The organism is Bacillus sp. H1a, from assembly GCF_000633475.1.
Taxonomy (GTDB): Bacteria; Bacillota; Bacilli; order Bacillales; family Bacillaceae_G; genus Bacillus_A; species Bacillus_A paramycoides.
This window is the reverse complement of sequence record NZ_AYMH01000001.1, coordinates 173015-230685: the sequence shown is the minus strand read 5'-3', so window position 1 is coordinate 230685 and position 57671 is coordinate 173015. Positions and strand designations below refer to the sequence as shown.

63 protein-coding genes (2 of these 63 running past the window's edge) are annotated in these 57671 nt (G+C 38.0%); 3 read left to right on the top strand and 60 right to left on the bottom strand.

Going from position 1 to position 57671, the window contains the following annotated elements; all coding sequences use genetic code 11:
- The 27 genes from U860_RS0101130 to nuoA all read right to left on the bottom strand — a co-directional run.
- On the bottom strand, positions 1-548 hold the 5' portion of the coding sequence (locus U860_RS0101130; RefSeq protein WP_025147073.1) for an ABC transporter permease. It extends 256 nt beyond the left edge of the window; the window shows 548 of its 804 coding nt (coding positions 1-548); it begins with the start codon at positions 546-548; the stop codon falls past the left edge of the window.
- A gap of 1 nt (position 549) precedes the next feature.
- Positions 550-1749, bottom strand: coding sequence for a CDP-glycerol glycerophosphotransferase family protein (locus U860_RS0101125; RefSeq protein ID WP_025147072.1), 1200 nt, complete (start codon positions 1747-1749; stop codon positions 550-552).
- A 176-nt stretch (positions 1750-1925) separates the two neighbouring features.
- Positions 1926-3104 (bottom strand): CDP-glycerol glycerophosphotransferase family protein, encoded by a 1179-nt coding sequence (locus tag U860_RS0101120; protein WP_029952795.1) that lies wholly within the window; start codon positions 3102-3104, stop codon positions 1926-1928.
- 6 nt (positions 3105-3110) lie between these two features.
- A complete protein-coding gene (gene tagD / locus U860_RS0101115) occupies positions 3111-3506 on the bottom strand; it encodes a glycerol-3-phosphate cytidylyltransferase (RefSeq protein ID WP_025147070.1) in 396 nt (131 codons plus the stop codon).
- 347 nt (positions 3507-3853) lie between these two features.
- The gene (locus tag U860_RS0101110; protein WP_025147069.1) at positions 3854-4855 is read right to left on the bottom strand and encodes a rod shape-determining protein; all 1002 of its coding nucleotides are present in this window, start codon (positions 4853-4855) and stop codon (positions 3854-3856) included.
- Between the two features lie 161 nt (positions 4856-5016).
- Complete coding sequence (gene spoIIID, locus U860_RS30990) at positions 5017-5289, bottom strand: sporulation transcriptional regulator SpoIIID (RefSeq protein ID WP_000544010.1); 273 nt, start codon at positions 5287-5289, stop codon at positions 5017-5019.
- Between the two features lie 308 nt (positions 5290-5597).
- Entirely contained in the window at positions 5598-5732 is a 135-nt protein-coding gene (locus U860_RS0101100) for a hypothetical protein (RefSeq protein ID WP_025147067.1), read from the bottom strand.
- A 141-nt stretch (positions 5733-5873) separates the two neighbouring features.
- The gene (locus U860_RS0101095; protein ID WP_025147066.1) at positions 5874-6797 is read right to left on the bottom strand and encodes a M23 family metallopeptidase; all 924 of its coding nucleotides are present in this window, start codon (positions 6795-6797) and stop codon (positions 5874-5876) included.
- Positions 6798-6959: 162 nt separating this feature from the next.
- The gene (locus U860_RS0101090; RefSeq protein WP_025147065.1) at positions 6960-7664 is read right to left on the bottom strand and encodes an ABC transporter permease; all 705 of its coding nucleotides are present in this window, start codon (positions 7662-7664) and stop codon (positions 6960-6962) included.
- On the bottom strand, positions 7664-8506 hold the full coding sequence (locus U860_RS0101085; RefSeq protein WP_025147064.1) for an ABC transporter ATP-binding protein: 843 nt from the start codon (positions 8504-8506) through the stop codon (positions 7664-7666). The genes U860_RS0101090 and U860_RS0101085 overlap by 1 nt, the downstream gene beginning before the upstream one ends.
- A gap of 179 nt (positions 8507-8685) precedes the next feature.
- A complete protein-coding gene (locus tag U860_RS0101080; protein ID WP_025147063.1) occupies positions 8686-9693 on the bottom strand; it encodes a LytTR family transcriptional regulator DNA-binding domain-containing protein in 1008 nt (335 codons plus the stop codon).
- Positions 9694-9818: 125 nt separating this feature from the next.
- Positions 9819-11435, bottom strand: a complete 1617-nt coding sequence (locus U860_RS0101075; RefSeq protein ID WP_025147062.1) for a long-chain fatty acid--CoA ligase — start codon at positions 11433-11435, stop codon at positions 9819-9821.
- A 260-nt stretch (positions 11436-11695) separates the two neighbouring features.
- On the bottom strand, positions 11696-12712 hold the full coding sequence (gene spoIID, locus U860_RS0101070; protein WP_002174328.1) for a stage II sporulation protein D: 1017 nt from the start codon (positions 12710-12712) through the stop codon (positions 11696-11698).
- Positions 12713-12994: 282 nt separating this feature from the next.
- A complete protein-coding gene (gene murA / locus U860_RS0101065) occupies positions 12995-14299 on the bottom strand; it encodes a UDP-N-acetylglucosamine 1-carboxyvinyltransferase (protein WP_025147061.1) in 1305 nt (434 codons plus the stop codon).
- Positions 14300-14338: 39 nt separating this feature from the next.
- The gene (locus tag U860_RS0101060; RefSeq protein WP_025147060.1) at positions 14339-15043 is read right to left on the bottom strand and encodes a YwmB family TATA-box binding protein; all 705 of its coding nucleotides are present in this window, start codon (positions 15041-15043) and stop codon (positions 14339-14341) included.
- Between the two features lie 51 nt (positions 15044-15094).
- A complete protein-coding gene (locus U860_RS0101055) occupies positions 15095-15331 on the bottom strand; it encodes a DUF1146 family protein (protein WP_002174331.1) in 237 nt (78 codons plus the stop codon).
- A gap of 212 nt (positions 15332-15543) precedes the next feature.
- Positions 15544-17058 carry an NADH-quinone oxidoreductase subunit NuoN gene (gene nuoN / locus U860_RS0101050; RefSeq protein ID WP_025147059.1) on the bottom strand — a complete coding sequence of 505 codons (1515 nt, stop codon included), beginning with the start codon at positions 17056-17058 and terminating at the stop codon, positions 15544-15546.
- A gap of 7 nt (positions 17059-17065) precedes the next feature.
- On the bottom strand, positions 17066-18568 hold the full coding sequence (locus tag U860_RS0101045) for an NADH-quinone oxidoreductase subunit M (protein ID WP_025147058.1): 1503 nt from the start codon (positions 18566-18568) through the stop codon (positions 17066-17068).
- Complete coding sequence (gene nuoL, locus U860_RS0101040; protein WP_025147057.1) at positions 18565-20427, bottom strand: NADH-quinone oxidoreductase subunit L; 1863 nt, start codon at positions 20425-20427, stop codon at positions 18565-18567. The genes U860_RS0101045 and nuoL overlap by 4 nt, the downstream gene beginning before the upstream one ends.
- A 29-nt stretch (positions 20428-20456) precedes the next feature.
- A complete protein-coding gene (gene nuoK / locus U860_RS0101035; protein ID WP_002174335.1) occupies positions 20457-20771 on the bottom strand; it encodes an NADH-quinone oxidoreductase subunit NuoK in 315 nt (104 codons plus the stop codon).
- Positions 20764-21288 (bottom strand): NADH-quinone oxidoreductase subunit J, encoded by a 525-nt coding sequence (locus U860_RS0101030; protein ID WP_025147056.1) that lies wholly within the window; start codon positions 21286-21288, stop codon positions 20764-20766. Before U860_RS0101030 ends, nuoK begins: the two co-directional genes overlap by 8 nt.
- Positions 21285-21704 carry an NADH-quinone oxidoreductase subunit NuoI gene (nuoI, locus tag U860_RS0101025; RefSeq protein WP_025147055.1) on the bottom strand — a complete coding sequence of 140 codons (420 nt, stop codon included), beginning with the start codon at positions 21702-21704 and terminating at the stop codon, positions 21285-21287. The genes U860_RS0101030 and nuoI overlap by 4 nt, the downstream gene beginning before the upstream one ends.
- A 25-nt stretch (positions 21705-21729) precedes the next feature.
- The gene (gene nuoH, locus U860_RS0101020) at positions 21730-22731 is read right to left on the bottom strand and encodes an NADH-quinone oxidoreductase subunit NuoH (protein ID WP_002174337.1); all 1002 of its coding nucleotides are present in this window, start codon (positions 22729-22731) and stop codon (positions 21730-21732) included.
- Positions 22731-23831, bottom strand: coding sequence for an NADH-quinone oxidoreductase subunit NuoD (nuoD, locus tag U860_RS0101015; protein ID WP_025147054.1), 1101 nt, complete (start codon positions 23829-23831; stop codon positions 22731-22733). The genes nuoH and nuoD overlap by 1 nt, the downstream gene beginning before the upstream one ends.
- Positions 23832-23834: 3 nt before the next feature.
- Positions 23835-24884, bottom strand: a complete 1050-nt coding sequence (locus tag U860_RS0101010; RefSeq protein WP_025147053.1) for an NADH-quinone oxidoreductase subunit C — start codon at positions 24882-24884, stop codon at positions 23835-23837.
- Positions 24881-25399, bottom strand: a complete 519-nt coding sequence (nuoB, locus tag U860_RS0101005) for an NADH-quinone oxidoreductase subunit NuoB (RefSeq protein WP_000236333.1) — start codon at positions 25397-25399, stop codon at positions 24881-24883. Before nuoB ends, U860_RS0101010 begins: the two co-directional genes overlap by 4 nt.
- A complete protein-coding gene (nuoA, locus tag U860_RS0101000) occupies positions 25390-25758 on the bottom strand; it encodes an NADH-quinone oxidoreductase subunit NuoA (RefSeq protein WP_000179270.1) in 369 nt (122 codons plus the stop codon). Before nuoA ends, nuoB begins: the two co-directional genes overlap by 10 nt.
- Before the next feature lie 306 nt (positions 25759-26064).
- Between nuoA and U860_RS0100995 the strand changes: the two genes are divergently transcribed.
- Positions 26065-28794: an EAL domain-containing protein gene (locus U860_RS0100995; RefSeq protein ID WP_025147052.1), complete on the top strand. Its 2730-nt coding sequence runs from the start codon at positions 26065-26067 to the stop codon at positions 28792-28794.
- A 16-nt stretch (positions 28795-28810) separates the two neighbouring features.
- Here U860_RS0100995 and U860_RS0100990 read toward each other — a convergent pair whose 3' ends face one another.
- From U860_RS0100990 to U860_RS0100900, 19 genes are all read right to left on the bottom strand, one after another.
- Entirely contained in the window at positions 28811-29464 is a 654-nt protein-coding gene (locus U860_RS0100990) for a DUF975 family protein (protein ID WP_025147051.1), read from the bottom strand.
- 46 nt (positions 29465-29510) lie between these two features.
- Positions 29511-30296, bottom strand: coding sequence for a DUF975 family protein (locus U860_RS0100985; protein ID WP_025147050.1), 786 nt, complete (start codon positions 30294-30296; stop codon positions 29511-29513).
- 213 nt (positions 30297-30509) lie between these two features.
- Complete coding sequence (atpC, locus tag U860_RS0100980) at positions 30510-30911, bottom strand: F0F1 ATP synthase subunit epsilon (protein ID WP_025147049.1); 402 nt, start codon at positions 30909-30911, stop codon at positions 30510-30512.
- A gap of 20 nt (positions 30912-30931) precedes the next feature.
- Positions 30932-32341 (bottom strand): F0F1 ATP synthase subunit beta, encoded by a 1410-nt coding sequence (atpD, locus tag U860_RS0100975; protein ID WP_025147048.1) that lies wholly within the window; start codon positions 32339-32341, stop codon positions 30932-30934.
- 238 nt (positions 32342-32579) lie between these two features.
- Positions 32580-33440 carry a F0F1 ATP synthase subunit gamma gene (atpG, locus tag U860_RS0100970; RefSeq protein ID WP_000157696.1) on the bottom strand — a complete coding sequence of 287 codons (861 nt, stop codon included), beginning with the start codon at positions 33438-33440 and terminating at the stop codon, positions 32580-32582.
- A gap of 214 nt (positions 33441-33654) precedes the next feature.
- Positions 33655-35163 (bottom strand): F0F1 ATP synthase subunit alpha, encoded by a 1509-nt coding sequence (gene atpA, locus U860_RS0100965; RefSeq protein ID WP_002174347.1) that lies wholly within the window; start codon positions 35161-35163, stop codon positions 33655-33657.
- An 11-nt stretch (positions 35164-35174) separates the two neighbouring features.
- Positions 35175-35717, bottom strand: coding sequence for a F0F1 ATP synthase subunit delta (atpH, locus tag U860_RS0100960; protein WP_025147047.1), 543 nt, complete (start codon positions 35715-35717; stop codon positions 35175-35177).
- Entirely contained in the window at positions 35714-36220 is a 507-nt protein-coding gene (atpF, locus tag U860_RS0100955; RefSeq protein ID WP_002174349.1) for a F0F1 ATP synthase subunit B, read from the bottom strand. The genes atpH and atpF overlap by 4 nt, the downstream gene beginning before the upstream one ends.
- A 127-nt stretch (positions 36221-36347) precedes the next feature.
- Positions 36348-36566: a F0F1 ATP synthase subunit C gene (gene atpE, locus U860_RS0100950; RefSeq protein ID WP_000052064.1), complete on the bottom strand. Its 219-nt coding sequence runs from the start codon at positions 36564-36566 to the stop codon at positions 36348-36350.
- A gap of 56 nt (positions 36567-36622) precedes the next feature.
- Complete coding sequence (gene atpB, locus U860_RS0100945; protein ID WP_002174350.1) at positions 36623-37342, bottom strand: F0F1 ATP synthase subunit A; 720 nt, start codon at positions 37340-37342, stop codon at positions 36623-36625.
- 7 nt (positions 37343-37349) lie between these two features.
- The gene (locus tag U860_RS0100940; protein WP_002174351.1) at positions 37350-37742 is read right to left on the bottom strand and encodes an ATP synthase subunit I; all 393 of its coding nucleotides are present in this window, start codon (positions 37740-37742) and stop codon (positions 37350-37352) included.
- Complete coding sequence (locus U860_RS0100935; protein WP_001171223.1) at positions 37742-37966, bottom strand: AtpZ/AtpI family protein; 225 nt, start codon at positions 37964-37966, stop codon at positions 37742-37744. The genes U860_RS0100940 and U860_RS0100935 overlap by 1 nt, the downstream gene beginning before the upstream one ends.
- Positions 37967-37992: 26 nt before the next feature.
- Positions 37993-38106 (bottom strand): DUF4024 domain-containing protein, encoded by a 114-nt coding sequence (locus U860_RS0100930; protein ID WP_000232962.1) that lies wholly within the window; start codon positions 38104-38106, stop codon positions 37993-37995.
- 376 nt (positions 38107-38482) lie between these two features.
- Positions 38483-39112, bottom strand: a complete 630-nt coding sequence (gene upp, locus U860_RS0100925) for a uracil phosphoribosyltransferase (protein ID WP_000517539.1) — start codon at positions 39110-39112, stop codon at positions 38483-38485.
- Between the two features lie 274 nt (positions 39113-39386).
- Positions 39387-40628, bottom strand: coding sequence for a serine hydroxymethyltransferase (glyA, locus tag U860_RS0100920; protein WP_002174352.1), 1242 nt, complete (start codon positions 40626-40628; stop codon positions 39387-39389).
- A gap of 250 nt (positions 40629-40878) precedes the next feature.
- Entirely contained in the window at positions 40879-41496 is a 618-nt protein-coding gene (locus U860_RS0100915; protein ID WP_115610279.1) for a TIGR01440 family protein, read from the bottom strand.
- A gap of 21 nt (positions 41497-41517) precedes the next feature.
- Positions 41518-41961 carry a ribose 5-phosphate isomerase B gene (rpiB, locus tag U860_RS0100910; RefSeq protein WP_002174354.1) on the bottom strand — a complete coding sequence of 148 codons (444 nt, stop codon included), beginning with the start codon at positions 41959-41961 and terminating at the stop codon, positions 41518-41520.
- 96 nt (positions 41962-42057) lie between these two features.
- The gene (locus U860_RS0100905; protein WP_025147045.1) at positions 42058-42498 is read right to left on the bottom strand and encodes a low molecular weight protein arginine phosphatase; all 441 of its coding nucleotides are present in this window, start codon (positions 42496-42498) and stop codon (positions 42058-42060) included.
- Between the two features lie 247 nt (positions 42499-42745).
- Entirely contained in the window at positions 42746-43243 is a 498-nt protein-coding gene (locus U860_RS0100900) for a PTS glucose transporter subunit IIA (protein ID WP_002174356.1), read from the bottom strand.
- 384 nt (positions 43244-43627) lie between these two features.
- On the opposite strand from U860_RS0100900, the gene U860_RS0100895 reads away from it, so the two are divergent.
- Both U860_RS0100895 and U860_RS0100890 read left to right on the top strand, forming a co-directional pair.
- Positions 43628-44014 (top strand): DoxX family protein, encoded by a 387-nt coding sequence (locus U860_RS0100895; RefSeq protein ID WP_002174357.1) that lies wholly within the window; start codon positions 43628-43630, stop codon positions 44012-44014.
- Positions 44015-44172: 158 nt separating this feature from the next.
- Complete coding sequence (locus tag U860_RS0100890; RefSeq protein WP_002174358.1) at positions 44173-44784, top strand: flavin reductase family protein; 612 nt, start codon at positions 44173-44175, stop codon at positions 44782-44784.
- Between the two features lie 303 nt (positions 44785-45087).
- Here the strand turns inward: U860_RS0100890 and U860_RS0100880 are convergent, their stop codons facing one another.
- From U860_RS0100880 to U860_RS0100800, 14 genes are all read right to left on the bottom strand, one after another.
- Positions 45088-45366, bottom strand: coding sequence for a DUF3935 domain-containing protein (locus tag U860_RS0100880; RefSeq protein ID WP_025147043.1), 279 nt, complete (start codon positions 45364-45366; stop codon positions 45088-45090).
- 60 nt (positions 45367-45426) lie between these two features.
- Positions 45427-45558 (bottom strand): hypothetical protein, encoded by a 132-nt coding sequence (locus U860_RS36770; protein ID WP_275887042.1) that lies wholly within the window; start codon positions 45556-45558, stop codon positions 45427-45429.
- A 22-nt stretch (positions 45559-45580) separates the two neighbouring features.
- A complete protein-coding gene (locus tag U860_RS0100870) occupies positions 45581-46129 on the bottom strand; it encodes a manganese efflux pump MntP family protein (protein ID WP_002174361.1) in 549 nt (182 codons plus the stop codon).
- Between the two features lie 77 nt (positions 46130-46206).
- Entirely contained in the window at positions 46207-47247 is a 1041-nt protein-coding gene (locus U860_RS0100865) for an L-threonylcarbamoyladenylate synthase (RefSeq protein WP_025147042.1), read from the bottom strand.
- A 108-nt stretch (positions 47248-47355) separates the two neighbouring features.
- The gene (locus tag U860_RS0100860; RefSeq protein ID WP_002174363.1) at positions 47356-47814 is read right to left on the bottom strand and encodes a hypothetical protein; all 459 of its coding nucleotides are present in this window, start codon (positions 47812-47814) and stop codon (positions 47356-47358) included.
- 49 nt (positions 47815-47863) lie between these two features.
- Positions 47864-48721 carry a stage II sporulation protein R gene (spoIIR, locus tag U860_RS0100855; RefSeq protein ID WP_025147041.1) on the bottom strand — a complete coding sequence of 286 codons (858 nt, stop codon included), beginning with the start codon at positions 48719-48721 and terminating at the stop codon, positions 47864-47866.
- Positions 48722-49126: 405 nt separating this feature from the next.
- On the bottom strand, positions 49127-49978 hold the full coding sequence (gene prmC, locus U860_RS0100845) for a peptide chain release factor N(5)-glutamine methyltransferase (RefSeq protein ID WP_002174365.1): 852 nt from the start codon (positions 49976-49978) through the stop codon (positions 49127-49129).
- Entirely contained in the window at positions 49978-51045 is a 1068-nt protein-coding gene (gene prfA, locus U860_RS0100840) for a peptide chain release factor 1 (protein WP_016085462.1), read from the bottom strand. The genes prmC and prfA overlap by 1 nt, the downstream gene beginning before the upstream one ends.
- Before the next feature lie 231 nt (positions 51046-51276).
- Entirely contained in the window at positions 51277-51861 is a 585-nt protein-coding gene (locus tag U860_RS0100835; RefSeq protein WP_002174367.1) for a thymidine kinase, read from the bottom strand.
- 110 nt (positions 51862-51971) lie between these two features.
- Complete coding sequence (locus U860_RS0100830) at positions 51972-52217, bottom strand: type B 50S ribosomal protein L31 (RefSeq protein WP_000643447.1); 246 nt, start codon at positions 52215-52217, stop codon at positions 51972-51974.
- Between the two features lie 441 nt (positions 52218-52658).
- Complete coding sequence (rho, locus tag U860_RS0100825) at positions 52659-53930, bottom strand: transcription termination factor Rho (protein ID WP_002174368.1); 1272 nt, start codon at positions 53928-53930, stop codon at positions 52659-52661.
- 502 nt (positions 53931-54432) lie between these two features.
- Complete coding sequence (gene glpX, locus U860_RS0100820) at positions 54433-55398, bottom strand: class II fructose-bisphosphatase (RefSeq protein WP_025147040.1); 966 nt, start codon at positions 55396-55398, stop codon at positions 54433-54435.
- A gap of 117 nt (positions 55399-55515) precedes the next feature.
- Positions 55516-56805, bottom strand: coding sequence for a UDP-N-acetylglucosamine 1-carboxyvinyltransferase (murA, locus tag U860_RS0100810; RefSeq protein ID WP_002174370.1), 1290 nt, complete (start codon positions 56803-56805; stop codon positions 55516-55518).
- A 349-nt stretch (positions 56806-57154) separates the two neighbouring features.
- A protein-coding gene (locus tag U860_RS0100800; RefSeq protein WP_001131852.1) for a class II fructose-bisphosphate aldolase crosses the window boundary here: on the bottom strand, positions 57155-57671 show its 3' portion. Its footprint extends 341 nt past the window's final position; the window shows 517 of its 858 coding nt (coding positions 342-858); the start codon falls outside the window, past its right edge; its stop codon occupies positions 57155-57157.

Here is a 57671-nt window from a genome sequence, read left to right as displayed (position 1 = left end):
GATTGCACTATCATTTGTACATCACGTACGATCGTAGATAAAGTAGAAGTAATTAAAGAAAACGCAAAAACAAGCATAACTGTGGCAAACATATAATAGATCAATTGAATATAATAGATTGAAATCCCTTGACCCGATACTAAAAATATAAAGGTAACAATGCCTATTAATACTAGATGTTGATAAAAGTTAGACATAATTACATAACTAGGAATAACACTCATTGGAAAACTCATCCTTGAGATCATATTTAGCCTTGTATAAATAGATTTAGAAGCTTGCATAGTTGCAGGATTAATAAAGAACCATACCGATATGCCAGAAATCAACCAATATATAAATGGAACACCATTTACCCCTGAACCACCTCTTATTGCGGTTCCAAAAACAAACCAATAAATGCCCATTTGGATTAGAGGGTTTAACATTTCCCAAACGATGCCTAGATAGTTATCTTTATTTGTACTTTTAACTTGATAAATAGATAGGCGTTTAATTAAATAGAGACTATTTATCTGTTCTTTTAATACCATAATCATTGCATTCATTTTATTGTGCCTCTCCAAAAAACACTTTCTCTACTACACGTTTAGATGCAAGACCATCTTCCAAATAACAGTAGTTGTTATAGAAAGTATCATATTTTTTTTCAAATTCGCCCAATCCATCCCTTGTGAACTTCATAATCTCTTCCAATACACCTTCAGTTGTTGAAACAACTGGTCCAGGAGCTTCCTTTTCTAAATCAAAATAAAAGCCTCTTAGCTTATCACGATATAAATCAATATCATATGTATAAAAAATAATAGGTCTTTTCAAATTTGCATAATCAAAAAAGACAGAAGAATAATCTGTAATTAGCACATCTGATAATACGTACAATTCATTAATATCGATATGATGGGAAAAGTCATAAACAAACTCTTTATACGAAGCTAAATCAAACTGTTCTGCTACTAAATAATGCATCCTTAACACAATGATATAATCAGAACTTAACTTTTGCTGTAAAAGGCTTAAATCCAGTTGTAAGTCTAATTTATAACGCCCTTGGCTATAAAATTGATCATCTCTCCACGTTGGAGCATATAAAATAATTTTTTTATCTACAGGTAAACCGTTTTTTTTCTTCAGCTCTTCAATCTTCTTACAATTATTGTTTACATATAAAAAGTCATTTCTAGGATATCCAACTTCAACTACATCTTTTTTAAATTGAAATGCACTTCGGAAAATCTTTGTTGAATACGCATTCGGTGACAATAAATAATCCCAATTTTGCGCTTCTCTCTTAAAGTTTTCCTTATATTTTTCTGTAGTTGTACCTGGCATATGAACTTCTTTCATATCCATAGCTAATTTTTTTAGTGGTGTGCCGTGCCAAGTTTGTACATAAGTAGTATGCTTAGGCTTTGGAAGCCACAATGGCATCCGACTATTTGTAACCCAATATTGCGCACGTGCCATTAAAATAAACCAACGGATTGAAAAGCGCCTAACATATGGAATATTCGCCTCTTTAAACTGCTCTATATAGTTTTTATTCACACTCCACACCATTTGGAATCCTAAATGTTGCTGTTCCATATACTCGTATATCGCACGTGGATTACAACTATACTGTTTGCCAGAAAAACTTTCAAAAACAACTAATTTCTTTTGAGCAGGTAAGTGACTGCATAGTACAAATATCGTTTTACAAGCAACCTTTACTATTCGATGATTTTTTATTTTTTTGATTAGATTCATATTATTCATGCACCTTCTAACTACAATTAGCCATTTTATAAATTATCATGATAACCATTTACATTCTCACATTCAATGCCCCTGATTCAAAGACAGTAAGAAAAATTAAACACCCACGAAAAGAAGCTAAGTATTTTCCTTGGATCTCACTTAGCCCATTTACCTTACAACCTAACTTAAAGCTCAACCTCTTTTTGATCAAATAAGCAATTGACCAACTTCTTACTTGAATTCCCATCCGAATATTGATTCCAACGTGCATTGAATTGCTTCAACTTATTACTATCAAACGAATAGTTTCGCACTGTCTCAATAATTTCAGCTGAGTTATATACAACAGGTCCAGGGACATCAGCAATAAAGTCTCCAATGATTCCTCTTTTCTTCACATATTTCTTTAGATCATATGCAAAAAATATCATTGGTTTATTTAACAAACAAAATTCAAAAGGGACAGAAGAATAATCTGTTATTAAAATATCTGTTACTAAAAACAAATCATTTATATTCGGGTATAGAGAATAGTCGTATAAGAAATCTTTATACGATTCCTTATATTCCAGATTATTTCTAATAGCTGGATGTAGTTTGATCACAAGAATATATTCATCTTTTAAAGCCTCATACATTGCATCAATATTTAAATGTAAATCAAAATCTTCCAGTTCTTTATCTCTAAAAGTTGGAGCATATAAAATGACCTTTTTCCTTTGTAGATCAGGAAGACCACATAGGAGACTATTAACAATATGCTTTTGATGATTTTTATTAAAAAAAACATCTGTACGAGGGATGCCCGTTTTTAATATATTTTCCTCTTCTATTCCAAAGGCATCCATATAGATATTTGCCAAAGCATCAGAGCCTACTACAACTTTATGAAAATTGTTGTAAACCTTTAAAAACCTTTTTTGTGCGTATTTACTTCGCCTTTTAAAAGAAGGGGCCAATAATCCGAATTTTTTAATGGCACCCGCCGCATGCCAAATTTGGATACATTGTACCCCGCTTTTAAACCGGATCGTTGACAACGATCCAAAATAATTATCGATAATAACATGTTGAGATGTCGCTAAATGATACGCTGCTTGTATAGTTTGTACTATACTTTTTGTTTCAAATGCGAATGATTTTACATCCGGATAACTTTTCACTTCATACTTACAAGTTGATTTATACAAAAAAACAACTTCACAATTTACATGTTGTTTCTGCATTTCTTCATAAATAAAGATAAGATTTTCCCCATAAGACATAATAAAGGTTACCTTATTTTTAAGAGGAAATACTTTTGCTATGTTGAATAGGATTTTGAATACAATTAGATATACTGTTACAATCAGTTCTCGAAACATAATACACTATCTAGCAACTAACACTAGCTCCTGTTTAATTTTAGTAGTAGAAATCCCAACTGTTCTTGGTAAATAAACAACCTCACAGTATTCTTTCAAAAAATCAAATTCTCCTCCCCAATCATCACCCATAACAAAAATATCTACGTCATGATTAACAACATCTTTTACTTTCTGCTCCCAATTATGCTCAGGAATCACCTCATCCACATAACGAACCGCTTCTAGAATCATTTTACGATTCTCATAGCTATGATAAGATTTTTTATTTTTTAATTTGTTAAATTCATCTGAAGAAACAGCAACAATTAAATAATCGCCGAAATCTTTCGCTCTCTTCAATAAGTTAATATGTCCCCAGTGCAATAAATCGAAAGTCCCATATGTAATAACCTTTTTCATAATCGCGCCCCCTGTGAAATGTTCTTATTTTATAATTATTCACTTTAGAAATATATTCAAACTAGAGTGTCCCTTGCACCTATGTACGATAAGAAGGACTCAAATCCCCCTATGTAAATCCAAAACAAATTTACATAGATTTTACATCAAGTTCACACGAAATTCACACGAATGATTATAACATAATTTTCATTTACAAACTATGACAATAACCTAACAACTATTGTCATAGTTTGTTTAAGAAGGCGCCTTCTTATCTAGTATTACAAACCTCCTCTTACTTTCTTTTATTTACAAAAAAAGTGCGAAGGAAATATTTCCTTCGCACTTTTTAAATCATTCAAACCTTATCGCAACGCACGACGTGGTAATTTATCAATGTTCTCTAACATAATACCTGTACCAACCGCAACACAGTGCATTGGGTTTTCAGCAATTAATACTGGTAATTTTAACTCTTCTGCTAGAAGCATGTCGATACCGTGTAATAAAGCCCCACCGCCTGTTAGAATAACACCACGGTCAATAATGTCCGCAGATAGTTCTGGTGGTGTGCGCTCTAGTACGCCTTTTGCAGCTTGTACAATGATAGCCGCGTCTTCTTTTAGTGCTTCTGTAATTTCTTCTGAGCATACTGTAATTGTACGTGGTAAACCAGTTACCATGTCACGTCCGCGAATTTCAAGTTCTTCACTACGTGCACCTGGGAATACTGTACCAACTTTAATTTTAATATTTTCTGAAGTACGTTCTCCAATCAATAGCTTATACTTACGTTTAACGTAGTTTAAGATCTCCATATCAAACTTATCGCCAGCCATTTTGATAGAGGAAGAGGTAACAATATCACCCATAGAAAGTACGGCAATATCTGTTGTACCTCCACCAATATCAACAACCATGTTTCCGCTTGGCTGGAAGATTTCCATACCAGCACCAACTGCGGCTACTTTTGGTTCTTCTTCTAAAAATACTGTTTTACCACCTGAACGCTCAGCAGCCTCACGAATTGCTTTTTGTTCTACAGATGTGATATTTGTTGGACAGCAAATTAAAATGCGAGGTTTTGAAAAGAGACTCTTCACGTCCAATTTGTTAATGAAATACTTTAACATTGCTTCTGTAATTTCGAAATCTGCGATTACACCATCTTTAAGCGGACGAATTGCCACAATATTACCAGGTGTACGTCCCACCATACTTCTTGCTTCTTCACCTACTGCTAATACTTTTCCACTATTACGATCAAGTGCCACAACAGATGGCTCATTTAATACAACACCCTTACCTTTAACATGAATTAATACGTTAGCCGTACCTAGGTCAATTCCGATATCTCGCGCAAACATTCCCGTCTTTTCCTCCTCGATATTCAAAATCAGGTTACACCCGAATTCTTTTACACCTAATTTCTGATTTTATCATAATTTTAACAGAAACGTAATATTCACAAAAAGAATTTTTCTGAAAAACATTACCGAATCTGTAAGGAATGTTTGCTGTTTTGCATTTATTGACGTACAGGCTTTTCTATATCTTCTTTTCTATACTTCTGCTTTGTTGCTTCTCCCCCTCTTAAATGACGAATAGACTTATGATAATCAAGAATTTCTTTCACTTCATTTGCGAGCTCTGGATTAATTTCTGGCAAACGTTCTGTTAAATCTTTATGGACTGTACTCTTTGATACCCCAAACTCCTTTGCAATTACACGCACTGTCTTTCTTGTCTCCACGATATACTTGCCAATCTTGATAGTTCTCTCTTTGATGTAATCGTGCACACCACTCGCCTCCCTAAATTGGATGTGAGAAGTGTGAAATGAGACTCGCTGCATACGACTATGAAGTAAATGTGAGTGCTGTTTGTAAGCGTTAAACATTCTTGGATTTATAATGAAATGATTCACGATTTCTCACCTCAAACACTCTCTTTGCATTGGTTTATACCATTGTATTGCCCGCACTACTGATATATGCTACATGTTCACTATTTTTGCGGACTAAGTTAAGAAAAATAACGTTTTTGTGTGAGAAATACGTTAACAATGACAATTATGGCGAAAAAAAGTGACACCTCTTATACAAGGTGTCACTTTTCTCGTTCATACTCTTCTTCTAACAACTGATGGTGGGGAACTTCTTTCTTACCGGCAATATAATAATATAAAGCGAATAAAACAAACAATAAAATAATAGCAATCGACAGAACAGATAAAAATGACACAGTATCCCCTCCCTTTTGTAATATATATTCGAGAATCTCGTCATTTTTCCTTGTTATTGCAAATTTTTTCTCGAAACTGATTATTTTTATATGAAAATAAAAAAATCAATTCTCCTAGTGAGAACTGATTTTTTCACTTTTTTATTCTTGTGAAGAAGAATCACTAGATGATTCTGTAGAACCATTTGTTGATTTTTCTTCTTTCTTAGCTTTGTCCTCTTGTTTGCCGTTCGTCTCTTTATCACTAGTCGAACCGCTTGTTGATTTCTCTTCTTTTTGAGATTTATCCTCTGTTTTACTTTCTGGTTTCGTGCTTGTTGACTTTTCTTCTTTTTGAGATTTGTCATCAGCTTTTTTACCAGAAGCATTCGTCGCCTTTGCAGTACCTGCATCAGCTTTAATTTCTGCTACTGATTTATTTAAGTAACGCTCAGGATTCACAGCCACATTGTCTTTACGTACTTCAAAGTGAACGTAAGAACCTGCATCTTTATTCATTGTACTTAAACCGGATTTCCCTAGTACTTCACCTTGTGCAACTCGTGCACCTTTTTCTACTTTCACACTGCCTAAGCTTTGATAAGATGCCGCTACACCATTTCCACTATCTACTGTTACAACATAACCAAGAAGTGAATCTTTTTCAGCTTTCGTTACTGTACCACTTAAAGCAGCTGTAACATCGAATTCTTTTCCATTTTTCGCAGCAATGTCGATTCCTTTATTCGGGGAATATGTGTTGTTATAAAAGACAAGTGCTTTTTCTTGTTCCGCCTCAGTTGCTGCATCTTCATAGAATTTCTTCTGTACTACTACTTCTGCATTTGCTGCAGCTGGCATTTTCACTACTTCTGAAGATTTTGTTACTGGTACTGCTGGATCATCCGTTTGTGTATACGGCGTTGCTTGATCTTGGTTCGGAGCTTTCTTCGGATTAGCTCCTTGAAACCATAGCGCAACCATTAAGATTACCGCTGCACAAGCAATGTATAGTGCCGGAAACACCCATCTTCTTTGAAATAAATGTACTACTTTTCGCGACTTTTTATTATTTCTTCCTCGCATTCCATCATCACCTCAGCAATCATTTTGAACAATATTCATACATCCTATACAACCTATAACTAATTACTTTTCGACAAAATCTGTAAAAATATGTATATAAATTGTAAAATTTCCGAGGAAATGATGAAAAAAGAAAAAAACTGAGCACTTTTGGCTCAGTTTTTAGTCTAATTGTTTTTTCTTGTATACGATTAAACATGCAGCAAGCGAAATAACAAGCCAAATCCCGACATTTAGCATATGCCCACTAATACTACTAAACCCAGCTCCATCTACTAAGCTGTTAATCGCTTTCGCCATATGAGACGTTGGAAGGTACTCAATCATCGTCTTAATTACTTTATTTTCAACCATTGGCTCAAATTGTACAGCTAAATACATCGTCATTAATATCGGCATTCCAATTAGTGATGTTTGTGGTACAGACTCAGCTAATAACCCAATCACTGTTCCAATTACGATAAATAAAATCGTTCCACATAACATAATCAATCCTAGCAATAAAAGGTTGCCACTTAATTGATCCAGAATGAATAAGTTTACAATACAAATAATCAACGTCAAACATGCTGTTAATATACTTTTTCCAAGAAGAACTTCAACAGAAGATGCTGGAGATAACATTAATACACGCAATGTATGCTTTTCTTTCTCTTCTGCGATCACCATAGATTGAACAAATCCAGCAACAAAGAGGAAGCTCGTTAAAGTAATAATACTAACACCTGCACTCCCTTGCCCAAATCTGCTAAATATAAATGCAAATATAATTGGTAAAGATGCCATTAACAACACTTGTGAATTCGACTTAAAATCTTGTACTTCTTTTCTAAAAATAGCTGATACACGTCTCATTGAAAATGTCATTATAATCCCCTCCCAGTAACTTCAATAAAGATATCGCCTAGTGTTGGTTCGTGTGAATGAATAGATAACAGTTCGCCCTTTTTCATCCATTCTGAAATACGTTTTGCCCCTAATTCATCTTTTTTCACTGTTTCTTTTTGTTTATCTTTTAACACAACTTGTATTTGATCTTTCGCGTATTTTAATCGCAAGTTTTCTGGTGTATCGAGTGCTACAATTTCTCCTCCACATAAGAAGGCGATGCGGTTACAAAGCGTTTCTGCTTCGTCCATATTGTGCGTCGTTAAGAAAATCGTAGTTCCTTCTTTGTTTAAGTCTTTTAAGATTTTATGAATGTTTTGCACGTTTACTGGGTCAAGTGCAGATGTTGGTTCGTCTAAGAAGAGGATATCTGGTTTATGAAGGATTGCTCTCGCTAGTGTGACGCGCTGCTTCATTCCTTTTGATAATTTTTTCACTTGTGTTTTTTTATCTTCTAATAAGTTCACTTGTGATAGCACTTCATCGATTCGTTCTTTTTTACACTCGTATAAGTCACAAAATAGTAGTAAGTTATCATAAATGCTAAGTCTTTCGTATAAGCCGCTGTTGTCTGTTAAAATGCCAATTCGTTTGTAATCGATGCTACTTGGCCCTGTAATATCTTTCCCTAATACTCTTACAGTTCCAACGCTATGAAGTAATTGAGAAGTTAAAATTTTTACTGTTGTTGTTTTACCGGATCCACTCGGCCCGAGGAATCCAAAAATTTCTCCTTGATTCACCTCAATATTTACATTTCGAAGTGCTGTTTTTTCGTTGAAACTTTTCATTACATCTTTCATTTCAATTGCCAATGTCATTTCGTCATCCCCTTTGTTTTTCTTATATAGATGAAAGTCGCTTTCGCAAGTTCCGATTTGACTGTTTCGCTTTTCTTGACTCAATCATATGAAAAACAAAGGGTTTACGCAGTAAAATACCCGTAAAAGGAGTATTTTTACCGGTGAATGAATCGTATTTTGAGCTTATTGGAGCAATTTTATAGTCCAATTACACCTTTTAATTCATCCATTCGTCCTTTTGAAAGTGGAATTGAACTTTTTCTTTCGTCATCCAAAATTAAACTAAAACTGTTACGAGTCCAAGTAATAACTTCTCGTACCCTTTGTAAATTAACGAGGTACGAGCGATGACATCTGAAGAATCCGAAACCTGTTAACCTTGTTTCTAGTTCACTTAATGTTAATGCACATACGAAATCACCTTCACGAACGTGAATATGTGTCACTCCATTTTGCGTCTCAATGAAATGAATTTCCATCGGATCAAGTAAAATGATTTTATCGTTCACTTTCGCTGGTATTCTTTCAAGTTTCATTTGCGGAATCATTTGAACTACTTTTTCCTCATCGACCTCTTCCGCTTCTTCTTGCTCGATCTCCACTTTTTTTACACCGTCTTGATTTAATATGTATACATCCTCTGTTAGCGAGAGCGCATCCGATAAGAAGGACGATGTAATAAAGATTGCCTTTCCTTGTTCTTTCATTTTCATAATTGCTTTTCGAATAATAATCGTACTCTCTGTATCTACATTTTGCTCTGGCTCTTCCAAAATAACTAAATCCGGATTATGAATCATAACTCGCCCGATATGAAGACGGCGTTTCTCTGAAAATGACAATTTTTCTATTTTAACGTTTAACTTATCTAGGAGACCAACATATTGCACTACTTCTTCCATGCTCATATTTGATTCATAGAGACCTAATAAGAACTTGAAGTATTCCTTCACCTTCAAACGGTCATATGCTTCATCTTTCAAAAAGCAAAAGCCAATGCGGGAATACACTTTCTTTCCAATTGGATCTTCTTCAAATAGCACACTGCCTGAAGAAGCCTCTTCTTCTCCGATAATAATACGGTGCAACACTTTAGCTGTATGATTGTTACATTGCAGAACAACACATTGTCCTTTCTCAACTTCCAGTTCAATTGCCGGTAACTGGTTCGTCTTCCCTAACTGTTTCAACTCCAGTAGCGCCATTTCGTCTCCCCCAAATGCTTTTTATCCTATTATACCAAACAATTAATGGAAAATTATGATATTTAATACATATTTACATTACATCAAAAAAGAAGGCTATCCAAATGAAAGGATAGCCTTCTTCTCTATTTCTGCTCCACCATATAAGTCTTCAACTGATCACGAAGCGCTCGTTTTAGGAACTTACCTACAGATGTTTTCGGAATTTCATTTACGAATAAAATATCATCTGGCATCCACCATTTCGGGAATTCTGCTTCTAGTAAAGCATACAGTTCGTCTCGTTCTACTGCTTGTCCTTCTTTTAATACGACGCAAGCAACAGGACGCTCTTGCCATTTTTCGTGCGGAACTGCTACGACAGATGCTTCTAATACTTTGTCATGTGACATTAAAGCATTTTCTAAATCTACCGAAGAAATCCATTCACCGCCGCTTTTAATTAAGTCTTTCGTACGATCGGCAATTTTAATAAATCCTTCCGAATCAACTGTAACAATGTCTCCTGTATGAAGCCAACCATCTTTCATTGATTCTTCCGTACGTTCATCGTTATAATAGCTACCGGCAATCCATGGGCCGCGCAGGCAAAGTTCTCCCATTTCTTCTCCATCCCATTTAATTTCACCGTCTTGTCCAATCACTTTCATTTCTAATCCTGGGAATAAATACCCTTGGCGAGAACGTAAATTATAATATTCTCCTTTCGGTAAATCACGCTGATACGATTTCGGGCAGTTAATTACAACTGCTGGACTCGTTTCTGTCATTCCATATATTTGTCTAAATGCAATTTCATATTTCTCTTCATACGTACGAATCATACTTAACGGAGCAGCCGATCCACCTGACCATATCGTTTTTACACTGCTAATATCATATGGATGTTTTTCTAGTTCCTGCAATAAACCAATCCAAATGGTTGGCACGCCAGCCGTAATTGTTACTTTCTCTCTGTCGATTAGTCCCGCCAAAATCTCTGGCGTAAAATGCGGTCCTGGTAATACGAGTTTCGTACCAAACCATGTACTCGCAAACGGTAATCCCCATGCGTTAACATGGAACATTGGAACGACAGGCATACAAGTGTCTACTTCTGATATATTCCCACCATCTGCAAGTCCGAGTGTATAACTATGGAGTGCGATACTACGGTGTGTGTAAACTACGCCTTTCGGTTTTCCTGTCGTAGCTGATGTGTAGCACATACCAGCCGGTTCTTTTTCATCTAAATCTTTTACAAACGGAAATGTCTCATCGCCTTCTTCGAGTAATTGGTCGTAATGGTATGCTAGTGATAGTGTTGTGTGAGGTAGTTTATGATCGTCTGTCATAATAATAAAGGCTTTTACGTGTGGAATTTCGTGTTGAATACTTTCTAATATAGGTACCATGTCTTCATCGACAAAAATAATTTTGTCTTCTGCATGGTTAATAATATATGAAATGTGATCAGCGGAAAGCCTTAAATTAATCGTATGTAGCACCGCCCCGATTCCTGGAATCGCAAAGTATGCTTCCAAATGCCTATGATGGTTCCAAGCAATTGTACCTACTTTATCCCCTTGTTCAATTCCCATTCTCTTTAATACGCTAGCAAGCCTTCTTGTCCGCTTTGCAATTTCTCCGTATGTTAATGTATGAATACGAGATGCAGTCCGTGAGACAACTTCCTTTTTTGAAAAATATTTCTCCGCTCGTTCCATCATTGACGGAATGAGAAGTGGTACATCCATCATCATTTTTCATTACCCCCTGTTATTATGTTTTATATATTCACATAACTGTATTATAACACGCAGTGCGCAGGGTAACTTCCATTTATTTCTACAAATAATGACAAAAAGAGCTGTCCCATAAGTCGAACTTTTGACTAGGCGACACCCCTTTATATTTTCTCCTTTACAACAAAAAGGAGCTGTTCCAAAATATCTTTTGGAACAACTCCTTCTAGTAACGACATCTATATCAAATCAACAAAAGTGTACGTGCACTATAATCCCTATTTTTTCACCATCAATTTCCCTTCATAATCATTCATCGTTTTAATTTCAATACCTTTATAGTAATGAGCAACGATATCTGTATATTTCTTACCTTCTTTCGCCATACCGTTTGCCCCATATTGGCTCATACCGACGCCATGGCCGAAACCTTTTGTCGTAACGACGATGTTATTACCTTGTTGTTTCCATGTAAAGTCAGAAGAACGTAAATCTAATTTTTCACGAACTTCTTTTCCTGTTAATGTTTTCCCTTGAAACTCTACATCTTTTACCCGTTTTCCTTCTGTAAGGTCTTTAATGTTTCCAATCTTCCCGTCTGGTAGTACTTTCACACCAAGACGTTTTTGAAAGTCCGTCACTGTAAATGTTTGCTCGCTCGTAAATTTTGGAGATGCTTGATCCCATGGACTGTCTACACTCTTTAAGTACGGATAATCATTCCCCCAATAATCCGCTGCATTTTCTGTTCGACCGTTACTCGTTGAGAAGAAAGAAGCTGAAATTGGCTTACCTTCATACGTTAAAACTTGTCCTGCTGTTTTAGAAACTGCTTCCTCGATTTTCTTTAAATTATTTTCGTAGTTATTCCCCCACTGTTTCTTCAGTTCCTCTTTACTTTTGTACACTTGATCTTTGACCGTGTCTGTCACGTCCGCATTGTTTTTCTTACCTCCGCTTAGCATACGCTGCACCACGAATGTTCTTGCTGCTAATGCCTGCGCCTTTAGCGCCTCTATTTCAAAACTGGCATTCATCTCAGAAGCTACTACACCGGTTACATATTCCTCCATAGGCAATGTTTCTACCTTTTTCTGCTGATCGCGATATACAGCAACTTGAACCGCTGTATCAACTTTCCCTGGAGCTGGTATGCTTTGTACGACTGGAGGAGTTTTAGGAGATTCTTCCCCTACCTTTGCTTTCGCAAACGGAATGACAAGGACGGCAGGTACAATGATAACGAGCGCTATTAAAAGCGCCATTGTAATGAAAAGTGGCTTTGAAAATTTCATCCTATTCCCCCAATATAAAGTTGGCTTCCTTTCATTCTTATGGAACTAAGGGGGCTTTTAGAACATACTTAGGGGGATCGGTATAAAGTGAAACTTTGATCAGTGAGGGTTTTATTCATCCCCCACTGACTATTAGCCCATCCCAACCGGGCATGTGCGGGATAAAACAAAAATTTTCTAAATATTTTTACTGAGACGTGCATAAGTATAGAATTTATTGACTATAACAGTAATAGTTAAAAAAAATAGCCTCTACGTCAAAAGACATAGAGACTATTTCAATTAAGCGTGAAGATCAGAAACTTCTTGTTCTTTCACTTCTTCTACTTTTTCGTTTACACGTTCAATAGTTGCACCTAATGCAGCTAATTTCTTATGGAAGTTTACATAGCCACGGTCAAGATGTTTTAGCTCGGTTACACGAGTGTAACCTTCTGATACTAAACCAGCTAAGATTAATGCTGCTGCTGCACGTAAATCAGTTGCGCCTACTTCAGCACCTTGTAAGCTGTTTGGACCGTTCATAATAACAGAACGACCTTCGATTTTAATATCAGCATTCATACGACGGAATTCTTCAACGTGCATAAAGCGGTTTTCGAATACCGTTTCTGTAATCATACTTGTTCCATCAGCTTGTAGTAATAATGCCATCATTTGTGATTGCATGTCTGTTGGGAAACCTGGATGAGGCATAGTTTTAATATCAACCGCTTTTAACTTATCTGGGCCGATAACACGTACACCTTCATTTTCCTCAATAATTTTAACACCCATTTCTTCCATTTTCGCCGTAATAGAGCGTAAATGTTCTGGTACAGCATTTTCAATTAAGATGTCTCCACCAGTAATTGCTGCTGCAACCATGAATGTTCCTGCTTCAATACGGTCAGGAATAATAGAATGGTTTGCACCATATAACTTATCGACACCTTCAATACGAATCGTTCCAGTTCCAGCTCCGCGTACTTTCGCTCCCATCGCATTTAAGAAGTTAGCTAAGTCAACGATTTCTGGCTCTTTTGCTGCGTTTTCAAGGATTGTTGTCCCTTTTGCTAATGTAGCTGCAGACATAATGTTTTCTGTCGCGCCTACGCTTGGGAAGTCTAAATAAATTTTAGCTCCTTTTAGCTCTCCCTCTACGTATGCCTCAACAAATCCATTACCAACTTGCACTTTCGCTCCCATTGCTTCGAAGCCTTTTAAATGTTGGTCAATTGGACGTGAACCAATTGCACATCCACCAGGAAGTGCAATACGAGCACGACCGTTACGTGCTAATAATGGTCCCATTACTTGAACAGATGCACGCATTTTACGTACATACTCAAATGGTGCTTCAATGTTTAATTCTTTAGAAGAATCGATTGTTACTTGGTTATTTTCAAATACGACTTCAGCGTTTAAATGACGTAATACCTCGTTAATTGTGTATACATCAGACAAAACTGGTACTTCAGATAGTACATTCTTTCCATCACTCGCTAATAGGGCTGCAGCGATTATAGGTAATACAGCATTTTTTGCGCCCTCAACACGCACTGTGCCGTTCAACCGCTTTCCGCCACGGACGATGATCTTTTCCAAATTATTCCCCTCCGTGTCCTTTTTTCAGTATCTATTCACTCAATACTCAGAAGTTATGATCGGTGTGCCAACCACAATTGTATCTTTGTTGTCTGTAGAACGTATTGCTATTTGCACATTTATTTTCTCTCTATTTGTTGAAAGAGCGTCATTCCACTTTTTATTATATGCGGAGACTGATACAAATGCTCTTTCTTCTATCTGTTCGATCGCTCTTGCTGAAAGATCTTTCAAAACCTGATTGGTTTTATTTTGCAAAACACCTTCAATCTTATCATTCAGTACACCTTGAACACAAGTATAAATTGTAGGTTTTTCACTAAAAATTTTATCCATTTTCCGAACGTACTTCGGGTCCCATTTCGCCCCGCTTACTTCAAAAATAATGAAAGTGTTTTCTTTAGTATTTTCCTTACTCCAAGTTACTACTACTCGTTCTTCATACGAAGAAGATTTTTTATAGGATGTAGCTTTATATCCATCTGGAGATTGTTCTAATTCCCAACTTTCGATATGTGCCTTTTCCTTCACTTCATTTAACAATTTTTGAAACGTATGTATATTAGAAATTGTTTTCGTTTCTCGCGCTAACCATGACCACCGCTCTACTTTTGCATCGTTCTTCTCTAAAGCTGCGATCATGCTCTCCATTTTCTGTTCATCGCTTATAGGTTTCATCTCTCTATATCCAACCAAAAATAAAACAACACTTACGACAACGATAAGAATGGCTTTAAACTTCAATTTCATCCCCTCCTATCCCCATTGTTAACGGAGACATGAGGTTCTATACACTTACTTTACTAAATACGTTAAACTCTTCGAATAGCCTAAATAATCAAGGAAAAAGTTACTTACAGATGTCCCAATTGCAATTGTAATTAGGATGAGTAACACTCTCGTCTGCATCACTTTCCCAGACTTCATTAAGCGCTCAATGTGAATACCTTGTAAGGCCCACCACGTAATGGTAATAAATAATAAATGCGAAACAATGGCAATCAGTGCTTGTTGCCCTAAAAGTTGTGCCAAAAAATCGACCCCTTTTTTGCTTGGCTACTACTTACGCAAAATGTAAAAACGATACCATAATAAGTAGGAGCCACACTTTTTCACACGCAAATAAGTATCTTACATTTCACATCGGAATTTTCTTTTGAAAAACATATACCTATAGGCGTTTTCATTTGCTGCTAATCCAAAATAAAAAGCGTAGAGTACGGACTCTACACCTTTTATTTTCACTATTGTACCACGTTCCCTAAGAAGAAGAAATCTTTCATTAATGGAAAATATTCATAAAAGAAATTGTAACCAATCATCGGCATAATCCCTAGTATTACAATCGAAATTGCGCAAAGGCTCATGACAATCTTTATATTTAACGGTAACTGAATTTTCTCTTCTGTCTCTCCAGTACGGAAAAACATTTGCTGTAAAATCCGGAAATAATATATGAGTGAAATAACCGTCGTACCCATCATAATAGAAGCTAACACGTAATGAGCTGGTTCTACATGAAGTGCTCCTAAAAAGATGTTAATCTTTCCGATGAAACCAGCCGTCCCCGGTATTCCAGCTAGCGATAAAATAAAAACTGTCATCACTATAGCGGTAAATGGCGATCGCTTGTATAATCCTGTGAAAATCGTCATATTTTCCTTATTGTTTTGTAAGATTAATCCGTGGATGATTGCAAATGCTCCTATATTCATGAGCATATACGCCAGCATATAAAACCACATACTATCCATCGTAAACTGTGATAGTGCCACGAGAGGCACGAGCAAATACCCAGCATGCGCGATGCCCGAATAGGCAAATAGGCGTTTTACATTGTATTGCTTTAAGGCTACTACGTTCCCAACAATCATCGTAATACTAGCTAGCACCACAATGTATATGCTCATACGCCCATACAAGGATTGCATATCCCCTTGGATTGCCACACTTGCAAATACCATAAGGAACAGGCGCGTAATGAGTAGAAACCCCGCAATTTTAGAAATCGTCCCGAGAAAGGCTGTGACAGGTGTCGCCGCTCCCTCATATACGTCTGGTGCCCACATATGAAACGGCACTGTTGCAATTTTGAAAGAGAGCCCAACGAGCAATAGTAGAAATGCGAGAGCTAATAATAACTGAATGCCACCAGCCAACTCTTGCGTCAATACCTTTTGCATTTCCACTATGTTGGTCGATCCTGTAATACCGTATAAATAACTCATTCCAAAGAGCGTAATCGCTGTTCCAATCCCTCCGTTAATGACGTATTTCATTGCTGCCTCATTTGATGCGCGGTTTCTTTTTCGAATTCCTACTAGAATATACGAAGAAAGCGAAAGCAACTCTAAACCGACGAATAGTGTGATGAAATCAACGCTAGAAGCCATGAACATCGCTCCAAGAAGCGCCATTAACATTAAGTAATAATATTCTCCCTTATCTCGAATAGGATCCTCTTTGTCATCACTCATTGCCATACATAAGACGAGAGCTGCTCCGATTAATAACAACGTTTTAAACCCTTTTGAAAATCCATCTAATACAAACGATCCATTTAAAATATCTCCTGCCGGTTCGCTATATAGCGTAATTAATGACACTATCGCTAATACGACAGCGGCAATTGCACCAATCGCTACGTACCTATGGTTCAGCTTAAAAAACAAATCACATATGGAAAGAAGGATGGCAGCCCCGAGAATAATGAATTCTGGTACCATGAGGTGCCATGATAAGCTAAGTAACGTGTTCATATCCATCCTACTTCACCCCCAATGTTTTCAATGTATTTTGAAGCGGATCCCCTAGTAGTTCTGGCATTACTCCAATTGCAATAATACAAACGATAAGCAATATAACAGGGACGTACTCCCATCCGTGTATATCAGATTTCGCTTCCCATTCTTTCTTGCCAAATGTCACTTGAAGTATCGCTCTTAATACGTATACAGCGGTTAAAATAATCCCAAGTACACCGACAGCGGCGATGACTGGTTCCCCTTGGAATAAACCGAGAAAGGCAAGGAATTCGCTAACGAATCCAGACATTCCTGGCAGTCCAAGCGATGCCATACCGCCCGCAAGGAAGAAACCGCTAAGCACCGGAACACTTTTTGCGAGTCCGCCAAGTGCTGTAATATCCGAAGTCCCGAAACGTTGTTCAATTATGCCTAGTAAGAAGAAGAGTAACGCTGCAATTAAACCGTGAGACACAACTTGGAATAACGCCCCCTGTGTGCCTGGTGCATTTAACGCCGCAAGCCCCATTAAAACAATTCCCATATGTGAAATACTAGAGTAAGCAAGTACCTTTCTAAAGTCCGTTTGGATAAGTGCTAGAAAGGCCCCGTACAATAAATTAATTACCCCTAAAATCGCGATTAGCGTTGCAAACTCACGAAAGTATTCTGGGAATAACCCCTTCCCGAAGCGAATAATACCGTACGCTCCAATCTTCAGCAGAACTCCCGCATGAAGCATAACTACAGCAGGATGCGCTTCTATGTGCACATTGACCATCCAGCGATGCAAAGGAAAAATGGGTAGTTTAATCGCAAAGGCAACCATTATGGCAAGAAATAAACCGAACTGTAAGCTACTCGAGACGAGCGGTCCTCCCCCAGCAGTTACACTCGTTAATATCTCTTTAAGCTCCGCAATATTTGTCGTACCTGTTTTCGCAAACAAAATTGAGAAAACGATGAGTAAAATGGCTGATCCAATACCGTTATATATTAAATAACTATATGCAGCCTTTTCACTCGCCAATTTCCCCCACTTGCCAATTAATAAAAACATTGGTGGCAACGTAATTTCAAGGAAGATAAAGAACAGCATTAAATTTTGAGCAGCGAAGACACCGAGCATCCCTATTTCTAACACGAGTAATAGCATGTAGAATGCTTTTAAATTTCTTTTAATGGAAAATGCCGCAATTGCTGCGAGCATCGCTAGAAGTGCTGTGAGTACCATCATTACAAGCGATAGACCATCAATACCAAGCTCGTAATAAATCGAAAACAACCTTTTGTCCACTGCCGCAAAGTCCCCAAATTTAATCCATTTCACTTTTTCATCAAATATCGATAAGCTCTTTTCAGAGGCGTATGTACAAGCAAGGACGATAGCGATTCCAAATGGAAGCGCTGTTCCGAATAAACCAAGCGCTCGCACCGTACGCGATTCTTTTTTCGGCGTTAATAACAGTAAGAGAATTCCTAACAGCGGGGAAAAAATGAAGAACGTTAATAGCAACTCATTCATCGTAAATCCCCTCCCGTATATAACAAAATAATTACGAGTACCGCGAGCGAAACTGCCGTTACAGTGCCGTACACTTGTACATTCCCGTTTTGAAGCTTCGCCCCTAGGCCGCTCACACCTTTAACTAAACCCCCAATTAAAACTGCGACTCCTTCTACAACATATACTTCAAATAAGCGAAGCATATGAGCGATTCCTTTCGTAATAGGAAGCACCGTAACATTATATAGTTCATCCACATAATATTTTTCTTTCAAAAGGTTATAAAGAGGTGTCCCCCCTCCCGCGGCCCAATCTCTAGAGATAGATTTCTTGCCATATATGAAATACGCGAGGACAATTCCCGCAAATGAAACGAGCGTCGCTACAACCATAATCCAAGCTGGCCCATGTACATCTTTTACTTTGAACCCTACATCCTTCGTAAGCCAATCTCCGAGAAACGTCCCAAACCACGGTGTATTTACATATCCTGCTACTACTGCAAGAACACCGAGGACAATCATCGGATACGTCATTGTGCGAGGCGATTCATGCACCCCTTCCTTCGTCTTCGTTTCTCCCGTAAAGACAAGAAAGTATAGACGGAACATATAAAATGCTGTTAAAAATGCCGCAATTACCGCTAAAACGAATAGGAAGTAATTACCATCCATCCAAGTCGCCGCTAAAATTTCATCTTTACTAAAAAACCCGGAAAGGAGAGGAACGCCGCTAATGGCAAGTGTACCTATTAAAAACAGCGCAGCAGTTACTTTCATCTTCTTCTGTAAACCGCCCATTTTATTAATGTTTTGCGTGTGCACTGCATGAATTACACTCCCTGCAGCCAAGAACAGTAATGCTTTAAAAAAAGCGTGTGTCGTTAAATGAAAGACACCAGCTACATAACCAGCAGAGCCTAGCGCAAGCATCATGTACCCGAGCTGACTAACTGTAGAATAAGCAAGCACCCTCTTTATATCAGTTTGTACAAGACCGATAGAGGCTGCAAAGATTGCGGTGAAAGCACCAACGATTGCAACTGTTTGCATCGCTACAGCACTTGCTGAAAATAGAGGGAACATCGTTGCTACTAAATATACGCCAGCTGCAACCATCGTTGCCGCATGAATAAGTGCCGAAACAGGTGTCGGTCCTTCCATTGCATCTGGCAACCACGTATGAAGCGGGAACTGACCCGATTTCCCCATCGCACCGATAAAAATTAAAATCGCCGTTATTGTAATCATGGTAGGGGAAAGATCACCCGTATAAATCGCCTTAAAAATCGCCTCATATTCAAAACTACCTGCGTTCCAAAAAATTAAAATCATCCCAACAAATAACCCAACATCCCCAATACGTGTCATAATAAAAGCCTTTTTCGCAGCAGCCTTCGCTTCTTCTTTAAAGAAATAAAAACCGATAAGTAAAAATGAACCGAGGCCGACTAACTCCCAAAATATATAAAGCTGTAATAAATTCGTCGATATAACAAGTCCAAGCATCGCAAATGTAAAGAGCCCTAAATATGCATAAAAGATTGGTAATCTTTCGTCACCCTTCATATAACCTTTCGAGTACACATGTACAAGAAAGCTCACAAGCGTAACGATAAATAGCATTAAAGCTCCTAATGCAGTAACCTCAAAACCAAATGATATATCTATATCTCCGACCCTAAGCCATATCCATTTATGTTTCACTGCCTCGGATGAAAATCGTTCTATTAGTACAACTACCGCTCCTATAAAGGAGAGAAAGGTGAAGAAAATACCTAGTACACTGCTTCCCTCTCTAATCTTCTTCCCGAACATAATAAGTAACAAAAACGAAACAAGCGGGAAAAGCGGTATGAGCCATGCATAATCGATCATTGTTTCCTTCCCCCTTTTCGGTCACAATGCTAGCCTTTCAGCGTATCCATTTCATCTACATGAACTGTCGTGCGATTACGGTACAAAGCAATCAAAATCGCAAGTCCGACCGCCGCCTCAGCTGCCGCTACAGACATCGTAAACAGCGAAAAAATTTGTCCTGTTAAATTCGGAAACAAACCTAATTTACTAAACGCTACTAAATTTAAATTGGCGGCGTTGAGCATTAATTCAATACAAACCAATACAATTACTGTATTTCGCTTTGTTAAAGCTCCAAATAGGCCGATGCAAAACAAAATAATCGCAAGTGTTAAATACGCAGAAGCTGGAACGCTACTCATGGGAATCCTCCTCCCCCTCATCCTTCTTCGCAAGTATAATTGCGCCAACAAGTGCTACAAGTAAAATAACCGAGGTTAATTCAAATGGAATAATATATTTTGAATAGAGAAGTGTACCGATTTGAAGTGTGTTTTTTTCATGGAGAGGTAAACTTCCTTGTGTGCTTTGATTTGAAAAATCGATATTATTAACAGCGAAATACATAACCGCTCCAAATGCTACAACCGCAAAGAAGATAATCCATTTTCGAAGAGTAAGGCGCGATTCATTTTCCGCGTTATGTTTCGTTAACATAATGCCAAAAATCATAATAATAGTGATTGCACCAGAGTAAATTAAAATTTGTGCAACTCCGATAAATTCAGCTGATAAGAGAAAGTACAAACCTGCAATACTAAGGAACGTAAGCACAAGAGCCAGCATCATATGCATTACTTTCGTTAAGTTCAGCATAAGAACGCCGCCAATAATCGCAGACAATGATAATATAAAGAAAGCTACAAACTCGCCATTCATGCTTTATTCTCCTTCCTGACGTTCTCGTCATTCTCGTCAAGCCACTGCAAATTTTTAAATAAATCATCACGTGAATACTCTGCGAGTTCAAAGTTATTTGTCATTACAATCGCCTCTGTCGGACAAACTTCTGTACATAAATCGCAAAGAATACAAATTTCAAAATTAATATCGTACGTGTCGATAATTTTCCCCTTTTTCTTAGGATCAGGATGTTTTTTTCCTGTTAATTGAATACAATCTGTCGGACAAATGTTAGAACACTGATTACAAACAATACATTTCTCTGGATAAAACTTTTGAATACCTCGAAAGCGGTCTGGTAATGGCAACGGTTGATTCGGATAATCATAAGTCACCTTTTTCTTACTCAAATTACTAAGCGTATATTTTAAACCTTTAAATAGTCCTTTCATCTCTTACTGGCACCCCCTTCATAGATTAGAAGAATAACTCCTTAATCAATGCCGTTAAGAAAATATTTGCAAGCGCGATTGGCAATAATACTTTCCAGCCAAACTCCATTAACTGGTCACCTCTTATACGTGGAAACGTGACGCGGAACCAAATTAATAGAAAGACCACACTGCTGAATTTCAAAGCAAACCATACAGCACCTGGAATAAATCCGAGGAACATAACTGGGTTCCATCCGCCTAAAAAAAGTACTGTAATTAAAGATGCCATCCCGAAGAAATATACATACTCTGAAAGCATGAAAAATGCCCAGCGAAAACCTGAGTATTCCGTATGGTATCCAGAAACAAGTTCTGACTCAGCTTCCGGTAAATCAAACGGTGTCCTATTTAACTCTGCAACTGCTGCAATTAAGAAAACAACGAAACCGATCGGCTGCGCGAAAATGTACCACACCTTCTCCTGCGCCACTACAATCTCATTTAAATTAAGACTACCAGCTAACAAAACAACGCCAATCACACTCATTACAAGCGGAATCTCATAAGAAATCATTTGCGCCGCCGCACGCATCCCTCCTAAAAGGGAATATTTATTATTTGATGCCCATCCCCCGGTTACGACGCCAATCGTCGTAATTCCAGAAACAGCAATGTAATAAAGTAACCCTACTCCAATATCCGCGAACTGAAATTTATCAGTAAACGGGATAACCGCAAGTACCATAAATGCTGGTGCGAATGCAATAACAGGTGCTAATATAAACAACGGTTTATCCGCGGCTTTCGGAATGCTATCTTCTTTTAATAATAGTTTCAAAACATCAGCTACCGTTTGTAGTAAACCGAATCGGCCCCCCACTTGGTTTGGTCCAATCCGTCCTTGCATAAATCCCATTACTTTCCGTTCTGCCAAAATACCGTATGTAACGAAGCCAAGGACTGCAAATAATAGAAGCACCGCTAATCCAAAAAAAATGAAGAAATTCGTCCAGCTTGAAGGTGATTGTAAGAGCGTCTCAATCATTAGCCGTCAACCTCCCCAAGTACAATATCAACCCCACCTAAAATCGTAATTAGATTGGCAATGTTTTCACCTTTCAATAATTTTGGTAAAATTTGCAAATTATAAAAAGACGGTCTGCGAAATTTCAAGCGGTACGGCTCTTTCTTTCCATCACTAGCAATATAGCAACCAATCTCTCCCCGCGGCGATTCTATACGGACGAATGCTTCTCCCTTAGGTGCTTTAATAATTTTCGGCACTTTTGCTATGACGGCTCCATCTTTCGGGAACTGCTCAGCTGCTTGCTCAATAATTTTTAATGACTCCTCAATTTCTTCCATCCGGCAAACGTAGCGATCCCAAGCATCACCCACGCTTCCAACAGGAATATTAAAATCAAAACGATCATAAATAGAGTATGGCTCATCTTTGCGAAGATCCCAGTTCACTCCCGTACACCGCAAATTCGCCCCGCTTAAAGAATATGAGATCGCCTCTTCCGCGTTATATATACCAACGCCTTTCACACGATTTAGGAAAATTTCATTTCCGCTAACAAGGTCGTGATACCCTTCCAATTGCTCTCTCATATACGGAACAAACTCTTTCACCTTTTCAATCCAGCCGTCCGGCGCATCCCACTTCACGCCGCCGACCCTCATATAGTTGAAAGTAAGCCGTGCACCGCACAATTCATTTAATAAATTAATAATCATTTCTCGTTCACGAAACGCATACAGAAATGGACTAACCGCTCCTATATCAAGAAGGTTCGTTCCCCACCAAACGAGATGACTCGCAACCCGCCCAAGCTCCATCGCAAGCACCCGTAAATATTCAGCACGCTCTGGAATCTCAAGCCCCATCATCGTCTCTACAGCATGGCAAATGACGTAATTATTCGTCATCGCTGATAGATAGTCCATTCGATCTGTATACGGGATAATTTGCGTATATTGCAGGCTCTCAGCAATCTTTTCCGTCCCGCGATGCAAATATCCAATAACCGGTGTAGCCTCTTTAATAATTTCCCCGTCAATTTTAATTACAAGCCGAAACACACCATGCGTACTCGGGTGCTGCGGCCCTACATTTAAGAGCATTTCTTCCGTACGGATCATAAGCTACACCTCCACATCATACGGTTCATAATCTTTCCTAAGCGGATACCCTACCCAATCATCCGGCATTAAAATACGAGATAAATTAGGATGACCTTTAAATATAATACCGAGCAAATCATATGCTTCACGTTCCGGCCAATCCGCTCCTTTCCAAAGCGGCGTGACCGATTCTACTTGCGGCGCCTCCCTATCCAGCTTTACCTTCACCGCTACTGACTGTTTCTTTCCATATGAAAATAAATGAACATACACTTCCATATGTGTCACAAAATCCGTCGCATGTAGCTCTGACATATAATCAAAAGCAAGTCCCTCATGGAATCTTAGCAATTCCATCACTTCATAATATTTAGAAGGCTCCGCCACAAGAGTTGGAACATCTTTTGAAAGCTTATTAATATAGGAATCTGCTAATGTATATTCTCCTACCTTCTCCTTAACAACCTCCACATAGCGATTTAAATATGGCTGGTTAATTGACGGTTCTTCCTGCTTCGCTTCATCTTCCTTCTTACTTACAGCTCCCTTTGCTCTTGCAGCTGCAGCCGCTTTCGCTGCTGCAATGGCCTTTGCTTTTTCATCTCCAGAATCCCCATCACCTTGTGAGGCTTTCTGCTTCGTTAACGCCGCTGCTTTCGCTTTTGCGGCTGCTACAGCTTTCGCCTTCGCTTTGGCTTTTTCTTCGTCTGGTACTTCTTCGTTTCCTTCTCTCTTCTGCTTCGCTAACGCCGCTACTTTCGCTTTTGCGGCTGCTGCGGCTTTCGCCTTCGCTTTGGCTTTTTCTTCGTCTGGTACTTCTTCGTTTCCTTCTCTCTTCTGCTTCGCCAATGCCGCTGCTTTCGCTTTTGCGGCTGCTGCGGCTAGACGTTTCGCTTCTTCTACATCAATCTCCCTATCTTTTGGTAGCGCTTTCTCTTTTTCTCGATATTCTCCTTCAAGTTTAGACATTTCTTCGCCATGCTTCACGGCCAGTCGTTTTCGGGCCTCCTCTTTCGCATGTCTAGCTGCCTCTCTTTTCATATCCTCTAAATCTTTATTTGGATCACTCATTTATTCGTCACCTGCTTCCCAGTCTTCGCCTCGTAACGAATTTTCTCTTTCAATTTATTGATTCCATAAATTAAAGCTGCAGGGTTCGGAGGACATCCTGGAATATACACATCAACTGGTACGATTTGATCTACGCCCTTCACAACAGCATACGAATTCACATACGGACCACCAGCTGTTGCACAAGAGCCCATGGCAATTACCCACTTCGGCTCAGGCATTTGATCATATAAACGACGAACAATAGGAGCCATTTTCTTTGTTACTGTTCCTGACACAATCATGACATCCGATTGCCTTGGTGAAGTCCGAAAGAAGGACCCAAATCGATCTAAATCGTAATGCGATGAACCTACTCCCATCATTTCAATTGCACAGCATGCCAGTCCAAATGTCATCGGCCATAAAGAGTTGCTCCGTGCCCATCCCTTCAACTGTTCCAATGTAGAAAAAAAGATATTCCTTTCTAATTCCGCCCGCTCCTGTGGGTGTAATTCCTCAAAATTTATAACCATTGTAGCACCTTCTTTTTCCAAGCATACGCTAATCCAACCAACAACATCACAACAAAAATGAGCATTTCAATCAGTGCAAATAAGCCAAGCTTGTCATATGCAACAGCCCATGGATATAAAAATAAAGTTTCTACATCAAAGATGACAAACAATAAAGCGAAAATATAATAACGAGCATGAAACCGAATATTCGCATCATGAAAAGGCTCAATTCCACTCTCATACGTCGTTGCTTTCGCTGCACTCGGTTTATTTGGACGCAGCATTTTTCCTAATGTAAGAGCCACTACCGGCAGCAATATACCTAATAGCAAGAAAATCAAAACGATCATATAACTATTTTCATATACACTTGCCATTGTGAAACCCTCCCCCCTGAATTAAGAACAAGTTCACATAGTAAACAATATGTCTTACTTGCATCATTTATTATTTTTAAATTTTTCTAAATAATGCAACTATTTTAATCATTATAGCAAACTTCAAATTCCTATGTCGATATATTGGGAACAGAAACAACAATTAATAATTACTAAGAAAATCTATTATTACAACTCATTATAAATGTGTAAAATAAACATAGAAATGATATATGTTTTGCAAACAATCCTAAAAAACATAAAATACAAAAGGTGGTTTATTTGTATATACAGTGGGTGATATAGATGAAAAAACAAACACATGTAAGTATTCTTATAAGCATTTCATTGTTGTATATAGCTATTCATTACGTATCAATGTCCTTTTTATATGAATATTCACTTCCATTTCAAATATTAACTGGAATAAGTACCATATTAATTGATATTACAACTTGCAGTTATATATTTTATTTTTCGAATATAAAACAAGGGTTATCTCGTTTGTTTTGGATAATATTAACTATCGGATCCTTCTCTTATTTCATCGGTGATATAGTAGTTACTTATCAACGCTTAATTTTGCATGATTACTTTACATTCGTTGATCCATCCGACTTTTTTTACATATTATTTTTAATTAGTTTTGCATTTGCCTTTCTATATGAAATTATTTATAACCGAGACTTATTGGAACAGCTTTTTACGATATGTGATATTTGCATTATTGTTACGGCTCAATTTACTTTAAGTTACTATTTGCTCATTGAACGGACCATTCATATTTTTACAACGTCATATATCGACATATTTGTTCAACTCACTTATCCAATGGCTGATTTGCTCTTCCTTTTAATAGGAATCAACCTTTTATTTCGACCACTAGCTCTATTACCAAAACCGGTTGGAGCTCTTCTCAGTAGTTCTTTAATTTTGTATGCTACTACGGACGCTATTTATGCTTATATAAAATACTTCATACCAGAATACTCTATGTTCACCGTTGCTCCGTTATATCAAGTGACCTTAGTAATGGTAGCAATCGCTTGTATACTTCATACAAAAGAGCCTGAGAAACAAGAACAAGTACTACTAACGCCTCAAGTTGGTGAATCAATCCGATTATCGTTACCGTATATTTCTGTAGTGGCACTTATTATTTTTATATTAGCCGAAAACGTTTTTGCACCTATTGTAGTAATTGGGCTTATGTTAACTTTCTTCTTCGTTCTCATACGCCATATGTTAGTTCGAAGACAAAATAAAGTATTATTACTAGCACAAATGCAGTTCAATTCGGAACTCGAGAAGCAAATTGAACTACGTACAGAAGATTTAGTAGAACAAAAAAATGAGTTATATCATAATCAGCAAATGTTCAAATCTTTATACGAACATCATCCAGACCCAATTTTCACATTAGATTTATACGGTAATTTTCTTAATGTAAACAACGCTGGAGCTACTTTACTCGGTTATCAAACGAATGAATTATTAAATCAGCCATACTACTCACTTATGTATGAAGAAGATTTGGAAGAAATCATTACTGCCTTTCATCACGTAAAAAAAGGGGAATCTATTTCTTTAGAAATACGGGCATATCATAAAAATAGAGATATTTACTACTTGAATGTGACAGCTGTTCCCATCTTTTTAAAGGAACATATTTCTGGAGTTTATTTAATGATTAAAGATATTACAGAAACTAAGCAGCAACAAGAACAAATTAATTTCCTAGCATATCATGACATATTAACTGAACTTGCAAATCGCCGTTCGTTTCATCAACAATTGGAAAAAGCAATTATACGAGCAAAAACATCAAAAAGGCCTTTCGCTGTTATGTTTCTCGATTTAGACCGCTTTAAAGTTATTAACGATACTCTCGGCCATCGAATAGGAGACCTACTTTTAATTGCTGTAGCAAAAAGGCTAGAACGAATATCGACACCCAATATGAAACTTGCTCGGTTAGCTGGGGATGAGTTCACAATTCTAATAGAAGATTATAAAAAAGATAAAGATGTACAAAAAATAGCTGATATGATTGTAGTATCTATGAATGAACCATTCGAAATTGAAAATCAACATTTACAAATCTCGTCAAGTATCGGGATTGCCATATACCCTGAAGCAGGCGAAGATCCGTTGTCTATTTTGCAACATGCTGATATGGCCATGTACGAAGCAAAAAACAAAGGGAAGAATGGTAGCTCGCTTTATACAAAAGAACTATATAAAAAAATGGAACGAAAAGCCCGAATCGAAAAAGATTTACCACTCGCTTTAGTAAATAAAGCATTCTTTCTCGTCTATCAACCACAAGTTGATATTACAACGAATAAGGTCATTGGTGCCGAAGCTTTAATACGCTGGAAGCATCCTCTTTTAGGTGAAATTTCACCGTGTGAGTTCGTTCCAATTGTCGAAGAGACTCCGCAAGTCATACCGCTCGGTCATTGGGTGTTACGAGAGTCTTGCCGCCAACTAAAACTATGGCAAACCCTTGGCTACAAAGATTTAAAGATGAGCGTTAACTTATCAGCAAAAGAGTTTCAACAAGATCAGTTACTCCAGAATATTGCACACATACTAAAAAACGTTGGTGTTGATCCTAAATATGTAACACTTGAATTAACAGAACGAATTGCAATGATTGATGAAAAAGAAACGTTATTAAGACTAAAACAATTAAAAGAGTATGGCATTCAAACATCTATTGATGACTTCGGTACCGGGTACTCTTCTCTTGCATATTTGTCGATTTTCCCTATCGATACATTAAAAGTGCCAAGAGAATTTACACAACTAGCCGATCATCGGGCCGAGGAAGGGGCCATTGTTTCAACCATTCTCTCTCTTGCAAACACTTTAAACCTCTCCGTCGTTGCCGAAGGAATTGAAACAGAAAAACAACTTAAATTTTTACAAAAAAATAACTGTATATATATGCAAGGTTACTATTTCAGTAAACCGTTAGACAGTAAACAGTTTATAAAATTTCTACAAAAAACACCCAGTATGAATAATTAATTCACACTGGGTGCTTTTATAGTACAGGAGTTTTTTTCTCATAGTATTCTTCTGCAATTTCTTTATAAAACGCTGCTTTCGTTGTATAAAAATATGGAGTTAACCATAAGAATCCAATTCCTATTGTAATAACACTTAATATAAACCAACCAATAAAACTTAAACATAATATGAAATACTCCATTTTATGCCCATTCATCATACGACGGCTTTCTGTAATGGCTTGGTTCATTGAATACTCAGGATGATCATTTAAAATAAAATACGTCATCGCATAAGAGAACGATTTAATAATGCCTGGAATAATGAAAAGTAAAGACCATAAAATAAGATAAATATTGACCAACAAATATACTAAAAATGACTTTATAAATTTATTACCTTCTGTAAACCATCTGAATAGCTGTCCAATACGAACTTCTTTTTCACGAATGATATGTAGTGCTAAATAATAGCCTCCTAGCGTCAATGGACCAACCAGAAACATTGTAATAATGTCTAGCGAAAGTGATGTATTCGCTTCTTCCCAGCCCCACGCTTGCGAAAAAACAAACTGGATAATAAAACCAAAAGCTGATGTAAGAACCCATATAAGTAATGTAGCCCCTACGCCTAATCCCCATTTTCCTTCTAGAGAATCTAGTGCTTCTCCTTTTAAATCACTAATCATAATTAGAGCCTCCTATACGTAATAATTCTATTAGTATAGCACGTTCCTACTGCAATTCACCTTTTGAAATGTAGCGATAAAAATGCGCTGTCGTTGTACCCATATATGGACTAAGCCAAAGAAATCCTATTCCAAGTGTAAGCATCGCTAAGATAGCCCATCCTATGAAGCTAAGCCATAAAAGAAATAGATCTAGCTTATGTCCCTTCATGAGGTTCTTACTTTCTTTCATCGCCTGTGAAACGCTATAATCTGGATTTTCAATCATAACATAATATGTCATCGCATAAGAAAAATACGCCACAATCATTACAACGACCGAAATAGCTAATAATACGAAGAAAGCAATTGTTAACGATACATTCCCTTCCTCACCCAAAAACGCGAATAAACCTATTAATAGCATCGGAATCCACGTACCTATATATAATAAAATCGCAAGCATAGCCCACATTGTTTTCATCATTCTTTTAAAGCCACGAAAACCTTCAAATAAATAATCTACTCTAGCATCGTCTCTTTTACTAATTTGTAGCAATACATTCGTATAACCGTATGATGTAATACCATAAGATGCATTACTCAAAATCATCATTATGCAATACAAAATTCCAAATGTAATACCTGCCCCAATTGAAAGTGTTTCCTCTTCAAATGAACCAGTTAAACCAGAAATTACAAAAAATATAATAAGGCCTGGAATTAAAAGTATAAGCATTGAAGCCAGTGCAACAACATAACTTAAAATAAAATATAAAATCGTTGATCCAACACCTAGTCCCCATTTTCCCTTTAAAGAGTGCAATGCTTCTTGTTTCATTTCCCCGATCATTAATTCATCCCCTTTATAAAATATAAATTGCCGTATATTCTCTACTTATACCAACAGTAATATAATTATACCAATTTTGTTAGTTTATTCTATCTGTTTAATTCATTTTCGACATTTAAGTAGAACACAGCTATACATAACAAAAAACTAACCTGCAGTTCTTTTCATTTATATCCATAAAAAAAAACGTAAAGGCGAGGCCTTTACGTTTTTTTACTTCATATCGGAAACGTTTAAACGGTTCACAGCACGCTGCAAAGCCATTTCTGCACGTCTAAAGTCAACATGTGCTTGTTTATCTTGCATACGTTGCTCAGCACGACGCTTCGCTTCATTTGCACGATGGATATCGATATGGTTTGCTTCTTCAGCAGATGGTGATAATACAGTTACTTTATCTGGACGAACTTCGATAAAGCCACCGCTTACTGCTACATAATCAGTGTGTCCACCATTTTTCAGACGAACTGCACTAATTTTTAATGGTGCAACAGTCGGAATGTGACCTGGTAAGATCCCCATTTCCCCACTCTCTGCTTTTACACTTACCATTTCTACTTCTTTTTCGTAAACCGGTCCATCAGGAGTTACAATACTGACTGGAAATGTCTTCATAATTCGTCCCTCCTAAGGCCTTACGCCATCATTTTCTTCGCGTTTTCAATAACTTCTTCAATGCTACCAACAAGACGGAATGCATCTTCTGGAAGGTCATCATATTTTCCTTCTAGAATTTCTTTGAAACCACTAACTGTATTTTTTACAGGTACGTAAGAACCTTTTTGACCTGTAAACTGCTCCGCTACGTGGAAGTTTTGTGATAAGAAGAATTGAATACGACGAGCACGATGTACAACTAACTTATCTTCTTCAGATAACTCATCCATACCTAAGATAGCGATGATATCTTGAAGCTCTTTATAACGCTGTAAAGTTTGCTGTACTTGACGAGCTACTTCATAATGCTCTTCTCCTACGATTTCTGGAGAAAGTGCACGAGATGTAGATGCTAATGGATCTACGGCTGGGTAAATACCCATTTGTGTTAAACGACGCTCTAAGTTTGTTGTTGCATCTAAGTGAGCGAACGTTGTAGCTGGTGCTGGGTCAGTATAGTCATCGGCTGGTACATATACCGCTTGGATAGACGTGATAGACCCTTTATTTGTAGATGTAATACGCTCTTGTAATTGACCCATTTCTGTTGCAAGTGTTGGCTGGTAACCTACCGCAGATGGCATACGACCAAGAAGGGCAGATACTTCAGAACCTGCTTGCGTGAAACGGAAGATGTTATCGATGAACAGTAGTACGTCTTGTCCTTGCTCATCACGGAAATGCTCAGCCATTGTTAAACCTGTTAATGCAACACGTTGACGTGCTCCAGGTGGCTCGTTCATTTGTCCGAATACCATCGCAGTTTTCTTAATTACGCCAGAATCGCTCATTTCGTGGTATAAGTCGTTACCTTCACGAGTACGCTCACCTACACCGGCGAATACAGAGATACCACCGTGTTCTTGTGCGATGTTGTTAATTAATTCCTGAATTAATACTGTTTTACCTACACCGGCACCACCGAATAGACCGATCTTACCACCCTTAATATAAGGAGCAAGTAAGTCTACTACTTTAATACCAGTTTCAAGAATTTCTACTTTAGTAGATAATTCTTCGAATGCAGGTGCTTGACGGTGAATTGGATCACGATGTACATCCGCAGGAACTTCACCATCTAAGTCAATTGCATCACCTAATACGTTGAATACACGACCAAGTGTTACATCACCAACTGGTACAGAGATTGCTTTACCAGTATCTTCTACTTCTGTGCCACGAACAAGTCCATCTGTGGAAGACATCGCAACTGTACGAACTGTATCATCACCTAAATGAAGTGCAACTTCAAATGTTAAGTTAATGTTTGCTCCGTTTTCGTTGCTTTGTTTTACCGTAAGGGCGTTGTAGATTTCTGGTAGCTTTCCGCCATCAAACTTAACGTCTACAACCGGACCCATGATTTGCGTAACGCGCCCTTTATTCATCGGGTTCCCTCCTAGCTTTCTTTTAATTAGCCCACTTTCTAAGAGAAGTCGGCTTTTAATTTTTATTAGTTTAGCTTACGCGGTTCTCCTGAAAGAACCGCTTCCGCTTTTTATTAAATCTAGCTCCTGCGGTTAGAATGTTCGGTGGCTTCGCTTTTTCCTACGAGGCACAAATCGCCTCTACGTCAAAAGCTCCATCCCCCTCTCATTCTGAACAAACCGCCTACGCTTTTTAATACTATTCTAACGCTGCTGCTCCACCAACGATTTCCGTAATCTCTTGCGTAATCGCTGCTTGACGCGCACGGTTGAATGAAAGTGTAAGTGAATCGATAACTTCCATTGCGTTGTCTGTAGCACTCTTCATTGCTGTCATACGCGCCGCGTGCTCACTTGCTTTACCGTCTAGTAATGCACCGTACACTAAGCTTTCTGCGTATTGTGGCAATAATACTTTTAAAATTTCTTCTTCAGAAGGTTCGAATTCATAGGCTGTCGTCGGTTTGTCAGACGCCACATCCGTAAGCGGTAAAATTTTATTTTCCGTTACTTCTTGTGAAATTTTACTTACATAATGATTGTAGTAAATATACAGCTCATCATAAGCACCATCTGCGAACATCGCAATTGCTCGAGAAGCAAGATCTTTAATATCAGTAAATGATGGGTGGTCAGATAGTCCAACTACTTCATCAATGATGTTAAAGCCGCGACGTTTTAAATAATCACGTCCTAGTCGTCCAAGCACAATAATTGAATATTGGTTTGAATCCATATTATGACGTTCACGAATTACGTTACTTACTGTACGTAATACGTTACTGTTATAACCACCTGCTAGTCCGCGATCAGATGTAATAACGATGTATCCTGTACGCTTTACAGGACGCGCATTTAGCATTGGATGATTAATCCCTTTACTTCCTTGCGCAATGCTCGCTACTACTTCTTGAATCTTTTCCATATACGGAACGAAAGATTTAGCATTTTGCTCTGCACGGTTTAACTTAGATGCAGATACCATCTCCATCGCTTTCGTAATTTGACTCGTTTTCTTTGTCGAGTTAATCTTCGCTTTTATATCGCGTAAAGATGCCACAGGTTTTCACCACCTTTTTTCCGGAAGTTGGCACGATTAGTAAGAATCCTCTTCCTAATCTAGGTTGCAAGATATTCTTGCTCATGATTGAAGGAAAAGAATAGGTACACCTACTCTTTTCCTTTACATAACCGTCAGCAATCTCAAAACTTGAGTTGCCTTTTTATATTATCTAGCTCCAGCGGCCCTAAAGAGCCGCTGGAGCTTTTATTTATTACTCAGAAGCTACGAATACTTTTTTAAATCCGTTAATTGCTGCTGCAAATTTGTCGTCATCCGCAAGTTTCTTAGTTGTGCGGATTTCGCTTAATAAGTCAGCTGCATTTGAATCTAACCAAGCATGGAATTCTTCTTCGAAACGAGTGATATCTACTACTGGGATATCATCTAGGAATCCACGTGTTAAAGCGTAAAGAATGATAACTTGTTTCTCTACACGTAACGGTTTGTGTAATCCTTGTTTTAATACTTCAACTGTACGAGCACCACGGTTTAATTTCGCTTGTGTTGCTTTATCAAGGTCAGAACCGAACTGAGCGAACGCTTCTAACTCACGATAAGATGCAAGGTCAAGACGAAGTGTACCTGATACTTTACTCATTGCTTTAATCTGAGCAGATCCACCAACACGAGATACAGAAGTACCTGCATCAATCGCTGGACGTACACCAGAGAAGAATAAGTCAGATTGTAAGAAGATCTGTCCGTCCGTAATAGAAATTACGTTTGTTGGGATATAAGCTGATACGTCCCCTGCTTGTGTTTCGATGAAAGGTAGTGCAGTTAAAGAACCGCCGCCTCTTGCATCACTTAATTTTGCTGCACGCTCTAATAAACGAGAATGTAAGTAGAATACATCCCCTGGATATGCTTCACGACCTGGAGGACGACGTAATAGTAATGAAAGCTCACGGTAAGCTGCCGCTTGTTTTGATAAGTCATCATATACTACTAATACGTGTTTACCATTGTACATGAACTCTTCACCCATTGTTACACCAGCATAAGCAGCTAGGTATAATAATGGAGCTGGTTGAGAAGCTGATGCTGTTACAACGATTGTGTAATCTAATGCACCGTGCTTACGTAGTGTTTCTACTACGTTACGTACAGTTGATTCTTTTTGTCCGATAGCTACATAGATACAAATCATATCTTCATCTTTTTGGTTAATGATTGTATCAAGTGCAACTGCTGTTTTACCTGTTTGACGGTCACCAATGATTAACTCACGTTGACCACGGCCAATTGGTACAAGAGCATCGATCGCTTTAATACCTGTTTGAAGTGGCTCATGAACAGATTTACGATCCATTACACCTGGTGCTGGACTTTCGATTGGACGAGTGTTTGTTGTATTGATTGGGCCTAAACCATCAACTGGTTGACCTAATGGGTTTACAACACGACCGATTAGTTCTTTTCCTACTGGTACTTGCATGATGCGACCAGTACGACGAACTTCGTCACCTTCACGGATTTCTGTGTAAGGTCCTAAGATAATGATACCTACGTTGTTTTCTTCTAAGTTTTGTGCTAGTCCCATAACGCCGTTAGAGAACTCTACAAGTTCACCAGCCATAACGTTATCAAGACCATGAGCACGCGCGATACCGTCACCAACTTGGATAACTGTACCAACATCACTAACTTCGATTTCAGACTGGTAGTTCTCGATTTGTTGCTTTATCAGTGCGCTAATTTCTTCAGCTCTGATGCTCATGTGCTTCACCCCTATCTATTCTTCATTAATTCACGCTGAATACGTGCTAATTTTCCTTGTAAACTTCCGTCATAAATGCGATTTCCAATACGTACTTTAATGCCGCCTAGTAAATCTTCATCTACAACATTTTTCACGCGAATTGCGTCTTTTCCCGTTCTTTTTGCAAATGCTTCTGCAATGTTAAGCTTCTCTTCTTCTGATAGAAGACGAATAGAATATACAGTTGCATCCGCTACGTTACGTTCTTCATTAGCAAAAACAACATATTCATCTGCAATTTCAGGTAAGATATCAATGCGCTTGTTATCAATTAAAATGTATAACGTATTTAAAATAGACTCAGAAACAGATCCGAATACGTTTGCAAGAAACGTTTTCTTCTGCTCTTTTGAAATGTTCGGTTGCGTTAAAAAGCTATGTAGTTCTCCGTTCTTTACATAAACGTTTTGTACAAGGCGTAATTCCTCTTCAAACATTTCTAATACGTGTTTTTCTTTTGCAATTTTAAAAAGAGCGACAGCATAACGTTTTGCTACAATCCCATTGCTCATCGCGCTTCTCCTACTTCTTTAATATAATCGCGAATTAACTTCACTTGATCTTCTTCTTTTAATTCTTTTTCAATTACTTTAGAAGCAATTTGAACAGATAAAGAAGCGACTTGTTCTTGTAAAGCAGCAATCGCTTGCTCTTTTTCGCGTTGAATTTCTTGTACAGCAGATGCTTTAATTGATTCTGCTTCTTCTTTCGCAGCAGCAACAATAACATCTTTTTGATCTACAGCTTGCTTTTTCGCTCTTTCGATTAACTCTTGTGCTTCAACACGTGATTGTTTTAACATTTCACGTTGTTCTTCTACTAATTTTTTCGCTTCTGCATTACTTCTTTCAGCAGCATCGATTTCATTAGTAACATGCTCTTCACGTTCTTTCATAATGCCCATTAAAGGACCCCACGCAAATTTGCGTAACATTACTAATAAAACTAGGAACACGAATAGTGTATAAGCAATCGTTCCATACGGAATGGCAGCTCCTAATAATAAAGTTGGCACAAGGATTCACTCCCTTCGAGATTTCTAAATTGACTATATGAAAAAAAGACATATATTTCGTTCATAAAGCAATGGCGAAGAAAGTTCGGAAAAACACTCTTCGCCATCTATGTAAGGGGAGTCTCCCTTATTTGTTCATTACGATGAATGCAATAACTACACCGATGATTGGAAGTGCCTCAACTAAAGCAACCCCGATGAACATAATTGTTTGAAGTGCGCCTTTTAATTCTGGTTGACGAGCAACACCTTCGATTGTACGTGATACGATAAGACCGTTACCAATACCTGCACCTAATGCTGATAAACCAATTGCAATTGCAGCTGCGATTACACCTAAACTCATTTAATTTGTCCTCCTTTGTATTATAAAAAAATAAATTTTTTCTTACTTAAATTATATTAATGGTCATGGCTTACTTTATGAGCCATATAAACCATCGTTAACATTACGAAAATAAACGCCTGGATTGAACCAACGAATACACTGAATCCCATCCATGCTAACATCGGTACAAGTGCACCTAATGCACCAAGGAACGATGCTCCACCTAACTTAGCAAGTAATCCTAATAAGATTTCACCCGCGTAAATGTTACCAAATAAACGAAGACCTAACGTTAATGTGTTAGCAAACTCCTCAATAACCTTTAATGGGAATAAGAATTTCATAGGTTGGAAATAACCTTTAACGTATTCTTTCGTACCCTTCATCTTAATTCCATAATAATGGGTGAGGGTAACTACCATCACGGCTAATGTTAATGTAACTGCTGGATCAGACGTTGGTGATTTCCACCATGCAATATGTTCGCCAGCTTCAACTGCTGAATACATGAATGGTAAACCAAGGAAGTTCGATACGAAGATAAACATGATAAGCGTAACGCCAAGCGTTAAGAAACGTCCACCTGTTTTCCAGTCCATCGTACTATTGATAATCCCTTTCACGAAGTCAAACACCCATTCCATGAAGTTTTGCATTCCTGTTGGGCGAAGAGCTAAGCTGCGAGTTCCGATAACAGCGATTAAGAAAACAATAACTGCTGCTACAGTAACCATCATAACTGATGACAAATCGAACGTTAAACCTAGAAATTCAACTAATTTACCGTGTTCCACTAGTAATTCACCTCTCTTCCCTGCTCTTATACTCTAAATAAAGAAAATCTATGATCATGACAAGATATCCTGTCAGCAATCCTACACCTAAGCCCCACATCGCAATTAACTCTTGATATTTGGCTGCAAATAAAATTAATAACCCAATCGTGGCGAATCTTGAATATGTACTTACCGCTGTCGCCTTAAACTTCACGTTTTCTCCCTTTGTTACGCGATCTAGTAGCTTGTCTGTTCTACGTGCAATGATGCGCAAACTAAGAAAACTGAAAATCGTCCCGATAATCAGCCCAAGAAATACATCCTTGTAAGAGGTAAATCCCCATCCTAGCACTAGAAGCGCAAGCAAGTAGTACATATATTTCTTTTGTCTTTGGACAAGTCCATGTACGTCTATCATCATTGCTCTCCCGAATAGTAATGTCGAATGAGTCGAATCATTGCGTATACCCCTGTTCCTAACCCGAGTAATAACCCTATAATAAGAAACAATGGAAACGTTCCAACCTTATTATCAATCCATTGCCCACCAAAGATTCCAACAAGAATAGAACCGACTAACTGAGCAAGAATTCCTGACATTAAAGCATAAGCTTTTATATGGCTGCGATCGTTTTTTTGCAAGGATTCATCCCTCCAATATGTAACCCTCATTCACGATGTGTTAATAATAACTCATTTTTTTGCATAAATCCTATACAAAATAAAAAGTTTACATTTTCGTCACGGAATAGATGTAATTTTGTCACTGAAAGCCCTACCATCTATCCCCGTTGTTAGCATACAATAGGGTATTAACAGTGTCAACGAGAAATCGTAAAAAATCAAAAAATTTGAGTATTAGTCATTTCCTCCCAAAAATGAAAACGTTCCCCTTCTAAATACTGGTTAGAGATATGCGATTTCTAGCAGTTTTCTCTTTATAATAGAAGAAAATGTTCACAACTTTGTCACTATTATATTTTTAAGATATAATGCTTTCCTTCCATAATATAGTGTTCTCTAGACGTAAGACTTCTATATTATATGTGATGTGTATGCAACTTATGTTGTATATACCCTGTATATTTATCTCCCCCTCCCCCGCACATTTACGGTACAAAAAAAGACGAAAGGGGAACCCCCCTCTCGTCTGTTGTCTTACTTCGTTCCGAATAAACGGTCACCAGCATCACCAAGACCTGGAACTACATAACCATGGTCATTTAATTTTTCATCTAATGCTGCTACATAAATATCAACATCAGGATGCTCTTCTTGTACTACCTTTACTCCTTCTGGAGCAGCTACGATACACATTAATTTAATTTGTTTCGCACCGCGCTTTTTCAGAGAATTAATTGCTTCAGCTGCAGAACCACCTGTAGCTAACATCGGATCTAGTACGATAAAGTCACGCTCTTCTACATCCGTTGGAAGTTTCACATAGTATTCTACCGGTTGCAATGTTTTAGGGTCACGGTATAAACCAACGTGTCCTACTTTTGCTGCTGGAATTAATTTCAGAATTCCATCAACCATTCCTAAACCTGCACGTAAAATCGGAATTAAACCAAGTTTTTTACCAGCGATTACTTTTGTTGTCGCTTTGCTTACAGGTGTTTCAATTTCAATGTCTTTAAGTGGAAGGTCGCGAGTAATTTCGAAAGCCATTAAGCTTGCTACTTCGTCCACTAATTCACGAAAATCTTTCGTACCTGTATTCTTATCGCGAATATATGTAATCTTATGTTGAATTAACGGGTGATCAAATACATACAGTTTTCCCATGTGAATCTCTCCTTTAGATGATATTCATGCGTTTTCACACGCTTTTTTGCACTATTTACGATTGTAAAGAAAACGCTACTAATATTCAAGGGCAAATTTGGTAAAATCGTGAATTAGAATGAATCTATCTAGTATCTTTACCAATTATGGGAGCTGTATCCTTCATTATATCGCCAAAATTTATTCATCATTTGTATACATACTTTAAAAACAATATATGTTCTCAAAAAAAGACTGCCAAAACAATTATGTCTCAGCAGTCTTTTTCAGTCTATTATAGATCTGTGTACATTGGGAATTTGCTCGTTAACGCCTCTACACGTTTACGTGCTTCTTCTAATGCAGCTTCATTCTCATGATTTTTTAATGTATGAGCAATAATTGCTGCAATCTCATCCATTTCTTCTAAACCGAAACCACGAGATGTTACAGCTGCCGTACCGATACGTACGCCGCTTGTTACAAATGGGCTTGCTGTTTCAAATGGAATTGTATTTTTGTTTACTGTAATACCAACTTCATCTAATACGTGCTCGGCTACCTTACCTGTAATTTCTAAGTTACGAACATCGATCAAGATTAAATGATTGTCTGTTCCACCAGAAACAAGTGTAAGTCCTTCTTTTTGAAGGCCTTCAGCTAAGCGGTTCGCATTGTTGATAATATTTTGTGCATATGTTTTAAAATCATCTTGTAGTGTTTCACCAAATGCAACAGCTTTTGCAGCAATTACGTGCATAAGTGGGCCACCTTGAATACCAGGGAAGATTGATTTATCAATTTGTTTTGCAAATTGCTCTTCACATAAAATCATACCACCACGTGGGCCGCGTAATGTTTTATGTGTTGTTGTTGTAACGAAGTGTGCATGTGGTACTGGGTTTGGATGTAAACCAGCTGCTACTAAACCAGCGATATGTGCCATATCAACCATTAAGTATGCGCCCACTTCATCTGCAATCTCACGGAATCGTTTGAAATCGATAACACGAGGGTATGCACTTGCACCTGCAACGATTAATTTTGGTTTATGTTCTTTCGCTTTTGCTAATACATCATCGTAATTAATACGGTGAGATTCAGCATCCACGCCATATTCTACGAAATTATATTGTACTCCACTGAAGTTAACAGGGCTTCCGTGTGTTAAGTGACCACCATGAGATAAATTCATACCAAGTACTGTATCGCCTTGCTCTAAAATCGTGAAGTATACTGCCATGTTCGCTTGTGCACCAGAATGTGGTTGAACATTTACGTGCTCAGCGCCAAAAATTTCTTTCACGCGATCACGTGCGATATCTTCTACTACGTCTACGTGTTCACAGCCACCATAGTAACGTTTTCCGGGATATCCTTCAGCATACTTATTCGTTAAAACAGAACCTTGCGCCTCCATTACTGCTTCACTTACGAAGTTTTCCGAAGCAATTAACTCAATCTTTGAACGCTGTCTTCCTAGTTCTGCCTCAATTGCAGCAAATACCTTTTCATCTTGACGTTTTAAATGATCCACCAAAATCCCCCTTTTCTGAACGAATTACATCAATTCCCAATAGTTTTTTCTTATTTATTCAGAAAAAACGAAAATTCAGGTTGTAATTCTTTCGAACCTTCATGTTTTCAACTACATTCTAACATGACTTTCTATATCATAAAAGAAAAAAAAGACCGAAATCGGTCTTTTCTTCCTTCTATTATAAAGTCAGACTACATACCTTTTATCTTACGATATAAAGTATTTAGATGACTTCCTGTTTTTCTCTTCAACGACACGCCATAGTTTCCTCGTTTGCCGCATAGACGGCACGTGCTCCACCAATTAGTTTCCCACGTGTTTTTGCCATCGTTACATGCGCACTCCCTATTTCCTTCACACTTGTACGAACCGGAACAGCTACATGCTTTAAATGCATACCAATAAATGTATCTCCAATATCCATTCCTGCATCTGCTTTAATAAACTCAATTACCACCGGATCTTTAAAGTTGTGATACGCATACGTCGCTAATGCACCACCCGCTGATCTAACAGGCGTAACTGTTACAATTTCAAATTGATATTTTATCGCTACATCTCTCTCAACTACTAAAGCACGATTTAAATGCTCGCAACATTGAAAAGCCAATTCAATACCTGTTCGCTCTTGAAATTGTTTTAATTCAGAAAAAATCGCCTCTGCCACTTCCATCGTTCCTGATGTCCCAATTTTTTCACCTAGCACTTCGCTCGTGCTACACCCCACTACAAAAATTTGACCACTTTGTAACGAAGCTTGTTCTTGGAAATCAGAAAGCGATATTTGTAGCTGTTCTCTTACCTTTACGATTTCTGTCATTACGCCTCTTCCTTTCACAGGTTGGTTCACCAAATTATATTTCATACTACGTATAGTTAGAATCTATTACTTTGTTTCGTACGTTTTAATTTTTCCTACGCGGTTTTCGTGACGGCCACCTTCATATTCAGTTGTTAACCAAATTTTTGCGATATCACGCGCTAGACCAGCTCCAATTACACGCTCGCCCATTGCTAACATGTTGCTGTCATTATGCTCTCTCGTTGCTTTCGCGCTGAAAGTATCATGAACTAACGCACAACGAATACCATTTACTTTGTTTGCTGCGATCGACATACCAATGCCTGTCCCGCAAACTAAAATGCCGCGATCTACTTCACCATTCGCTACCATTTCTGCTGCTGGAAACGCAAAATCAGGGTAATCAACAGAACCAGCTTCACATTCACAACCTAAATCAATATATTCAATATTTAACTCTTCTAATAAACTTACAAGTTCTTTACGGATATTCATACCGCCGTGATCAGATGCTACTACTACTTTCATTTTTACCCCTCCAAAGTTTCAATCAATTATCTTCATTTCACACTCGCTACCTTAATAGAACAAAGTGATCTCCAATATCGTATTATACACGAAACATCAACCTTCTGAATGTTTTTTCAGTAAAGTTTGTACAAGTTTTTCCATCTCTTCTAACGTTTCTTTATAAATAGAAAGTGATCCTCCAAATGGATCTGAAATATCCTTACTTATTCCCTCAGTTAATCCATATAATGTATCCAATTTCTTTCCAACACTCGGATAATGCCCAAATACAATTTGCTTATGATTTTCCGTCATCGTTACTACAATATCCGCCCAATCAAGCAAAGTTTCGTTCACCTGCTGCGAAGCATGATCTATTGAAATTCCTTTTTCAGCTAAAGCTTCCTTCGCATGTATCGATGCATCGCTTCCAGGATAGGCGAAAACACCAGCCGATTGCACTTCAAATTTCCCTTCTCCATAATGACGAAGCAAAGCCTCAGCCATCGGACTACGGCATGTATTTCCAGTGCAAACAAATAACACTCGTTTCATCTAAACCTACCCCTTTTCTCCTGTTTCCTACCATTTATCATAACGTACATTAGAATAGAACAAAAGAAATGTGAATATACAAAAGGCGCATTTTTCTTATATTTTTTCTAAGAAAAATGCGCCTTATCCACATATATGTGAAACCCTATTTCCAAGTGCCTAGAGTATTTTAACATACATAATGAACATACTACAAAACAAAAAAAGGAATCCATTTCATATGAAACGGATTCCCTCTATACAATAATTATTTCATTGTAACTTTCATTACTTCTGTTGATCCTTTTGTAGCTGTTACACCTACAGTTGTCTTAATAGACTCAGTTGCATCTGTGTTTGTAATAACGATTGGAGTAATTGTGCTCTTCGCTTTTTCACGGATTAATTCTAAGTCGAATGAGATTAACTTATCTCCAGCTTTTACAGCTTGTCCTTCAGAAACGTGAGCTTCGAAACCTTCGCCTTCCATTTTAACAGTTTCTAATCCAACGTGAATTAAAATTTCTGTACCATTCTTTGTTTTAATTCCAATAGCATGTTTTGTGTGGAATAATTGTACGATTTCACCATCAACTGGAGATACAACTACACCTTCAGTAGGATCGATTGCAACACCGTCACCCATCATACGACCAGCGAATACTGGATCTGGTACTTCTTCAATATTTTTCACTGCTCCAGTTAATGGAGCTACGATTGTTTCTTCATTTGTTTTTGAACCAAAACCGAATAATTTTTTAAACATAGGATAGTCCTCCTTATAATTTACCTAAAGTTTATAGGGCAATCTCTATTAAAGATCAGATACATGTAAGACTTCATACCTCGAAAGTTATACTGTAAAAACGCTTTCGAAATAAATTACGTCATTACTAATAGACTCTTATTGTAGCTCTTTGCAAAATTCCAGTCAATTCTGATTGTCTGAATAGCAATAAGAAAGTTAACTTCTACTTATATTTTCTCTTTTTTTCGCTCACCTGTCTAGAGATCTTTACAACATTTTATCTTTTGTTGTTAATTTGTAAAATTTCTTTCGTTTTTTTGTTAAAATCCACTTGACTAAAGTAAGTAACTATTTTATTATTACTTACATAAGATAAGTAAATAACTTTTAGGGGGTTTTAAAATGATGGATATCGGTCTTCTTATTATTCGTCTTATTATAGGAATTACATTCATGGGTCATGGTGCCCAAAAATTATTTGGTTGGTTTGGTGGTTACGGTTTGAAAGGAACAGGTGGCTGGATGGAATCAATTGGTTTACGCCCTGGTGTATTTATGGCATTTATGGCTGGCGCAACTGAATTACTAGGTGGATTCTTATTTGCATCAGGTATTTTCACTGCAATTGGTTCATTATTTATCGTCGGAACAATGTTAATGGCAATCTTCACTGTTCATGGAAAAAATGGTTACTGGGTAACACAGGACGGATTTGAATACAATTTAATGTTAATCGCTGTTGCTGTTGGTGTAGCTTTAATCGGACCTGGTGCATACGTTTTACTTTAATTTTTATCTCGACTTCAAGATTCTTTAAACGGAACTTACTTCATTACGATTGAAGTAAGTTCTTTTTATGTAACAAAATATTATTTTCAGCAGGAGTTTCCCCCTGCTATCTTGTAAACAAACAATAAGCATTCATATTTAGAAAGGGGATTACGAACATGTTATCCATTAACCCAAACGAACAAACCGAAAAAGATAATTATAAATTATTAACGGGCAGTATCATTCCGCGGCCTGTTGCATTCGTTACTTCTGTCACTAAAGATGGCGTATTAAACGGTGCGCCATATAGTTATTTCAATATCGTTGCTGCCAATCCACCACTTATCTCGGTTTCGGTACAGCGAAAAGAAGGAAAACCGAAAGACACTTCCCGAAACGCAATAGAAAAAGGGGAATTTGTCGTACATATTTCTGATGAATCTTACATAGAAGCGATCAACGAAACAGCAGCCAACCTACCTCCCGATGAAAGTGAAATCAAATTAGCAAAACTAACACCTATCGACAGCGATGTCATTTCTGTACCAGGGGTGAAAGAAGCAAACATTCGAATGGAATGCATATTAGAACGCGCTATACCGCTCGGCGGAACCGACGACTCTCCAGCTTGTGATTTACTAATCGGTCGCGTCGTTCGTTTCCATGTTGCAGAGCACTTATACGAAAACGGCCGCATTCACGCCGAAGAACTAAAACCAGTAAGCCGCCTAGCAGGACACAACTACGCAAAACTAGGAGAACAATTTGAATTAGTAAGGCCACTTTAAAAGTGGCAGGGGCCCGATTAGCTCTGACCAGCTAAGGTTCTCTCGCACAAAAGGTGCTTTTCGAGAGGTTCTTAGATGCGAAGAGCTGGCCACTGGAACTGGATATATTTAAAAGCGGCAGCGGCTCGTTCAGAATAGGAGGAGGATGGAGCTTCTGACGTAGAGGTGCTTTTTGCCTCGTAGGAAGACGCGAAGCCACCGACCATTCTAGCCACTGAAGCTGGATATATTTAAAAGCGGCAGCAGCTCGTCCACTTCCATCATCCAAATATAAAATCCCCCGCTTTTTAGCGGGGGATTTTTTCACTGCAATTCTTCGTTCTTCTCCTCTAATGCAGGTAATTTCTCTTTTTTCGATTTACCAAGCTTTATAACAAAGAAATATAAAGAAAGTAATGTGATAAGGAAAACAATTAAAAATGGATACGGTGAATAAAACGCACGTGCCGCCTCAGATTTTCCTCCAACAAATTTTAATGACTCAATATCTAAAAACTCAGCAAACATTTGTACACCGAGCATACTAAACCAAAAAACAAAAAAACTAATAATAATACCAAAAACTTGTTTTAATCTCGTCATTTGTAACACCCTTTCTATATTTGCGGAGCATTGTATTCAAGTGTACAGAAAGGAATTATCTTACCATTTACGAATCAATTTAATCCAACCTAAAACCGCAATTTGCAAAACAATGCCCCAAATGATAAGCCTACGTAACCATCTTGGAAAAAAGGTTATAAATACGACATACCATTTTAGCAACCTATTCATATTTTCCATCCTCATATGAAAATTATATAGGGAAAAGGAGATATAATCCAAACCCAACAAGAATAATACCACCTACTATTTCACCATATATACCAAGCATACCTTTCGCATGTCTACCGATTAATAAACCAATCCACGCTAACAACATGCTAATAAATCCAAAAAGTAATATGGTAATAATCGTCTGCGCTCCGTAAATTCCAAGACTAAGACCTACCGAAAAACTATCTATACTGACACCAAATGCAAATACAAATAAACTAATTCCAATTGGGGCAGTTCTATTCTCTTCACCTTCTAAAATAGACGAATATACAATATAAAATCCTAGTCCAATTAATAAAATGGCTCCTGCAAAATTCGCAACATCCCCATACCTCTCTGATAGAAAACGTCCTAATATCATTCCGATAAATGGCATGATAATATGAAATATCCCTATCGTCATACCGATATAGAGGATTTGTCTTAACTTTAATGTCACCATCCCCATACCGAGGCTCACCGAAAATGCATCCATCCCTAAGGCGAACGCCATAATTATTAAAGGTATTAGCTGTTCAAGCGTCATTCATGTCCCTCCTCGGACGTGCTACTTCACAATATGCTTATCCAAGGAGAAATATTCTGTTTGGTAAAGGTACATTATCATTCAGTGATAATATGATGCCCCGCCGCTTTTGTTAAACGATTCATAATTGCATTTCCAATTCCTTCATTAGGGAATGACTCACTAAAAATAACATCCACTTCACTTGCATCAAACGTTCTAAGCACATCATATAATTTAGTCGCAACGCTAGCTAAATCACTTCGCATACCACAAGATAATACAACATCTGCACTATACACATGTTGATACTCTTCCGTCGTTAATACACCTACTTTAAGTCCTTCTTTCTTTTTCTCATCCACAAGACGTTGAATAAACTTACGTGATCCCTCAACAATACTAAGTGGTGCTTTCGGTGCATAATGTGTATATTTCATTCCAGGTGATTTTGGCTTTTCTTTTTCATCCTTTAAGGCTGGGTCCAAAGAAACAATACCTATCACCGCTTCCAATTGTTCCTTCGTAATTCCACCTGGACGTAAAATTGTCGGAACTGTGCTCGTACAATCAATTACAGTTGATTCGACGCCTACTCCTGTTGCCCCGCCATCAACGATACCAGCAATTTTCCCATTTAAATCTTCATACACGTGAGAAGCTAACGTTGGGCTTGGACGTCCTGAACGATTCGCACTCGGTGCTGCAACAGGTACGTTTGCCTCTTCAATTAGAGCAAGTGCTACTGGATGATCAGGCATCCTCACTCCGACTGTATTCAGCCCTGCCGTAACCTTCTCTGAAATCCCTTCTTTTCTAGGTAAAATGATTGTTAATGGTCCTGGCCAGAAATGTTCCATTAATGTTTCTGCAACCGGCGGAATTTCTCTTACAATGCCATCTAACTGAGATTTTGTGCCTATGTGGACAATCAGTGGATTATCACTCGGTCTCCCTTTTGCTTCAAAAATTTTCGCTATCGCTTCATCGTCCATTGCGTTCGCTCCTAACCCATATACTGTTTCTGTCGGGAAGGCTACCGCTTCATTTTCTTTTAATAATCTCGCTGCTTCTTTTAATTGTGGATAATATTTTTTTCTTTCCACAACATTATCCACAACCCACATATTTGTATGCATTTTTTTCCACGTCCTTTTCTACCATGAAATACTTGTCTATTTTTAGTTTACTATGAGATTTATCCAAAAGACAAACAAGGTTTATCCACAAAATGTGGATAAACCTAATTAATCCGTGGATAACTTTGTGAATAGCTGACAATTTAGTATTATTGCATTCGGCTCTTTTATATTTTTACAAAAGTGTTCTAACTGTCGAATCCCCTCTGGTACTTTCTCTTTCTCTATGGTGACAAAGTCAAAAAACTGAAAGATCGTCACAGATTGTGGATGATTTGTGAGTAAGTACAATTGTCGAATATTTTTTTCTTTCATATACTGCAAAAACATTTCAAAAAAATATAGGAAAGTCTGTTTATCCACATTAGGTGTGAATAAACAAGAACGAATAAGCACATTTCCCTCGCTTTGTTCATACCCAATTACAGCTCGTATTTCTCCCGCCTCTTCTAAAATCATAAATTGTGCGTACAACTCATTTATTTTATCATCTTTTTTATTAGCTTGTCCGAAAAAAGAATGCAGGCTTTCCACATCTGCTTTTGTAGCAAAATACACCTTCTTCATAATACATCCCTCCTCATGTTTATATATGCGAAGGGATTTAGAAATATTATTATTTAGAGAATAAAGATGTGAAAGCTTCTACAATAAATAATTTCACCTTTGGTTTTTCTTCTTCCTCTTCTACTTTTACATACTCATTTTGTTTTTCTTGTTTTTTTTCCACTTTTTCCACAGTTTTTGTTTCTTCTTTACTTACAGGCTGTTCTTCTACTTGCGTTTCATTTTTTACAACTTTCTTTTCTTGAGCTGTTACTTTTTTCGTTACCTCTTGTTTTACTACTTTCGTTTCTTTTATTTCAGCCTTTTTTTTCTTTGGAGCTTCTGCTTCCGCTTCATCCTCTTCCGGTTGTTTCACCTGCTTCTCTTCAGGAGATTCAGCTTTCACAACATGTTCTTCTTTCCTTACAGCTGTACCACTCGAAAAATCTAAGAAACACATTGGAGGAAATAGCACACACCACCAGTTTGCACCTTCACCTTTTCCAATTGTAATAAGCACCGCTTCATATTCTCCTGCTGGATAAATAAAATTCCCATATACCTTTGTAGGAAACTTCACATTCTTACTGAATTTCACTTGAAACGCCTCTTTACTTCCTTCCCTTTTCAGCGTATTCGCCACTGTCTTTTCAATTTCTGGAATATGGCTTTGAATTACTTTTCGAGCCTCTTCAAATGACGTTAAATCCGCTACCCATCCATCAATTTGCGCTTTTACTTCATCACGTACTTTACGTTTTAACGCCTGATCTTTATCTGAATCACTATTAGCTAAAATACGTAATCGAACGGCCTCTTTCGGAATAACAGCAGGCCCTTTTGCATCAGCTTTCATATATCCAAACTGCACAAGTAACTGTGCACCAATTAGTAATAAAAGAAAATAAGCAATAACTTGTTTTTTCATTTCCTCCACCGTCCCCTCTAGAAACAGTGTGGACAGACTTTCATCTTTCTAAACTATTAAATTCAAAATCTATATGAATTTTTGTAACTACTCAGCCACTCTATGAAAAACCGGCAGAAAAGCATTTTTTAAATGGTCGAGAGGGACTGGCTATGTATAGGAGCGGTCAGGGCCTTTTCCTGCCACACGCGCAAAGTTTTAAAACAAAGAAAGGTAGCAAGCAAGGGATAGGTCCATTTTTATCTTCATGGCAGCAATCTATATGCTGAAAAATGAAAATAACTTTCTATAGGTAATAAGGGGCGTATTTTCGCTGGAATAATACTCCTTACCAAACTTCTGAATGAAATGTATGGCTGAATAGTTCCGATTTTTTTATACAAAAAATAGAGTAAGGCTTATGCCTTACTCTATTTCTGCAAATACCATGCGATCTTTTCCATTGATATCAAATACAACTTCAACTTGAGCGTGTGGGAAAGTTTGCTGTAATAACATCTTTACATCTTCACCTTGTCCTACACCAATTTCAAATGCCACAATCGCTTTTTTCTGTAATACGTTCGGCAATTCCTCCATAAAACGACGATAGAAATCCAGTCCATCTTCGCCGCCAACAAGTGCACGCTTCGGCTCATGGTCCTTCACAACAGTAGAAAGGCCACGCCAATCTTCCTCTGGTATGTAAGGAGGATTAGAAACAACGACATCTAACTTCTGATCTGTTTCATAAAATGGCGATAGTAAATCACCGTGATAGAAAGTTACTTCTGCTCCTAAAGTTTTTGCATTTTCTTTTGCAACTTCAATCGACTCCTGTGCAATATCTACCGTATACACATGAAGATTTTTATTTTCTAAAGCGAGCGTAATAGAAATCGCTCCACTACCTGTTCCGATATCCGCTACGTGAAGCTCCTCATTACCAAAATGACGCTCAATTCTCTCTAGCACTCCAACTATAAGTTCCTCTGTTTCTGGTCTTGGTATCAATACCTCTTCATTTACAAAGAATGATCTACCATAAAACATTTCATAACCGATCATATATTGAATTGGAATACCTTCTACATGCTTGTGGATAAATTTCGCAAAACTTGTCTCTTGTTCCGCAGTTATTTCTTCACGCATATTCATGAGCAATCCTGTTCTGTTCGTCTTTAATACATGACAAAGGACAATTTCTCCCGCATTTTCATCTCGTCCATTTTCCTGTAAAAAAGAAGAAGCCCATTTCAGGGCTTCATAGACACGCATTACTCAGCTGCCTCCATCTTTTGCGCCTGATCTTCCATCACTAAGGCATTGATGAAATCATCTAACTTACCTTGTAGAATTTGATCTAGCTTTTGAATCGTTAAACCGATTCGATGGTCTGTAACACGGTTTTGCGGGAAGTTATACGTACGAATACGCTCTGAACGATCTCCCGTACCAACAGCTTGTTTACGGTTTTGATCATACTCAGCTTGCGCTTCTTGTCTAAACTTATCATAAACACGTGCGCGTAATACTTTCATCGCTTTTTCTTTATTCTTAATTTGTGATTTCTCATCCTGACAAGATACAACTACACCAGTTGGTAAATGCGTTAAACGTACCGCTGACATCGTTGTATTAACGCTTTGTCCACCAGGACCACTAGAAGCGAACGTATCAACACGAACATCTTTTTCATGAATAGTAATTTCTACTTCTTCCGCCTCTGGTAACACAGCTACCGTTGCTGTAGACGTATGAATACGCCCACCAGATTCCGTTTCAGGAACACGTTGTACACGGTGAGCACCATTCTCGAATTTCAGCTTCGCGAAAGCACCTTTACCGTTAATCATAAAGATAATCTCTTTATATCCACCTAACTCTGTATAGCTCGCTTCGATAATTTCAGTTTTCCAACCTTGCACCTCAGCATAACGGCTATACATACGATATAAATCACCAGCAAATAAAGCTGCCTCGTCACCACCAGCAGCACCACGAACCTCAACGATAACGTTTTTATCATCATTAGGGTCTTTTGGAACAAGTAAAATTTTCAGACGTTCTGATAATGTTTTCTCTTGTCCTTCTAATTCAGAAACCTCTTCTTTTACCATATCACGCATATCAGCGTCTAACTTATCTTCTAACATTGCTTTTGCATCTCTTAATTGCTCACGAACATCTTTATACTCACGGTACACCTCTACCGTTTCCTGCATATCAGATTGTTCCTTTGAATACTCACGAAGCTTATTTGTATCGCTAATAACCTCTGGGTCACTTAACAATTCATTTAACTTCTCATAACGATCTTCTACAGCTTGCAAACGATCTAACACACCATTCACCTCTACATCCTAGTATCTAATACAAATAGTATATGGTACTTAATCAAAAAAACGCAAATTATATTTAAAAGTGCAGGTGGCTTATTCAGCTCTGACCAGCTAAGGTTCTTTCGCCCTAAATGTGCTTTTTACCTTTCGGGCGGAAGGTTCTTAGATGCGAAGCGCTAGTCACCAATCTTCATCTATTTTCGAAAAAAACCCGCTCTACATAGCGAGTTTCATTTATCTTTGTTTTGTAGGTACTGCATGACAATGACGACAACGTGGTTCATACGATTCTGAAGCCCCAACTAAAATGATCGGATCATCAAATGCCGCTGGTTCTCCATCAATTAAACGTTGCGTACGACTTGCTGGAGATCCGCATTCAGAACAAACTGCCTGCAATTTAGTTACATGTTCAGCAATCGCCATCAGCTGAGGAACTTGTCCAAATGGTAGACCACGGAAATCTTGGTCTAATCCGGCTACAATGACACGATAGCCACGATTTGCCAATATTTGCACCACTTCCACAATGTCCCCATCAAAAAATTGCACCTCATCGATTGCAATAACATCCATTTCTTCTGTTACATGATTAAATATATCTTTTGAAGCTGAAACAGGAACTGCTTTAACCTTTAATCCATTATGTGATACAACATCTTCTTCACTATAACGATTATCAATACATGGTTTAAATACAATTGCATGTTGTTTCGCAAATTGCGTACGGCGCACACGGCGGATGAGCTCTTCTGATTTTCCAGAAAACATACTCCCGCAAATCACTTCAATCCAGCCATTTTGATTCATTAAGTACATTGAGCTCTCCTTTCATCTACTTTCCTAATCCAAAGTAGGGTAAAGGTTTAATATTTTCGCAAAAAAAACAGACAAGCGAATACATACACTTGCCTGTTTTATGTTCTTTATTACTTAATACCGTATTTCTTATTGAAGCGGTCAACACGTCCGTCTGCAGTAGCAAACTTCTGACGTCCAGTGTAGAATGGGTGAGAATCAGAACTGATCTCAATTTTTAGTAATGGATAAGTGTTACCATCTTCCCACTCAACAGTTTCGCTAGAGCCTTTAGTAGACCCGCTTAAGAATTTGAAGCCTGTGTTCGTGTCCATAAATACAACTTTATTGTAATTTGGATGGATTCCTGCTTTCATTCTTTTCATCTCCTTCCGCCCTGAATCATTTTCGAAACAGAGTTTTTCATCTTCAGCTGCTTACACAACTATATTGATGAAACACATATGATGAAATTATAACAAGGCTAACTCCATTTTGCAACTACCTGTTTTTGTCTTTTTAAAATTAAAGTGGAACCGACTGCTCAGGCCCGGTGACTAAGGTTCTTTCCCACAGAAGATGCTTTTTATCTTCTCGTGGGGAAGGTTCTTAGACGCAATGGCCTAGGAGGTGAAACTAGATAACACCTAAAAGTGGAGGTGGCTCGCTCAGCTCTGACTAGCTAAGGTTCTCTCACCCCAAATATGAGTTTCATCTCAAAAACCGAAATTATTTCCATATATTACTCTCTCTAATATTCCCTTAAAAACATAAAAAACTCGCTTACTACGACATAAGCGAGTCCCAATCTTTTCCCTTTACTTAGTTGTTACATATCTTTTTGAGTCTGCAACAATGTTTTGTAAAAATTCTTCATTTGTCTTTGTTTGACGAAGTTTACGTAAGAAACTTTCAACAAAGTCTGGTGTATCACGCATTGTTTTACGAATACCCCACAGCTTGTCTAAATGTTCTTTCGGAATTAATAGGTCTTCTTTACGCGTACCAGAGCGACGAATATCGATCGCTGGGAAGATACGACGCTCAGCTAATGAGCGATCTAAGTGAAGTTCCATATTTCCAGTTCCTTTAAACTCCTCATAAATTACATCATCCATACGGGATCCTGTATCAACAAGCGCTGTTGCTAAAATCGTTAAGCTACCGCCCTCTTCAATATTACGTGCCGCTCCGAAGAAACGCTTCGGTCTATGAAAAGCAGCTGGATCAATACCACCTGATAGAGTTCTACCACTTGGCGGAATAACAAGGTTGTAAGCACGCGCTAAACGGGTAATACTATCCATTAAAATGACAACGTCTTTTTTATGCTCTACAAGACGCATTGCACGCTCTAATACAAGCTCAGCTACTTTAATATGGTTTTCTGGTACTTCATCAAAAGTAGAGCTTACAACATCACCTTTAACAGAACGTTCAATATCTGTTACTTCCTCTGGACGCTCATCAATTAAAAGTACAATTAATTCTGCTTCCGGATGGTTTGTTGTAACACTATGTGCAATTTCTTTTAACAGACTTGTTTTACCAGCCTTTGGAGGCGCGACAATTAAACCACGTTGTCCAAATCCAACTGGTGCGATTAAATCCATGATGCGTGTCGGTAACTTTTTCGTTTCCGTTTCCAATTTCATTTGGCGATCCGGGTATAACGGTGTTAATGCAGGGAAGTGTACACGCTCTTTTGCTGATTCTGGATCATCTCCGTTTACAGCTTCAACTTGTAATAATCCAAAATAGCGTTCATTTTCTTTCGGAGGTCGTACTTTACCAGAAACCTTATCTCCATTACGTAAATCGAAACGACGAATTTGCGAAGCTGAGATATAAATATCTTCTGAGCTTGGAGAATAGTTGATAGGACGTAAAAATCCAAATCCTTCTGATTGAATAATTTCTAATACGCCTTCCATGAAAAAGAAACCTTCTTTTTCTGCTCGAGCTTTTAAGATAGCGAAGATTAGCTCTTTTTTCGTTAACTTGCTATAATACGAAATCTTAAATTCTTTCGCAAGCTCGTATAACTCTTTTAATTTCATGTTTTCTAATGCTGCAATTGACAAATTCATTCAGACACCACACTTTAACGTTATTCTCTTTTCACATGGGTAAAGGGAAAAAATACGGAGGGCAAATAAATAATAATGAAAGGCAATAAGTTCAAGTAGGTAATATTCACTATTGTAACCCTTTTATCTAGTTTTAATCAATACGTTGAAACACAAATACAAGAAGCGAAGACAAGAAAATTTGTCTTCGCTTTTTATATTTCTTTCTTTTTTCTACTTATCTTATTTTAAGGAAGGATAGATAAGCCATTTCTGCCTTTATTTAATCCAGTTTCAGCGGCTACAATCTTCGGTCATTTCGCTCTCTCGTTCGAGGCAAAAGGCGCTTCTTGGTCGAGAGCTCCAATGTCCTGCGATGCTGAACGAGCCGCTTACACTTTTTATTTAATCCAGCTTCAGCAGCTAGAATCTCCGGTCATTTCACCCCTTCCTGCGAGGCAAAAAGCGCCTCTTCGTCAGGAGTTCCAATGCCCTGCGATTCTGAACGAGCCGCCTCCACTTTTTACTTAATAACCAAATTCGGTTTTTTATTTAAGCTATGGCGTCCGTCTACGAAGCGTACTGTGCCTGATTTTGCACGCATAACAAGAGATTGTGTTGTTCCGACGCTACCTTTAAATTGAACGCCGCGTAATAGTTCTCCGTCTGTTACACCTGTTGCTGCAAAGATTGCATCGTCGCCTTTTACTAAGTCTTCCATACGAAGGATGCGATTTATATCGTCAATGCCCATTTTTTTACAACGTGCTAATTCAGCTTCGTTTTGTGGTAAGAGCTTTCCATGAATTTCTCCACCTAAGCATTTTAATGCAACTGCAGCTAATACACCTTCAGGTGCTCCACCAGAACCGAATAGAATATCTACACCTGTACGATCAAATGCTGTATTGATCGCTCCAGCTACATCTCCATCGTTGATTAATTTAATACGAGCACCAGCTTTACGAATTTCTTCGATAATTGCTTGATGACGTGGACGGTTTAAAACCGTTGCTACAACATCTTCAATATCTTTATTTTTCGCTTTCGCAACGGCACGTAAGTTGTCGATAATAGGTGCGTCGATATCAACCGCCCCAACCGCTTCTGGGCCAACCGCGATTTTATCCATGTACATGTCAGGAGCATGTAACAAATTACCGTGATCTGCAATTGCAATAACAGCAAGTGCATTCCATCCGCCCGCTGCTACGATGTTTGTCCCTTCTAAAGGATCAACCGCAACGTCTACGCGTGGTCCATACCCTGTACCTAATTTCTCTCCGATATATAGCATTGGTGCTTCATCCATTTCACCTTCGCCAATTACAACTGTACCTTTCATCGGAACTGTATCAAATACATCACGCATAGCTGATGTCGCTGCACCATCTGCTTCATCTTTTTTTCCGCGTCCCATCCAACGCGCTGATGATAATGCTGCAGCCTCTGTTACACGTACTAACTCCATAGATAAACTTCTTTCCACGATAATCCCTCTCCTTTAAGTCTGTATATTTCTGCCGTATTTTGTGAACCGTGTTTTTCTATAAAGTGTACTTCCGCCAGTAGTGATTCTTCGCTCCCCATTAACGGAAGTATCACTTTAAGCGTTCTTCATTTCTTCAATTTCTTGCTTTGTCATTTGTTCTCGCCAAATGTTTGCACCAAGCCCTTTAAGCTTGTCTACTATATTTTCGTACCCTCGATCAATATGCTCAAGTCCCGTTACTTCTGTAATGCCATCTGCCATTAAACCAGCAATAACAAGGGATGCTCCAGCTCGTAAGTCACTCGCTTTCACCTTCGCACCTTGTAATAAAACAGGTCCAGTCACAATTGCCGAACGGCCTTCTACTTTAATTTGCGCGTTCATACGGCGCAGTTCATCAATATGCTTGAAACGTGCGCCGTAAATTGTATCAGTTACAACTCCTGTTCCATGCGCTTTTGTTAAAAGCGTTGTAAACGGCTGTTGTAAATCTGTTGGAAACCCTGGATATACTAGCGTTTTTACATCAACTACTTTTAACCTTCTATTGCCGTTCACTGTAATTTGGTCATCATTCGTTTCAACTTGAACACCAGCTTCTCTTAGCTTCGCAGTAACTGATTCTAAATGCTGAGGAATAACATTATCAACTGTTACTTCTCCTCCTGACGCTGCCCCTAAAACCATATACGTACCAGCTTCAATACGATCTGGAATGATAGTATGGTGACAACCGTGTAAAGAATCTACACCATCAATTCGGATTACATCTGTACCAGCGCCTTTAATGCGCGCGCCCATACTTGTTAACAATGTAGCTACATCAATAATCTCTGGTTCCTTCGCAGCATTTTCAATAACAGTTCTACCTTTCGCTCGTACAGCCGCTAGCATAATATTAATCGTCGCTCCTACACTAACAACATCTAAATAAATACGCGCTCCACGTAGTTCATCTGCTCTTAAATAAATGGCACCTTGTTCATTGGTAACATGTGCACCTAATGCTTCAAAACCTTTAATATGCTGATCAATCGGTCTCGGCCCTAAATGACATCCACCAGGAAGCCCAATAACAGCTTTTTTAAAACGGCCAAGCATTGCCCCCATTAAGTAATACGAGGCGCGCAATTTTTTCACTTTTCCATTTGGTAAAGGCATCGCAACCATGTTAGAAGGATCTACTACCATCTCTTCCTCCTGCCCATATGTTACTTTCCCTCCAATTTCCTCTAGTAAGTCTCCTAACATTTTCACATCCGAAATATTAGGAACGCCACCAATAGTTACTGGAGTATCCGCTAAAATCGTCGCTGGAATTAGTGCAACAGCACTGTTCTTTGCACCACTCACACGAATTGTTCCATTTAAAGCTCTTCCGCCTTCAATTAGCAATTTTTCCATATTGAGCTCCCTTCTTGTGAATGTATTTACCTTCTACTTCTTTATAAGAATAAGTAGAAGATCCCCCTTAAGAATCTCAATCACTCTTTCCACCCTAAAACTCAATAAGTAGAAAACCATCACCTATAGCTCCCCTGTAGTACAAATAGGTGAAGATTAACTATTCATCGAATCAAATTCATCAATTCAGATACTTATCACATTTATTAATAGGACTATGCACATTACTTTCTATATTTACAGACTAAAAATTCACTTTATAAAATCTTTAGACTTGTTCACGCTTTCATTATACAACGAAAGGAAACCGTCTAAAAGACTAGACGGTTTCCAAAACGGAATTTTATTCTTACGCTTTACCGTTAGAACCGAACTCACGCATTTTACCAGCAACAGTTGCTTTGATAGCGTCGCGGCCAGGTCCAATAAATTTACGAGGATCATAAACTTCTTGGTCTTTGTTTAATACTTCACGAACAGCTTTTGTAAACTCAATTTGGTTCTCAGTGTTTACGTTGATTTTTGAAGTACCTAAAGAAATAGCTTTTACAATATCAGCAGTTGGGATACCAGTACCACCGTGTAATACTAAAGGTACGCCAGTGAAGTCACGAACTTGTTCCATTTCAGCGAATCCTAAGTTAGGCTCACCTTTGTAAGGACCATGTACAGAACCTAAAGCTGGAGCTAGGCAATCGATACCTGTTGCTTCAACAAGGTGCTTACACTCTGCAGGATCAGCGTAAATTACGCCTTCAGCGATTACGTCGTCTTCTTGTCCGCCAACTGTTCCAAGCTCAGCTTCAACAGATACGTTACGAGCGTGTGCGTATTCTACTACTTTTTTAGTAGTTTCAACGTTTTCT

Excerpts from the sequence above, each read along its gene's own strand:
- U860_RS0101125 (WP_025147072.1), bottom strand. The coding sequence starts at position 1,749 with ATGAATCTAATCAAAAAAATAAAAAATCATCGAATAGTAAAGGTTGCT.
- U860_RS0101120 (WP_029952795.1), bottom strand. The coding sequence starts at position 3,104 with ATGTTTCGAGAACTGATTGTAACAGTATATCTAATTGTATTCAAAATC.
- tagD (WP_025147070.1), bottom strand. The coding sequence starts at position 3,506 with ATGAAAAAGGTTATTACATATGGGACTTTCGATTTATTGCACTGGGGA.
- U860_RS0101110 (WP_025147069.1), bottom strand. The coding sequence starts at position 4,855 with ATGTTTGCGCGAGATATCGGAATTGACCTAGGTACGGCTAACGTATTA.
- U860_RS0101095 (WP_025147066.1), bottom strand. The coding sequence starts at position 6,797 with ATGCGAGGAAGAAATAATAAAAAGTCGCGAAAAGTAGTACATTTATTT.
- U860_RS0101090 (WP_025147065.1), bottom strand. The coding sequence starts at position 7,664 with ATGACATTTTCAATGAGACGTGTATCAGCTATTTTTAGAAAAGAAGTA.
- U860_RS0101085 (WP_025147064.1), bottom strand. The coding sequence starts at position 8,506 with ATGACATTGGCAATTGAAATGAAAGATGTAATGAAAAGTTTCAACGAA.
- U860_RS0101080 (WP_025147063.1), bottom strand. The coding sequence starts at position 9,693 with ATGGCGCTACTGGAGTTGAAACAGTTAGGGAAGACGAACCAGTTACCG.
- U860_RS0101075 (WP_025147062.1), bottom strand. The coding sequence starts at position 11,435 with ATGATGATGGATGTACCACTTCTCATTCCGTCAATGATGGAACGAGCG.
- spoIID (WP_002174328.1), bottom strand. The coding sequence starts at position 12,712 with ATGAAATTTTCAAAGCCACTTTTCATTACAATGGCGCTTTTAATAGCG.
- nuoN (WP_025147059.1), bottom strand. The coding sequence starts at position 17,058 with ATGAACACGTTACTTAGCTTATCATGGCACCTCATGGTACCAGAATTC.
- U860_RS0101045 (WP_025147058.1), bottom strand. The coding sequence starts at position 18,568 with ATGAATGAGTTGCTATTAACGTTCTTCATTTTTTCCCCGCTGTTAGGA.
- nuoL (WP_025147057.1), bottom strand. The coding sequence starts at position 20,427 with ATGATCGATTATGCATGGCTCATACCGCTTTTCCCGCTTGTTTCGTTT.
- nuoK (WP_002174335.1), bottom strand. The coding sequence starts at position 20,771 with ATGAGTAGCGTTCCAGCTTCTGCGTATTTAACACTTGCGATTATTTTG.
- U860_RS0101030 (WP_025147056.1), bottom strand. The coding sequence starts at position 21,288 with ATGAATGGCGAGTTTGTAGCTTTCTTTATATTATCATTGTCTGCGATT.
- nuoI (WP_025147055.1), bottom strand. The coding sequence starts at position 21,704 with ATGAAAGGACTATTTAAAGGTTTAAAATATACGCTTAGTAATTTGAGT.
- nuoH (WP_002174337.1), bottom strand. The coding sequence starts at position 22,731 with ATGATTGAGACGCTCTTACAATCACCTTCAAGCTGGACGAATTTCTTC.
- nuoD (WP_025147054.1), bottom strand. The coding sequence starts at position 23,831 with ATGATCCGTACGGAAGAAATGCTCTTAAATGTAGGGCCGCAGCACCCG.
- U860_RS0101010 (WP_025147053.1), bottom strand. The coding sequence starts at position 24,884 with ATGAGTGATCCAAATAAAGATTTAGAGGATATGAAAAGAGAGGCAGCT.
- nuoB (WP_000236333.1), bottom strand. The coding sequence starts at position 25,399 with ATGGTTATAAATTTTGAGGAATTACACCCACAGGAGCGGGCGGAATTA.
- nuoA (WP_000179270.1), bottom strand. The coding sequence starts at position 25,758 with ATGGCAAGTGTATATGAAAATAGTTATATGATCGTTTTGATTTTCTTG.
- U860_RS0100995 (WP_025147052.1), top strand. The coding sequence starts at position 26,065 with ATGAAAAAACAAACACATGTAAGTATTCTTATAAGCATTTCATTGTTG.
- U860_RS0100990 (WP_025147051.1), bottom strand. The coding sequence starts at position 29,464 with ATGATTAGTGATTTAAAAGGAGAAGCACTAGATTCTCTAGAAGGAAAA.
- U860_RS0100985 (WP_025147050.1), bottom strand. The coding sequence starts at position 30,296 with ATGATCGGGGAAATGAAACAAGAAGCATTGCACTCTTTAAAGGGAAAA.
- atpC (WP_025147049.1), bottom strand. The coding sequence starts at position 30,911 with ATGAAGACATTTCCAGTCAGTATTGTAACTCCTGATGGACCGGTTTAC.
- atpD (WP_025147048.1), bottom strand. The coding sequence starts at position 32,341 with ATGAATAAAGGGCGCGTTACGCAAATCATGGGTCCGGTTGTAGACGTT.
- atpA (WP_002174347.1), bottom strand. The coding sequence starts at position 35,163 with ATGAGCATCAGAGCTGAAGAAATTAGCGCACTGATAAAGCAACAAATC.
- atpH (WP_025147047.1), bottom strand. The coding sequence starts at position 35,717 with ATGAGCAATGGGATTGTAGCAAAACGTTATGCTGTCGCTCTTTTTAAA.
- atpE (WP_000052064.1), bottom strand. The coding sequence starts at position 36,566 with ATGAGTTTAGGTGTAATCGCAGCTGCAATTGCAATTGGTTTATCAGCA.
- U860_RS0100940 (WP_002174351.1), bottom strand. The coding sequence starts at position 37,742 with ATGATAGACGTACATGGACTTGTCCAAAGACAAAAGAAATATATGTAC.
- U860_RS0100930 (WP_000232962.1), bottom strand. The coding sequence starts at position 38,106 with ATGGTAGGGCTTTCAGTGACAAAATTACATCTATTCCGTGACGAAAAT.
- upp (WP_000517539.1), bottom strand. The coding sequence starts at position 39,112 with ATGGGAAAACTGTATGTATTTGATCACCCGTTAATTCAACATAAGATT.
- U860_RS0100915 (WP_115610279.1), bottom strand. The coding sequence starts at position 41,496 with ATGAAATATAATTTGGTGAACCAACCTGTGAAAGGAAGAGGCGTAATG.
- rpiB (WP_002174354.1), bottom strand. The coding sequence starts at position 41,961 with ATGAAAGTAGTAGTAGCATCTGATCACGGCGGTATGAATATCCGTAAA.
- U860_RS0100905 (WP_025147045.1), bottom strand. The coding sequence starts at position 42,498 with ATGAAACGAGTGTTATTTGTTTGCACTGGAAATACATGCCGTAGTCCG.
- U860_RS0100900 (WP_002174356.1), bottom strand. The coding sequence starts at position 43,243 with ATGTTTAAAAAATTATTCGGTTTTGGTTCAAAAACAAATGAAGAAACA.
- U860_RS0100895 (WP_002174357.1), top strand. The coding sequence starts at position 43,628 with ATGATGGATATCGGTCTTCTTATTATTCGTCTTATTATAGGAATTACA.
- U860_RS0100890 (WP_002174358.1), top strand. The coding sequence starts at position 44,173 with ATGTTATCCATTAACCCAAACGAACAAACCGAAAAAGATAATTATAAA.
- U860_RS0100880 (WP_025147043.1), bottom strand. The coding sequence starts at position 45,366 with ATGACGAGATTAAAACAAGTTTTTGGTATTATTATTAGTTTTTTTGTT.
- U860_RS36770 (WP_275887042.1), bottom strand. The coding sequence starts at position 45,558 with ATGAATAGGTTGCTAAAATGGTATGTCGTATTTATAACCTTTTTTCCA.
- U860_RS0100870 (WP_002174361.1), bottom strand. The coding sequence starts at position 46,129 with ATGACGCTTGAACAGCTAATACCTTTAATAATTATGGCGTTCGCCTTA.
- U860_RS0100865 (WP_025147042.1), bottom strand. The coding sequence starts at position 47,247 with ATGCATACAAATATGTGGGTTGTGGATAATGTTGTGGAAAGAAAAAAA.
- U860_RS0100860 (WP_002174363.1), bottom strand. The coding sequence starts at position 47,814 with ATGAAGAAGGTGTATTTTGCTACAAAAGCAGATGTGGAAAGCCTGCAT.
- spoIIR (WP_025147041.1), bottom strand. The coding sequence starts at position 48,721 with ATGAAAAAACAAGTTATTGCTTATTTTCTTTTATTACTAATTGGTGCA.
- prmC (WP_002174365.1), bottom strand. The coding sequence starts at position 49,978 with ATGCGTGTCTATGAAGCCCTGAAATGGGCTTCTTCTTTTTTACAGGAA.
- U860_RS0100835 (WP_002174367.1), bottom strand. The coding sequence starts at position 51,861 with ATGTACTTAATGAATCAAAATGGCTGGATTGAAGTGATTTGCGGGAGT.
- U860_RS0100830 (WP_000643447.1), bottom strand. The coding sequence starts at position 52,217 with ATGAAAGCAGGAATCCATCCAAATTACAATAAAGTTGTATTTATGGAC.
- rho (WP_002174368.1), bottom strand. The coding sequence starts at position 53,930 with ATGAATTTGTCAATTGCAGCATTAGAAAACATGAAATTAAAAGAGTTA.
- murA (WP_002174370.1), bottom strand. The coding sequence starts at position 56,805 with ATGGAAAAATTGCTAATTGAAGGCGGAAGAGCTTTAAATGGAACAATT.